The sequence below is a fragment of the Variovorax sp. CCNWLW186 genome (assembly GCF_037203865.1).
Lineage (GTDB): Bacteria > Pseudomonadota > Gammaproteobacteria > Burkholderiales > Burkholderiaceae_C > Variovorax.
The window spans coordinates 228,808-284,985 of the sequence record NZ_JBBCBO010000005.1 but is presented as its reverse complement, the minus strand read 5'-3'; the positions used below and the strand labels follow the sequence as shown (position 1 = coordinate 284,985).

General features: G+C 62.1%; 55 protein-coding genes (2 of these 55 cut by a window edge). 18 read left to right on the top strand and 37 right to left on the bottom strand.

Going from position 1 to position 56,178, the window contains the following annotated elements:
* The 3 genes in view from tnpC to V9K97_RS08990 are tightly spaced (at most 45 nt apart) and all read left to right on the top strand, a layout consistent with a single transcriptional unit that may run on beyond the window.
* Positions 1-590, top strand: the 3' end of a protein-coding gene (tnpC, locus tag V9K97_RS09000; protein WP_124962301.1) for an IS66 family transposase. The gene continues 997 nt to the left of window position 1, outside the view; 590 of the gene's 1,587 nt are visible here — the last part of the coding sequence; its start codon lies beyond the left edge, outside the window; its stop codon occupies positions 588-590.
* A 45-nt stretch (positions 591-635) separates the two neighbouring features.
* Positions 636-1,814: a transporter substrate-binding domain-containing protein gene (locus V9K97_RS08995; RefSeq protein ID WP_337317584.1), complete on the top strand. Its 1,179-nt coding sequence runs from the start codon at positions 636-638 to the stop codon at positions 1,812-1,814.
* Positions 1,811-2,413, top strand: a complete 603-nt coding sequence (locus tag V9K97_RS08990; protein ID WP_125966985.1) for an ANTAR domain-containing response regulator — start codon at positions 1,811-1,813, stop codon at positions 2,411-2,413. Before V9K97_RS08995 ends, V9K97_RS08990 begins: the two co-directional genes overlap by 4 nt.
* 327 nt (positions 2,414-2,740) lie before the next feature.
* Here the strand turns inward: V9K97_RS08990 and V9K97_RS08985 are convergent, their stop codons facing one another.
* The 6 genes from V9K97_RS08985 to V9K97_RS08960 all read right to left on the bottom strand — a co-directional run bounded on the left by V9K97_RS08985 (position 2,741) and on the right by V9K97_RS08960 (position 10,035).
* The gene (locus V9K97_RS08985; RefSeq protein WP_125966986.1) at positions 2,741-3,541 is read right to left on the bottom strand and encodes an enoyl-CoA hydratase-related protein; all 801 of its coding nucleotides are present in this window, start codon (positions 3,539-3,541) and stop codon (positions 2,741-2,743) included.
* On the bottom strand, positions 3,538-4,521 hold the full coding sequence (locus V9K97_RS08980; RefSeq protein WP_164547950.1) for a Bug family tripartite tricarboxylate transporter substrate binding protein: 984 nt from the start codon (positions 4,519-4,521) through the stop codon (positions 3,538-3,540). Before V9K97_RS08980 ends, V9K97_RS08985 begins: the two co-directional genes overlap by 4 nt.
* Before the next feature lie 83 nt (positions 4,522-4,604).
* A complete protein-coding gene (locus V9K97_RS08975) occupies positions 4,605-7,046 on the bottom strand; it encodes a CaiB/BaiF CoA transferase family protein (protein WP_125966988.1) in 2,442 nt (813 codons plus the stop codon).
* Positions 7,047-7,435: 389 nt separating this feature from the next.
* Positions 7,436-8,407 (bottom strand): LysR family transcriptional regulator, encoded by a 972-nt coding sequence (locus V9K97_RS08970; RefSeq protein WP_125966989.1) that lies wholly within the window; start codon positions 8,405-8,407, stop codon positions 7,436-7,438.
* Positions 8,408-8,761: 354 nt separating this feature from the next.
* Positions 8,762-8,938 (bottom strand): hypothetical protein, encoded by a 177-nt coding sequence (locus V9K97_RS08965; RefSeq protein ID WP_164547951.1) that lies wholly within the window; start codon positions 8,936-8,938, stop codon positions 8,762-8,764.
* A gap of 143 nt (positions 8,939-9,081) precedes the next feature.
* The gene (locus V9K97_RS08960; protein ID WP_125967004.1) at positions 9,082-10,035 is read right to left on the bottom strand and encodes an aromatic alcohol reductase; all 954 of its coding nucleotides are present in this window, start codon (positions 10,033-10,035) and stop codon (positions 9,082-9,084) included.
* A gap of 194 nt (positions 10,036-10,229) precedes the next feature.
* On the opposite strand from V9K97_RS08960, the gene V9K97_RS08955 reads away from it, so the two are divergent.
* Entirely contained in the window at positions 10,230-11,183 is a 954-nt protein-coding gene (locus tag V9K97_RS08955) for a LysR family transcriptional regulator (protein WP_125966990.1), read from the top strand.
* A 322-nt stretch (positions 11,184-11,505) separates the two neighbouring features.
* Here the strand turns inward: V9K97_RS08955 and V9K97_RS08950 are convergent, their stop codons facing one another.
* The 11 genes from V9K97_RS08950 to V9K97_RS08900 all read right to left on the bottom strand — a co-directional run bounded on the left by V9K97_RS08950 (position 11,506) and on the right by V9K97_RS08900 (position 20,854).
* Positions 11,506-11,943 carry a helix-turn-helix domain-containing protein gene (locus tag V9K97_RS08950; protein ID WP_125966991.1) on the bottom strand — a complete coding sequence of 146 codons (438 nt, stop codon included), beginning with the start codon at positions 11,941-11,943 and terminating at the stop codon, positions 11,506-11,508.
* Positions 11,944-12,508: 565 nt separating this feature from the next.
* A complete protein-coding gene (locus V9K97_RS08945) occupies positions 12,509-12,982 on the bottom strand; it encodes a hypothetical protein (protein WP_125966993.1) in 474 nt (157 codons plus the stop codon).
* 22 nt (positions 12,983-13,004) lie between these two features.
* Complete coding sequence (locus V9K97_RS08940) at positions 13,005-14,414, bottom strand: IS701 family transposase (protein WP_125966994.1); 1,410 nt, start codon at positions 14,412-14,414, stop codon at positions 13,005-13,007.
* Between the two features lie 29 nt (positions 14,415-14,443).
* A protein-coding gene (locus tag V9K97_RS08935; RefSeq protein WP_125966995.1) for an IS5 family transposase occupies positions 14,444-15,207 on the bottom strand; the annotation gives its coding sequence in 2 pieces (ribosomal slippage) (positions 14,444-14,892 and positions 14,892-15,207; 765 coding nt in all).
* Positions 15,208-16,325: 1,118 nt separating this feature from the next.
* Positions 16,326-16,844 carry a type II RES/Xre toxin-antitoxin system antitoxin gene (gene parS / locus V9K97_RS08930; RefSeq protein WP_125966996.1) on the bottom strand — a complete coding sequence of 173 codons (519 nt, stop codon included), beginning with the start codon at positions 16,842-16,844 and terminating at the stop codon, positions 16,326-16,328.
* Positions 16,845-16,861: 17 nt separating this feature from the next.
* The gene (locus V9K97_RS08925; protein WP_125966997.1) at positions 16,862-17,722 is read right to left on the bottom strand and encodes a metallophosphoesterase; all 861 of its coding nucleotides are present in this window, start codon (positions 17,720-17,722) and stop codon (positions 16,862-16,864) included.
* Positions 17,719-18,171 carry an HAD domain-containing protein gene (locus V9K97_RS08920; protein WP_125966998.1) on the bottom strand — a complete coding sequence of 151 codons (453 nt, stop codon included), beginning with the start codon at positions 18,169-18,171 and terminating at the stop codon, positions 17,719-17,721. Before V9K97_RS08920 ends, V9K97_RS08925 begins: the two co-directional genes overlap by 4 nt.
* Before the next feature lie 31 nt (positions 18,172-18,202).
* Positions 18,203-19,138, bottom strand: coding sequence for a metallophosphoesterase (locus V9K97_RS08915; protein ID WP_125966999.1), 936 nt, complete (start codon positions 19,136-19,138; stop codon positions 18,203-18,205).
* 20 nt (positions 19,139-19,158) lie between these two features.
* Positions 19,159-19,650, bottom strand: coding sequence for an HAD domain-containing protein (locus tag V9K97_RS08910; RefSeq protein ID WP_125967000.1), 492 nt, complete (start codon positions 19,648-19,650; stop codon positions 19,159-19,161).
* On the bottom strand, positions 19,647-20,027 hold the full coding sequence (locus V9K97_RS08905) for a DUF2384 domain-containing protein (protein WP_125967001.1): 381 nt from the start codon (positions 20,025-20,027) through the stop codon (positions 19,647-19,649). The genes V9K97_RS08910 and V9K97_RS08905 overlap by 4 nt, the downstream gene beginning before the upstream one ends.
* The gene (locus V9K97_RS08900; protein WP_125967002.1) at positions 20,024-20,854 is read right to left on the bottom strand and encodes a metallophosphoesterase; all 831 of its coding nucleotides are present in this window, start codon (positions 20,852-20,854) and stop codon (positions 20,024-20,026) included. The genes V9K97_RS08905 and V9K97_RS08900 overlap by 4 nt, the downstream gene beginning before the upstream one ends.
* Before the next feature lie 1,655 nt (positions 20,855-22,509).
* Here V9K97_RS08900 and V9K97_RS08895 point away from each other — a divergent pair.
* Genes V9K97_RS08895 through V9K97_RS08880 form a run of 4 tightly spaced genes read left to right on the top strand, consistent with a single transcriptional unit; the run spans position 22,510 to position 28,596 of the window.
* Complete coding sequence (locus tag V9K97_RS08895) at positions 22,510-23,409, top strand: hypothetical protein (RefSeq protein WP_337298561.1); 900 nt, start codon at positions 22,510-22,512, stop codon at positions 23,407-23,409.
* Positions 23,406-25,757, top strand: coding sequence for a hypothetical protein (locus V9K97_RS08890; RefSeq protein ID WP_125965527.1), 2,352 nt, complete (start codon positions 23,406-23,408; stop codon positions 25,755-25,757). The genes V9K97_RS08895 and V9K97_RS08890 overlap by 4 nt, the downstream gene beginning before the upstream one ends.
* A complete protein-coding gene (locus V9K97_RS08885) occupies positions 25,754-27,259 on the top strand; it encodes a TniB family NTP-binding protein (RefSeq protein ID WP_125965526.1) in 1,506 nt (501 codons plus the stop codon). The genes V9K97_RS08890 and V9K97_RS08885 overlap by 4 nt, the downstream gene beginning before the upstream one ends.
* A gap of 23 nt (positions 27,260-27,282) precedes the next feature.
* Positions 27,283-28,596 (top strand): TniQ family protein, encoded by a 1,314-nt coding sequence (locus V9K97_RS08880; RefSeq protein ID WP_125965525.1) that lies wholly within the window; start codon positions 27,283-27,285, stop codon positions 28,594-28,596.
* Positions 28,597-28,642: 46 nt separating this feature from the next.
* On the opposite strand, the gene V9K97_RS08875 is transcribed toward V9K97_RS08880, so the two are convergent.
* The 3 genes from V9K97_RS08875 to V9K97_RS08865 form a co-directional block, all read right to left on the bottom strand.
* Complete coding sequence (locus V9K97_RS08875; RefSeq protein ID WP_125965524.1) at positions 28,643-30,511, bottom strand: TniQ family protein; 1,869 nt, start codon at positions 30,509-30,511, stop codon at positions 28,643-28,645.
* A gap of 170 nt (positions 30,512-30,681) precedes the next feature.
* On the bottom strand, positions 30,682-31,164 hold the full coding sequence (locus V9K97_RS08870) for a ferritin-like domain-containing protein (protein WP_258503816.1): 483 nt from the start codon (positions 31,162-31,164) through the stop codon (positions 30,682-30,684).
* A gap of 180 nt (positions 31,165-31,344) precedes the next feature.
* Positions 31,345-31,530 (bottom strand): hypothetical protein, encoded by a 186-nt coding sequence (locus V9K97_RS08865; RefSeq protein ID WP_337317583.1) that lies wholly within the window; start codon positions 31,528-31,530, stop codon positions 31,345-31,347.
* Positions 31,531-31,859: 329 nt separating this feature from the next.
* On the opposite strand from V9K97_RS08865, the gene V9K97_RS08860 reads away from it, so the two are divergent.
* The gene (locus tag V9K97_RS08860; RefSeq protein WP_337298563.1) at positions 31,860-32,219 is read left to right on the top strand and encodes a translation initiation factor IF-2; all 360 of its coding nucleotides are present in this window, start codon (positions 31,860-31,862) and stop codon (positions 32,217-32,219) included.
* 18 nt (positions 32,220-32,237) lie between these two features.
* Positions 32,238-32,465: a hypothetical protein gene (locus tag V9K97_RS08855; RefSeq protein ID WP_157611813.1), complete on the top strand. Its 228-nt coding sequence runs from the start codon at positions 32,238-32,240 to the stop codon at positions 32,463-32,465.
* Between the two features lie 12 nt (positions 32,466-32,477).
* Here the strand turns inward: V9K97_RS08855 and V9K97_RS08850 are convergent, their stop codons facing one another.
* Positions 32,478-32,930, bottom strand: coding sequence for a hypothetical protein (locus tag V9K97_RS08850; RefSeq protein WP_337317582.1), 453 nt, complete (start codon positions 32,928-32,930; stop codon positions 32,478-32,480).
* A gap of 23 nt (positions 32,931-32,953) precedes the next feature.
* On the bottom strand, positions 32,954-33,352 hold the full coding sequence (locus V9K97_RS08845; RefSeq protein ID WP_337317581.1) for a hypothetical protein: 399 nt from the start codon (positions 33,350-33,352) through the stop codon (positions 32,954-32,956).
* A 278-nt stretch (positions 33,353-33,630) separates the two neighbouring features.
* On the opposite strand from V9K97_RS08845, the gene V9K97_RS08840 reads away from it, so the two are divergent.
* Entirely contained in the window at positions 33,631-34,068 is a 438-nt protein-coding gene (locus V9K97_RS08840; protein ID WP_258503811.1) for a beta/gamma crystallin domain-containing protein, read from the top strand.
* A gap of 30 nt (positions 34,069-34,098) precedes the next feature.
* On the opposite strand, the gene V9K97_RS08835 is transcribed toward V9K97_RS08840, so the two are convergent.
* The gene (locus tag V9K97_RS08835) at positions 34,099-34,779 is read right to left on the bottom strand and encodes a response regulator transcription factor (RefSeq protein WP_337317580.1); all 681 of its coding nucleotides are present in this window, start codon (positions 34,777-34,779) and stop codon (positions 34,099-34,101) included.
* Positions 34,780-35,027: 248 nt separating this feature from the next.
* Here V9K97_RS08835 and V9K97_RS08830 point away from each other — a divergent pair, with 248 nt between their 5' ends.
* Together V9K97_RS08830 and V9K97_RS08825 are read left to right on the top strand one after the other, a co-directional pair.
* Complete coding sequence (locus V9K97_RS08830; protein WP_337317579.1) at positions 35,028-36,368, top strand: DotU family type IV/VI secretion system protein; 1,341 nt, start codon at positions 35,028-35,030, stop codon at positions 36,366-36,368.
* Positions 36,369-36,398: 30 nt separating this feature from the next.
* Positions 36,399-37,514, top strand: a complete 1,116-nt coding sequence (locus V9K97_RS08825) for a type VI secretion system protein (protein ID WP_337317578.1) — start codon at positions 36,399-36,401, stop codon at positions 37,512-37,514.
* A 5-nt stretch (positions 37,515-37,519) separates the two neighbouring features.
* On the opposite strand, the gene tssJ is transcribed toward V9K97_RS08825, so the two are convergent.
* The gene (tssJ, locus tag V9K97_RS08820; RefSeq protein WP_258503807.1) at positions 37,520-38,032 is read right to left on the bottom strand and encodes a type VI secretion system lipoprotein TssJ; all 513 of its coding nucleotides are present in this window, start codon (positions 38,030-38,032) and stop codon (positions 37,520-37,522) included.
* Positions 38,033-38,103: 71 nt separating this feature from the next.
* On the opposite strand from tssJ, the gene tssA reads away from it, so the two are divergent.
* The 5 genes from tssA to V9K97_RS08795 all read left to right on the top strand — a co-directional run bounded on the left by tssA (position 38,104) and on the right by V9K97_RS08795 (position 42,472).
* Positions 38,104-39,141, top strand: coding sequence for a type VI secretion system protein TssA (tssA, locus tag V9K97_RS08815; RefSeq protein WP_258503806.1), 1,038 nt, complete (start codon positions 38,104-38,106; stop codon positions 39,139-39,141).
* A gap of 61 nt (positions 39,142-39,202) precedes the next feature.
* Positions 39,203-39,715, top strand: a complete 513-nt coding sequence (tssB, locus tag V9K97_RS08810; RefSeq protein ID WP_157611805.1) for a type VI secretion system contractile sheath small subunit — start codon at positions 39,203-39,205, stop codon at positions 39,713-39,715.
* A gap of 40 nt (positions 39,716-39,755) precedes the next feature.
* Positions 39,756-41,252 (top strand): type VI secretion system contractile sheath large subunit, encoded by a 1,497-nt coding sequence (gene tssC / locus V9K97_RS08805; RefSeq protein ID WP_258503805.1) that lies wholly within the window; start codon positions 39,756-39,758, stop codon positions 41,250-41,252.
* Between the two features lie 152 nt (positions 41,253-41,404).
* On the top strand, positions 41,405-41,884 hold the full coding sequence (locus V9K97_RS08800) for an Hcp family type VI secretion system effector (protein WP_337317577.1): 480 nt from the start codon (positions 41,405-41,407) through the stop codon (positions 41,882-41,884).
* Positions 41,885-41,965: 81 nt separating this feature from the next.
* On the top strand, positions 41,966-42,472 hold the full coding sequence (locus tag V9K97_RS08795; protein ID WP_337298569.1) for a peptidoglycan-binding domain-containing protein: 507 nt from the start codon (positions 41,966-41,968) through the stop codon (positions 42,470-42,472).
* Between the two features lie 96 nt (positions 42,473-42,568).
* Here the strand turns inward: V9K97_RS08795 and V9K97_RS08790 are convergent, their stop codons facing one another.
* The 13 genes from V9K97_RS08790 to V9K97_RS08730 form a co-directional block, all read right to left on the bottom strand.
* A complete protein-coding gene (locus tag V9K97_RS08790; protein WP_258503803.1) occupies positions 42,569-43,363 on the bottom strand; it encodes a PP2C family protein-serine/threonine phosphatase in 795 nt (264 codons plus the stop codon).
* A 52-nt stretch (positions 43,364-43,415) separates the two neighbouring features.
* The gene (tagH, locus tag V9K97_RS08785; RefSeq protein WP_337317576.1) at positions 43,416-45,110 is read right to left on the bottom strand and encodes a type VI secretion system-associated FHA domain protein TagH; all 1,695 of its coding nucleotides are present in this window, start codon (positions 45,108-45,110) and stop codon (positions 43,416-43,418) included.
* Between the two features lie 132 nt (positions 45,111-45,242).
* Positions 45,243-46,508: a TIGR02270 family protein gene (locus tag V9K97_RS08780; protein ID WP_337317575.1), complete on the bottom strand. Its 1,266-nt coding sequence runs from the start codon at positions 46,506-46,508 to the stop codon at positions 45,243-45,245.
* Positions 46,505-47,434, bottom strand: coding sequence for a type VI immunity family protein (locus V9K97_RS08775; protein WP_337317574.1), 930 nt, complete (start codon positions 47,432-47,434; stop codon positions 46,505-46,507). Before V9K97_RS08775 ends, V9K97_RS08780 begins: the two co-directional genes overlap by 4 nt.
* 11 nt (positions 47,435-47,445) lie before the next feature.
* Positions 47,446-48,411, bottom strand: coding sequence for a DUF4150 domain-containing protein (locus V9K97_RS08770; protein WP_337317573.1), 966 nt, complete (start codon positions 48,409-48,411; stop codon positions 47,446-47,448).
* A 3-nt stretch (positions 48,412-48,414) separates the two neighbouring features.
* The gene (locus tag V9K97_RS08765; protein WP_337317572.1) at positions 48,415-49,488 is read right to left on the bottom strand and encodes a beta-ketoacyl synthase N-terminal-like domain-containing protein; all 1,074 of its coding nucleotides are present in this window, start codon (positions 49,486-49,488) and stop codon (positions 48,415-48,417) included.
* Entirely contained in the window at positions 49,485-50,591 is a 1,107-nt protein-coding gene (locus V9K97_RS08760) for a DUF2169 family type VI secretion system accessory protein (protein ID WP_337317571.1), read from the bottom strand. The genes V9K97_RS08765 and V9K97_RS08760 overlap by 4 nt, the downstream gene beginning before the upstream one ends.
* 13 nt (positions 50,592-50,604) lie before the next feature.
* Positions 50,605-51,096 (bottom strand): DUF6484 domain-containing protein, encoded by a 492-nt coding sequence (locus V9K97_RS08755; protein ID WP_337317570.1) that lies wholly within the window; start codon positions 51,094-51,096, stop codon positions 50,605-50,607.
* Between the two features lie 3 nt (positions 51,097-51,099).
* A complete protein-coding gene (locus V9K97_RS08750) occupies positions 51,100-53,445 on the bottom strand; it encodes a type VI secretion system Vgr family protein (RefSeq protein WP_337317569.1) in 2,346 nt (781 codons plus the stop codon).
* Positions 53,446-53,510: 65 nt separating this feature from the next.
* Positions 53,511-53,906 carry a DUF4150 domain-containing protein gene (locus V9K97_RS08745; protein WP_157611791.1) on the bottom strand — a complete coding sequence of 132 codons (396 nt, stop codon included), beginning with the start codon at positions 53,904-53,906 and terminating at the stop codon, positions 53,511-53,513.
* 9 nt (positions 53,907-53,915) lie between these two features.
* Positions 53,916-54,581: a DUF3540 domain-containing protein gene (locus V9K97_RS08740; protein ID WP_337317568.1), complete on the bottom strand. Its 666-nt coding sequence runs from the start codon at positions 54,579-54,581 to the stop codon at positions 53,916-53,918.
* A 40-nt stretch (positions 54,582-54,621) separates the two neighbouring features.
* Positions 54,622-55,674: a pentapeptide repeat-containing protein gene (locus V9K97_RS08735; protein WP_337317567.1), complete on the bottom strand. Its 1,053-nt coding sequence runs from the start codon at positions 55,672-55,674 to the stop codon at positions 54,622-54,624.
* Positions 55,671-56,178: the final stretch of a DUF2169 family type VI secretion system accessory protein gene (locus tag V9K97_RS08730; protein WP_337317566.1), read on the bottom strand. The gene runs 2,141 nt beyond the window's last position; 508 of the gene's 2,649 nt are visible here — the last part of the coding sequence; the start codon falls outside the window, past its right edge — the gene reads right to left on this strand; the stop codon is at positions 55,671-55,673. The genes V9K97_RS08735 and V9K97_RS08730 overlap by 4 nt, the downstream gene beginning before the upstream one ends.

Here is a 56,178-nt window from a genome sequence, read left to right as displayed (position 1 = left end):
GTCTCACGCACCTTGGATGCTGGGTTCACGCACGCCGGCCGTTCATCAAGGCCGAGGAGTCCATCCCGAAGGCAGCCCGCTCGCCCGACCAGCTCGCGACCCGGTTCGTGCGGCTGATTGCCAAGCTGTACCGTGCGGAGTCCTTGGCCAGGGACTGGACGCCTGCGCGCCGGCTGCGGCTGCGCTCGCGCTACAGCGCCGCTGTCGTGCGCGACATCGAGCGGTTGCTGCTCACGCACCTGCACGCCGTCGCGCCGTCGAGCTTGCTGGGCGAGGCACTGCACTACCTGCACGGGCAGTGGCCCAAGCTCGTGCGGTTCCTGGACAACGCAGCTTGGCCGCTGGACTCCAATCCGGTGGAGAACGCGATCCGGCCCTTCGTCGTCGGAAGACGAAGCTGGTTGTTCGCCGACACCGTCGGCGGCGCGAACGCCAGTGCCAATCTTTATTCGCTCATCGAGACGGCCAAGGCCAACAACATCGAGCCCTATCGGTACCTCGTCGCCTTGTTCAAGAAGCTTCCGCTGGCACAGACCGTCGACGACTACGAGGCGTTGCTGCCCTGGAACATCGCGCTGGGCGGCCAGTAGGCCGCTCCTGAGCCTCGGTCACGCGCCACGCAAGGGCGTGGTCTATTGAGCGCTTACATAGAGATCGGCGTTCTTTATTCCTCAACCGGCGTTACGGCAGCTGTCGAGGAGACGCAGCGCAGAGCCGTATTGATGGCCATGGAGCTCATCAACGACGCCGGCGGCGTGCTCGGCCGGGAGATCATCCCGGTGTGTGTCGACCCCGCCTCCAACCCGCGCCTGTATGGGCAGTTGAGTGAGCAACTCATCATCGAACGCGGCATTCGTCTGTTCATGGGTTGCTACATGTCGAGCAGCCGAAAGGCCGTCATTCCGATGGTGGAGCGCCATGACGCACTGCTGTTCTATGGCACCGCCTACGAGGGCTTCGAGTTCAGCCGCAATGTGTTCTACGGCGGCGCTGTGCCCAACCAGAACATCTTGCCGCTGGCGGGCTACATGCTTGAACGCCATGGCAGCCGCGTCGCCCTGATCGGATCAGACTACGTGTGCCCCCACGAAGCCAACCGCGTGATGAGCGAACTCATCCACGAGCGTGGCGGCAGCAAGGCCTTGGAAGCCTACCTGCCACTTGATGCCAGTGCGCATGACTACGAAGCTCTGGCCCAGGCCATCCAGCGCAGTGGTGCCGATTTCATTTACTCCACCGTGGTGGGGGAAGGCATGGCCCGGCTGCACCGAGCCCTGGACCGTGCCGGCGTCGATCGTCAAGTGACGCCGATCGCCAGCCACATGAGCTGCGAGGCCGACGTCCAGGCCATGGGCGCCGAACTGGCCGAGGGGCTGATCACCTGTTCGACCTACTTCGAGTCAGTGAACACGGAAGCCAACCGCGAGGCCATCCAGCGTTATCGCCAGCGTTTCGGGGCCGACGCGCGCACAAACTCCTGCTGGGAGGCGGCTTACGTGCAAACCCATTTGCTCGCCCAAGCCATGAGCACGTGCGGCAGCACGGAGCCGGTTCATATCTCGCGCGCCATGGCGGGCCTGGAAATGAACGCACCCCAAGGGCGGATCCGCGTGGACGGCAACAACCACCACACCCACCTGAACCCCCGCATCGGACGTTGCAACGCCAACGGCAGTTTCGACATCCTGGCGGAAGCGCCCGAACCCGTGATCGCGGACCCTTACGTTATGTCGCACATCCCGCCTGCATGGGCAGGTCGCTCGCAACCGCGATACAACGGCGCAGCAGGCAAGGTCGCAGTGGGGGCCGCATGACGAGGATCAACGACAGCCAGGCCATTTTCAAGGACATCCGCCTGCTGCGGCTGTTGGTGGTCCACCCCGATGACGGAGATCGGGAGGAGCTCACGGCCCAGCTTTCGCGCATCGGGTGTTCGTTTACCTGCGCATGGCCTCTGTTGGAAACACTGCCGCAAGGTACTGACATGGTGCTCATGTCCGTTCACCCGGATACGCTGTCGCAACCCTGCCCGTGGCTCGAAAGGCCGAATTCACCTCCCGTCATTCCCATCGTTGCGTTCGAGAATCCAATCACCCTTGCGGCGGTGTTGCACTTGAACGCATTCACGACGATTGCTTCGCCCGTGAGACCTGCTGGCGTACTGACCGCACTCGCACTAACACTGCACCAGAGTAAGCAACGCCGATCGAGGGAACACTACATCCAGCGCCTGGAGCAGAAGGCGGCCCACCAGCAAGTCATTCACAAAGCCACGCGCGCACTCATGGATGCGCGTCGACTCAAGGAAGACGAGGCCTACGAGGTCCTGCGCGAACGAGCCATGCTGCAACGCGAGCCGATCGAGAGTGTGGCTCGTCAAGTTCTGAAAGCCACCGAAGCGTTGGGTATGTGATCCTGCAGCGCGCGCCCGTCCTCGACGATCGTGAGCCAGGGAAGCGCCCGGCGTGGTGGACTGCTGGTTCACAGCCTTGCCGAGCGCAGCTTGACCGTGAAGCTCACCGCATCGGCGTTCTTCACGTTGGCCAAGTAGATGTTGGCCGCGCTGTTGCCTCCTCGCCGGTGCGCGGTCCGGCTTTTTTATCAGCACGCGCGTGCTGCTCGACTACTGGAGCCTGCGCGCGTCAACGCCGGCTGCGCTCGACTAGCTCCCGCCTCGCAGCAACTCCCAGGCCGAGCGCGAAATTTCCTCATCCGCTAACCCATAGCGCTTTTCGCTGATTTATTTGCCCTGCCAGACCGGCTTGCGCTTCTCCGCAAAAGCCTTGGGCCCTTCGATCCTGTCGGCGCTAGAGTACAGAGCAGCGACCGTCGGCAATTGCTTCTGCTTCGGATACGTTCGATCAATTTCCGGGTCCCACAAGCCGGCGTTTACCAGCGCCTTTGATGCACGGATGGCAAGTGGCGATCCCTTGAGGATTTCTTGTGCCCAGCGAATTGCCACTGGGAGCACTTGGTCCTTGGGTACCACTTCGTTGACAAAGCCCAAAGACTTCGCTTCGGTGGCTCCAACGCGCCGGCTTGTCAAAATGATCCCCATCGCTTGCTTGAGTCCGATCTGCTGTGGCAGACGCAGGAGTCCGCCACAGACTGCAGCCAGCCCAACTTGCGGCTCAGGTAGAGCAAACTCCGCGTGCTCGGCTGCAATGATCAGGTCGCACGCCAAAGCAATCTCGAAGCCTCCACCCAACGCGACGCCGTTCACAGCTGCGATCACGGGTTTTTCAAGTTGATGCCGAGCAGTCAGACCACCGAATCCGCTGGGCGGCCAGGTGTTGTCATTGCCCGCCGCTTGAAACTTCAAGTCATTGCCAGCACAGAACGCTTTGTCGCCTTCTCCGGTGATGATCGCCACCCAGGCTGAAGGATCTGCGGCGAAACGGTCGAACACCTCTTCAAGTTCAAGGCATGCAGGCCGATGCAGTGCGTTTCTTACTTCCTGCCGACAAATCGTGATGAGGGTGATGGGCCCACGATGTTCCACGCGGCAGTACTGCAGTTCCTGAATCGAGGAGGCGTTCATTCCTTCAACCTCGCAACCTTGGAGAGCGCGCGAACGGTCGCTTGGTCGGACTGCAAACGTTTCAAAAAGTCGGCACCCGTACTGCCTACGCCAGTCACACCTAAGGTGGAGACTGACTTCGTGAACTCCGGCGTCTTGACGACGTTCATGGCCGCTCGCTCAAGCTTTTCCAAAACTGCCTTTGGCGTTTTGGCGGGCGCTACGATCCCGTACCAGACGTTGAAGTTCATGTTCTTGACCCCGGCTTCGTCAAAGGTCGGGACATCAGGCAGCAGCGGCAGACGGCTGCTTCCTGTCACTGCCAGGGGACAAATGCGCTTCCCAGTGATGTGGGGCATCGCAACCGGGCTGACGAACGTAAACTGCACCTCGCCACCGATGAGGCCTGTGATTGCAGGTGCCTCGCCTTTGTAGGGGACGTGCAACGCCTTGATGCCGCTGCTCTGTTTGAACATCTCTCCCACGAGATTGCTCGCGCTCCCATAGCCCACCGACGAATAGTTGAGCGCATCCGGCTTGGCGCGTGCCGCCTCGACCAACTGCGCAACAGTCTTCGGGCCATTGCGGCACTCGACGACCAGGAGCCATGGCAGGTCAGTCGCAAGACTGACCATGGCGAAGTCCTTCGCTGGATCAAAGCCGGCCTGGTCGTTCAGCACAGGCTCTGCCGCGAGCGAGGATGTGCTGCCGAACAACAACGTATAGCCGTCGGCTTCAGCTTTGGCGACGAAACGGGTGCCGATGGCGCCAGAGGCTCCCGCTTTGTTATCAACGATGACCGGCGTTTTGAGCTGCGCCTGCAGCCCGCGCGCGACCAGCCGTGCTTGCACGTCGGTGCTTCCACCGGGTGGGAAGGGAACGACGAGAGTGATCGGCTTTGTTGGGTAGTCTTGCGCTGAAGCCGCCAGCGCAAGAGTTCCCAATGTCAAAGCAAGAATGCTCTGTCGCGGCCAGCGTGGTTGATTCTTTTTGATGAACATAACGTGTCTCCTTTTGAGTTGAATTTCAGCCAGCGGGACATCCAGCGATGGCCCTGCAAAACGGGCATGCATTTCAGATCAGGTCAGGTCGATCGGCCGCTGGCCGCCCGCGACTTGCGAAACTCTGGCCTGACCGCCCGGTCTCCTATGACGCCAGCCTCCTGCAGCGCGTCGATTTGGGTCTTGTCGAGGCCCAGCAGATCGCTCAAGACTTCGTGGTTGAACTGGCCGAGCGTCGGTGCTGGACGCAATGGGGGAAGCGTTTCCAGGGAATCGCGATAAGGTGGAGAAGGCTGAGGATGCAAGCCGACCAGTTCCCGGTCGATCCACTGCCAGAAGCCTCTCGCCTTGAGATGAGGGTCGTTCAGCAGTTCCAAGGGTCGACGGCTCACCCCAGCCGGAACACCCGCACGCTGCAGCTCCTCCATCGCCATCTGCGGCGTGCGAGTGGCCGTCCAAGCGGCTATGACATCGTCGATACGGGGAAGCGCCCCGCGCCGCCCTGCCGCAGTGGCCAGCGTGCTATCGCTCGCCAAGTCGGGCCTGGCTATCACTTCGCACAGTTGCAGCCATTTGACGTCGTCGGTGACGGCAACCAATAACCACTCGTCCTTGCCCATGCAGCGGTAGAAGCCGTGGGGCGCATGATGAGGGTGGCGGGTGCCCATTCGGTCAACAACACAGCCATTGGCGGACTGCTCCACGATCCACGGCGCCGCCATGGACATCATGCACTCGACCTGCGAAAGAATGATGCGTTGACCGCACCCAGTCCGCTGCTTGTGAAAGAGTGCCACTAGCAACGCTGACGCCGCATGCAGGCCGCCGATCGGATCGCCGTACGCGATGTGCACCATTGAAGGCGGATCTTCCGGACGCCCGGCCACCATGGGTAGTCCAGAAGCTTGTTCAAGGGTGGAGCCGTAGGCTCGGCATTCCCGCCATGGTCCGTCAGTGCCGAAAGCCGGCATCGACAGCATGATGATTTCCGGATTGGCTTGCTTCAGATCTACGTAGTCAAGACCCAATTTCGAGAGCACGCCAGCAGAATAATTGTCGATAACGACGTCCGCGTCTTTCACGAGCGCCTTCACCAGCTGCCGACCTTCCTCCGTCGTCAGATCGAGTGTGATGCCGCGTTTGCTGCGGCTCAGCACGTTGAAGTAGGGGCTTTTCTCGTACAACCGCTGTTCAAAGACAATCGCACGGTCGTCGACCCCACGCCACCAGTCGGGATATTGGCAAGCCTCAACCTTCACGACGTCGGCACCAAGTTCGGCGAAGTGACGTGTGGCGAGTGGGCCAGCCCAACCCATGGACAGGTCGACAACACGGATGCCAGCCAGCGGCGCGCGTGAATCGCCGCGATCCAGCGGTACTTCGGCGCGTGGTTGTGAAGATTCGCGCCAACGCGCTTCGTCTGCGCACGCCGCGGGAACCGAACCGCCACGCAGCGGCGGCGTGCCCTGCAACCGTAGCGGAGAAGCAGGCTGCTCGTGTGTGCGGCTACCGTGACGAATAGTCTCAAAGACCTCGCGTCGACGATGCTCGGGCGTATTCAGCAATTCTTCGATGCTTGGAACCACAACGAGCGGAAGCATTCTCTGCAGCGCCAGGGAGAACCATTCTTCCGCAGTTTTTTCCAGAAAGCGGGAAACGAAGCGAGCCTCCAGTTCGTCAGCACATTGCAATCGACCGCTGCGCTCCACGAAGCGCGGATCGCTCCCCAAATCTTCCACGCCGAGCATCGAGCAAAAAGTCCTCCACTGGACTGGAGTAACGACGGTCACTCCCACCCAACCACTCTTGCAACGGTAAATACCGAGTGGGAAATTGGGTGAGAAGCGGTTGACTCCCCAACGTTCATCCAGTCCGTTTGTCGCCCAACTCAGCGCGACGTTGTAGTCGGCCAGCGTAATAGCCGCGTCGAACAGCGGCAACTCGAGCCGTCGTCCACGGCGCAAAGGTGCCTGCACGGACGAAAGTGTGGAGATGAACGCGGTCAGTCCGCCGACAAGGCCAGCCTGATAGTCGTACAGCGCAGTTGGCGGGCCTTCATTGGGCCCTACCAATTGGGTGCCACCGGCAAGGGCTCGGCATACTGCGTCGCTGCCACTGAACTCGCTGTACGGACCGTCGTCTCCAAACCAGCTCATGGCGGCGATGACAAGACATGGATTCGACGTTGCGAGCGCTGAATGGTCAACCCCCAGCTCCTGACGCTGAGCCGGCGAAAGCGAATCGATCAGGACGTCAGCCTCGACCAATAGGTTGGCAAGGGCTTCGCGAGAGAGGAGTGCGCTGCGCTTTCGTGTATTGAGAAAGGAGAAAAACGCGCCTTCGCCCTCCCCCTCGCCTGTGTTGATCAAAGGTGCAATGAGGCGCCCTGGGTCGCCGGTAGAGGGCTCCAACTTCACAACGTCCGCGCCGAAATCAGCGAACATGCGAGCGCAAAGGGCACCGGCAGGTAGATCGCCGATTTCTAGCACTCGCAGTTCGGAAAGAGCAGATCGCGCTGACGTCATGCCCCCAGCCCCGTGAGTCGTGCCCCGTCTTGGCGGTCAGACTGGCCATGCCCTGACTGCACGCCCAACGTTGAAAATCTCTTTTGTTTAACTGCTGCAGCATTAATGCCGCTGCAAAAAGCGTGTAGGGGGGGAATTGCCTCAAGCGTTCGGTGAGCAAGGGGCGGCGTAAGCACAGCCATAGATTTTCTTTCCAGATATGTCTCGTTGGGTGGGAGCCCATACGGCGATCCAGAAATCAGGCGACATGAAAGAGCGTGGCTTTTTCAATTCGGCGCTTGGCATCCCACTGGCGATCAGCATAAGGAAGCTCGGATCTACTGTGCACACAATGCGCGCAAGCCTGCATTGCGCAAACAAGCAAACCAGTTGGAGCGGGAGCCGCAGACTTAATCGCCATCACCGATTTGGTCCCACATACCCTCCCTCCTCTGGTCTTCAATGATTTTTGTGATTTCTTTGGCGACCGCCGATACAGCGCGAGCGGGCCCCTTCTTCCTCGATAGGACCATCGAAACGATACGCTTGACTTCAGGCGAAATTATTTTCACAGCCTGCAGGCGGTTTTCCTGAATTTGAGACCAAACGGCGTGAATCGGCAATACGGTGTATAAACCTGAATCTGCCACCCCAGCCCGCATGAGTGGCAGAGAATCAGCTTCAATCACGGCATTAAGCGATATATGGTTTAGTCGCGAAAGCCTGTCGAGTGCCGCCCTCAAGCCATTCGGAGCACTAGGTAAAATAAAGGGCAATCCGTGCAACGATGAAAACGGGATCGCCGTCGCTGAGGTCAGCCGATCGCCAGGTGGGCCCACGAGATAACTATCGATTCTCGCCAAAGCCTGTTCGCCTTCTAATGGAAGGTCGCTGTACCGATACAAAATTCCTATGTCGACTCGCGTCCCGGTCAGCAATTCCTCGACTTGGCCACTAGAACCTTCTTGCACCTTGAGTTGAATGGCGGGATATCGTTCTCGCACACGCTCGAACAAGCGTAATGCGATAGCGCTTGCAATAGATGGCAGCAAACCTAGGGTGACAAGACCTGCAGGCTCGAGTGCATCACCATGAATTTCAGTTTCGAGTTGCTCCGCATCAGAAAGCAAGTCTTTAACAATCGGGAAAATGCGTAATCCGACGTCCGATAGAGTTAGGCCGCGCCCCGTGCGATTAAATAGGCGAGTTTTGCAATCACGTTCTAACGAGTTAAGGTGACGACTCAGATGCGACTGACTCGTGCCAAGAAAGATCGCTGCGTGTGTCAGACTTCCAAGCTCTGCAATTGCCAAAAAGGCACGCCATTTGCGAAGGTCAGATGTAAGATTGAGCTGGATCTGGGTCGCATTTTTAGGGTGCATCTGAAATACCTCTGATTTCACAAATCGGCGTATTGCAATTAAGCACGCCGATAAGATGCCTCAGTACGAGCTCTATGCAACAAATGTAATTCCACTTCGCTTTCAACTCGCGCGTTTGAAAAATGGATCGAGGAGACTTTCTCCAGCGCATCGTATGGTTTGTAATCCCTTGGCGCACCAAGCCTGCCGATTACTGACGATGTGTGATTGCTGTGCACAGATTTTCGACCGAGCAGACGCGGATCATTCCCGATGCCGGCATCTGTGAACACAGGACTGAACCGCCAACGCGGCTGGCCGGGATGAGCCATGAAGCAAATCCTCGCAGGCGAGGATCGAAGCCAAGTCACCTTGCTATCGCCGTGCCTTCACAACTTCGTCGCCGGAGACGACCCGATACGTGACGTCTGATGTGCCGCAATTCGAAGCCCGAAGCCGTTCTCCCTGAGCGTCGTGGCCATCGACAGCAGCAAATTCAAGTTGGTCATCCAGCGAGATCGCAACCTCGCTCCAGCCGAGGTCGATCGCCATCAGGAGCAACTCGAACAGAGCACTGATCCGCGCGCTCCATGGAAGCAGCCGGCTGGGATCAGCCCTCGGGCGTCCAGGCGGCCGTCGACACCAAGGATCGCCTCATCGAAGTTTGCCTAGATGGTGTCGGGTCGGACTCACGACTACTTGCCGCGGCCCGAAGCAAGGTTTGCATTGATCCACGACGCCACGTCGGTGACCGGGATGGCGCGCCGCTGATTGAACGTTCCACTCTTGTCCCACGCGACACCCCGCCCTTGAGCAAAGGCCGCACGATACTTGCGCATCATGTTGTGCGGGTCACGCGCCAGCTCATCCAGCAAATACTGCTCGCTCCACTCCGAACGACTGAAGGGGCGGTCGAGGCCCGCCTGCAGCTTGTCAGCGACCTCCCCGTAGGTCACGGTGTCACCGGCCAGATACACGATCTCGTTTCGGATACGGGGTTTGGTGAACACGATCTCAGCGGTCAGCGCTCCAATGTCATCGGGCGTCGTCAGCGTCACAGCGGTGTCGAGGCTGCCTAGAGCGTGGACTGCGTCGTTCTGCAGGTCGACAACACCGAATTCCGGCTCGAGCAGGTAGCTCATGAACATGCCGGTCGAGATGATGACCCACTCGGTCTGCTGCTGACTACGCAGCAACTCGCGCACGTCCAGTTGCGCGTCGAAGATGTCCTGCGGACTGCCGCGACCGATCACGTCGAAATCGACTCCGAACTGCCAGGGGAAGTACCTCGGGATTCGCGCCTGCAAGGCAGCCCGCGCCAGCTTCATTGGCGTATCGATTCCGGCTGCATAGCCCGCGCAGCCGATGACCGTGTCATATCGAGCGAACGCTGCGGCGAGCTCATCGATGGAACTCTTCACGAGATCGCCTATGACGATCTCGATTCCGAGATCTTGGATCTCGGCGATGTCTTGTTGCTTGCCTGGTGCACTGGACTCCACTGCGCTTGCGCGCAGCAGCACACTGATCTTCGCACCGGCCACGTCCTTCGCGCGGCGTGCCAGGTTGCGTAGCACCGGGAGGCCGAGCTCCCCCGCACCGAGCACGAGAATGTTCTGAGACGTGGCGTTAGGATCTGTTGGGTTCATCGTATGGCTTGGCGGCACTGGCAGCTGACGGTCTCGATCGGGCATTGTTGATTTCTCATGTACGTGTGATGTGCACGCACTGTAGCGGGGGCATCAACACAGAAAAAGCAGCCCTGGCCGTTCTCCATATTCAGAAAATCCGAACAATGCCGGTTTGTGGCGCCGCTTTCCTTTATCGCTAGCAGGACAAGACAATGGATCGCGTACAAGCAATGCAGGTATTTCTTCGTGTAGTCGAAAGCAAGAGCTTTGTGCGCGCAGCAGAGACCCTGGGATTGCCGGCGTCATCGGTCACCGACATCATCAAGAGGCTTGAAAAACATCTGCAGACACGCCTACTGAACCGTTCGACCCGAAACCTCAGCCTGACGCCAGAAGGTGAGCGGTACTTCTATCGCTGCCGCGAAATACTGGACCTGATCGACGACACTGAATCCAGTCTGCACTCCGCCGATCGTCCGCAGGGGCGACTGCGCGTGGACATGCCGGGCGGCATTGCACATGCATTGATCCTGCCGCAGTTGGAGCAATTCCAACGACGGTACCCGGATATCTACCTCATGATCGGAGTCAATGATCGCCAGGTGGATTTGATCCAGGAGGGAGTCGATTGCGTCATCCGTACTGGAAGCCTCAATGACTCAACGTTGGTCGCGCGCCGCTTGGTCGAACTGCGGTGGATCACCTGTGCAGCGCCGTCCTATCTGGACGAAAGGGGTGTCCCCGAGGTTCTGGAGGATCTCAAACGACACAGAGCGGTCCACTACTTTTCCAACACGACGCGCCGGGAAAACCAGTTGCATTTCGTCAAGGACGGAGTCGGCATCGCAGTGCCAGTCCCTGGCACGGTAGCGGTCAACGAGACGGGGCTGTACATGAAGCTGGGCCTCGATGGCCTCGGATTGATGCAGTTGCCTGAGATTCTGGTGACGGACCATTTGCAGTCCGGAGAATTGGTCGAGGTGCTGGCCGACAGCCGGCCCGCGCCGGTGCCCGTATCACTTCTCTACCCGCATCACAGCTTTCTTTCTCCGGCGATGCGGGCGTTCATCGACTGGACGATCGAGCTCTTCGGCAACCTCGAGTTGAAGGGAAATCATTTGCCAGCCGAAACAAGCCGTCAGGCTCGGAGCCAGCGGCCCACCTAAGGAACGTCCGATATGGGCGCCTCCCGGATCACAAGTAATGTGAAGAAGCAGGAGGCAGGGTTGCAGTGCGGCTTGTTATGCAGGCTGATATGCCCGCTGGCCCTGATAGTTTTCGCTGACGAAGTTCCCATCTGAACATCGAGCTTGGTGCTCTCACTCCCTATCGGAGTGTTCTCGTCCCGGCCCGACCTGTCTGGCCCATTACACGCAGGGTCGCTTGCTGCGCATATCCGTAGATTGGTTGCTGGCAATTCATTGATTCGTCGCGAGCCTGCCTCGCTCTAGAAGTCGTGGGGCAAGACGCTTCATGCCCTATGTGCTATTACGTGGCCAGGCGCTCGGCGACTTCGCGTGCACCGAATTCCCGTACTGTCGCGAGGCGTTCGAGTTGTGCGGCCCGCGGACGAGCCTTCCCTTGCTCCCAGTGATAGATCGTCTGCCCAGACACACCAACTAGCTGTCCATAACTCGCTGCGGACAGTTCGAGCTTTGCGCGATGTGCCGCCAACCTGGTTGCGCTAAAGCGGCGCTTCGGGCCCGCTGCAGCTTCATGGCCCGAAGCGGGCGTCGTAGCGGAGCGCGCTGCTCCCTTCGCAACACGACGCAGTTCCTTTTCGAGCGCATTCACTTGGCGACGGAGTTCAGCAATCGACGCGCGATGTGCGACGGACGCTTTCTTGAGTGTTTCGATCTCGGCGCGCACTTCCTTGCGAGCAACGCGGGAGATTTCAGCTTTGAGGATTGAGGCGATGTTGGGCATGGACGCATTGTGCCGTGCCACTACAGCCCCGACGCTCCGCCGGCGTTGCCTGCGAGCCCGAAGTTGAATTTGCGCCAGGAGTGGGAGGAATTCCAGGATTCGCAGGGGACGACCGTAGACACGGTGTGGCGTAGCGCTGCCGCTGCCGCTGCCGCTGCCGCTGCCGCCATTCGCATTGAACGGCAACTCGGACACGGCAATGTCGGGCCGTGGACCGACTTCGAGTGGGGCATGATTACCGGGAAGTTGTCCGCGCTGCGTTGGGCGCTGGGCGCTGGGCGCTGGGCGCTGGGCGCTGGGCGCTGGGCGCTGGGCGCTGGGCGCTGGGCAGCGATTGGGACATGCTTGACACCTAGTTGAGGCCACACTCCTGGCGAGACAGAGAAAAGAACAATGAGAGCGTAGCTGCGGCTGACCTCGGTCAGTCAGCTAAGGCGCTGGGATCTCGAGCCGCTCTGATAGGGCAGGAGTGTTTCACCGACGTATGCGGAACTCCGCCGCCTTGCGAAAAAAACCATGGTTGGAGTGCTCGATGGTTTTGCCTGCACATGCGACAAAAGGAGCGTCAAGCGAGCCTATTGCACGTGGCGAGCAACTGCTCATGCGATTGAAGAAATGCAGGTAGCTTCGCGTCAATAGCTTTGGCTTCATCTCGAACATATGCTGGAAGGTTCTCCGGATCCATATCCCGTGTAATCACGCTAACGTAGCCTCTGCCGTCTGGAACGGTGTAGCGAACCAGCTCCGCGGCCAATTCGTTGGCTGCCTTGATGAAAGCGGCTTGTTTAAGGCGAAGTTCTTGGTGCGTGAAGTAGTGGGCTTCGTTGGTCCAAGTTTCAACAACTGTGTATAGCGGGGTAGTGGCTTTCGCCCTGAATGGAAGCAAGAAGTCATGCTGTTGATACTCCCGGAATAGACCCGAGTCAGCGAAGAGCGAACGAAAGGTCTTCGCAAGCTCGCGATCATGACCAGAGAGTGCGCTGACGGTCGTCCCTTGAGATGTCGCGGATGAAGGCGCTGAAGCTCTCCAGCCAAGCATGGTGAGGAACTTGGTCCTAGTCTTACTGTGTCACAAGAGTAGCTTTGCGCTTGCCCTTCCGCAGCAGGGGCACTGACCGAGACGAGCGATCAGTTGGTAGCTCAGTCGATGGCGCAGTGTTGTGATCGACGTCGGCACGTGGCGCTGCGCGCGCAGGACTTCCGCGGGGGATGTAATCCTCGGGAAGGGTAGGCACCTGGCGTTCGATGAAGTTTTTTTTACCGCCGACAGACTTGTCGGCGACGAGGCGTTCGGCCATGAGGAACCCGTAGGCCGCGATGCTCAACGCGGCGTGATGATGAAACCCCCGCCACCCTCGGCCCTCGTAGTGGCCGAGGCCGAAATCCTGCTTCAGATCCTGGTAGTCACGCTCGATGCGCCAACGCTGATGGGCGATGTCGACCAACTCGTTGATCGGTGTGTCCTCTGGCAGGGTGGACAAGAAGTACTTGCTCGGCTCAGCGTCGCTTGCCGGCCACTCGATGAGCAACCACTGCTCGGGACGCAGACGTGCCTTGCCCGTATTGCCGCCGGCGTGGCGCACCCGCACGGCCGCGAAGCGGCCGTTCAGTGTGTCGCTGGTTCCCTCGCGCCAGCTGATGTTCTGGAATGCCCGACTTGGAAGCGACTGCGCCAATGCCTTGACGCTCATGGGCTGTAGCGTCGCCGTGCGCCTGGGCATTACTGGCGGGCGGCCCATGCCGCTGTAAGGCTCGGGTGGCAGCGGCTGCACGCCAGGCGGCCAGACCACGACGGCAGATGTGACGCCCACCGCGTAGAGCAAGCCCATGTCGCTGAGCGCCTGGCGGAAGGCGTTGTCCACGCCGTAGCCGGCATCGGCCAGCACGCAATGGCGCGGTGCGCCTTCGTCCAGCAGCGTACGCAACTGCTGCAGCGCGATCTGCGTCTTCGTGGCGAAACGCACTTCATCGGGAACGCCAGCCTTGGTGCGGCGTTCAGCATCTGCCGCCCAGTCCTCGGGAAGGTACAGCTGCCAAGCGACGGGCAAGCTGCCCTGTTTGCTTGCCAGCGAGATGCTCACGGCCACCTGGCAGTTGTCCTGCTTGCCCAGCATCCCGCAGTACTGGCGCGTGACACCGACCGAATGGCGGCCCTTTTTCGGGAACCCGGTGTCGTCGATGATCCACCAGCCACCCTGACTGAAGTCCATCTTGGGCATCACCCACTGGCACACCCGCCGCAGCATCTGCGTGTCAGACCACTCGGCCTTGGCCACGAAGTGGTGCAGTGCTTGGTGCCGCGCGCTGGCATGCGTCGGATCCACCCGCGCGGCCATGGGCTCTACGCTCTTGCGCGACAAGGGAAGCATCAGGCCCGTGCAGTACCCACGAAGGCCTGCGTGCCGATCCGTGTGACCCAAGCCTGCGCTCAGGTGCTCCAGGTAGCTATCGAAGCGCTCGACTGCGTTCATCAATCCTCCGGTGCGAAGACTAGGGCCTGTTAACACAATCGAAGTCCGTCGGCGATCAGCGCAAAGCTGATGAAGCCAAGGAACATTACGTCGAGCTTCTCGAATCGCGAGAAGATTCGGCGGAAGCCCTTCAGGCGCCGGAACAGTCGCTCGACTTCGTTGCGGCGCTTGTACATCTCTCGGTCGTACTCCCAGGGCTCGACCCTGGTCTTCAGCGGCGGCACTACGGGGATGAATCCAAGGTCCAGCGCCAACTGCCGTGTCTCGTTGCCTTCGTAGGCACGATCCATCAGCAGATGCAGTGGGCGGGTTGGCCCACCCAGCCGACGCAGCAAGGCCCGGCCTTCGGGCGCATCGTGTGCCTGCCCGGGCGACAGCGAGAACGTTATGGCCGTTCGAGCATCCGCGGCAACCATATGAATCTTGGTGTTCCATCCGCCTCGGGACTTGCCGATGGCTTGTGGCCCGTTTTTTTTAACGCACCAGTTCCATCCGGATGTACCTTGATGCTCGTGCTGTCCAGCGAGACGGCCTCGATCTTGATGCGCACAACCTGAGCACGCTGCAACTCCTCGAACACCCTATCGAGCACGCCGGCCTTGGACCACCGATTCATGCGTGTATAGATCGTGTGCCAATTGCCGAACCGCTTGGGCAGACCGCGCCACTTGCAGCCGTGCTCGGCCACATACAGCACCGCGTTCAACACACTCAGGTTCGACAGGCTGACGTTGCCTCTCTGTGTAGGCAAACAATGTGCAATCTGCTCGAATTGGGCTTGCGTGATCTCCATACCCGGAGTTTCCGATATGAGCCTGGAGTCACGCCAGTAGTGTTAACACGCCCTAGAGGATTGCACTATTTCATTTATGACACAGTAAGACTAGGCGTCTCAAAGGCGAACGCGATACCAACTATCGCTAGAACAAGACCTGCGACCTCGATCATTGGGCGTCTCCGAAAGTTGCGCATTCTGTCCACTTCATGCGAGATAGCCTATCCCTATTTTTTCGAAGACAGACTTGCCCACATTCAGGATCAATACGCGCTAGATCAGGGAAATCCTTAGTCTCAACCTCGAAACTCGCCTGTCCCATGACAGTCGTTCAAGGCTACTACCCAGCCATGGGGAATGCTCTTACTTGCCCCTCATCCGACCTCGAGCGTCTTGCACGGCATTCTTTCCCGATGGAATTCCGACCATTCTTCCGTCGGAGCCTTGAACGGCCCGAGACCCGCTCCGAATTGCCACCATTCGCCCATCAGACCCTTGGACTCCCTGAGCGCCGCTGGGAATTTCCACCATTCTTCCGTCGCTGCCTTGAAGCCCTTGCGCACCTGAGCGAATGGCGATCATTCGCTCGTCGCTCCCTTGTAGACCTCGACCGCCGGAAGGTATAGCGACCATTCGTCCGTCACTTCCTTGAAGACCACGACCGCCTGGTGGGATGGGAACCATCCGCCCGTCGGAGCCTTGCAGCGCCGTCCAACCGTCTGGTATGACTATCGCCATACCATCGCTACCTGTCAGCGTTCGTTTCACGGCGTGACTCCGATTGTTTATGAAGGTCGAATGATGGTCGCATTCTGCCGTCGAAATGCCATGGTGCGGTGCATGCATGCAGTTCAGTCGGGATCAACTCGGATTCATCTCTCTCTGGTTGGGCAGCCACCATATCGTGCTCAGTGACCCAGACGAGTTGTGTCGGGCAGCGCTGCTCGGGCTGGGCGTCGCATTGGTTGCAATGCCGCATGCGTGAGGACTGCTCCGAGCGATCTGTTCGCGACTGCACGTATGACGGCGCTGCCTATGCGGCTCCGGTGGCCGCCGGTGATCTCGGCGCGAACGTCTGCCATTTCATCGGTGGTGAACTCAGCGCTAGCAGTTTCCGACAAGCCATAGCGCTGACATCATGCGTGAGCGCCACTCTGGGCGCGGGAGAGCATGTTCGATACGATGGCCTGCCCCTCTGCGGTGTCCATCAGCTCTTCAGGTCGTCGCTCACCGAGAGCGGGCAAAGGCTGATCGAGCCACTGGGCCACCCATGTCGCCGCATCGAAGCCGTCGGGATCTCCGGAGGTCTCGACCATGGCTTGTGCTTGCCCAATGAGGCGACTGATTCCCAGCACCCTGGATGACTCTTCGGTCGACAAAGGCTGATTCTTCCTGGCCTTTCTATGAATGGTCGCGCGCGGCAGGCCAAGAATGGCGAGCAGCTTGTCTTTCGACACGCTCATTTCACTGGCCACCAACTCGATCAAGAATGTGGGTACACCGTGTTTGATCAGTTCGACATGCTCGAGGGGATCAATCTTGAAGAGGCTGACGAAGTCAGCTTTTGCGAGTTTCTTCGATCCGACCTTCGTGGTCCAGACGGACGTCGATTTCGCAGGCAGCAGATCTGTTGCCTGCGGGATCAGACGTGTCATCTTGGACGCCCCCTTAGTCATGATTGGATAGCTCCACGAGCTGCTTCAATGACGGAAGGTTTCACGTCGATGATCAGGGCAGGATCGAACGCCTTGTTCTCGATCCTGCCGCTCCAGTTCACATAGCCACGCGGATTACTCACGACTCGGCAAGAACGCACTCGATAGTCGAACTGCTGATGTGTGTGTCCGTGCACCCAGAGCACGGGAACTTCAAAGAAGGAATCCGGAAGCTCGGTGACGAAGGCGCCTGAGGACCAATCGTCAGCGTAGCGCTGCGCCAGTGAACCGCGATGCGGCGCATGGTGCGTCACGACCACTGTCTGTCCGGCGAACGGCTCCGAAAGCCTGTTTCGCAGCCACGCGCGCTGTGCCTGATGAATCCGAAGCGTGTCCGCCGCCTGGAGCTTTCTTCCTTGCTTGTAGCGCCAGGTATCGGGCTCCGCCGACTCGTCGACCGTGCGGATCAGCGCGTAGTCGTTCAGCAGATTGGTCGCCATCTTCATGGCACGCCCGACATCGCTGACCGGACCCTCAGGCGTCTCGATGGCGAGCGCGAAGTCGGTCCACAGCGTAGCGCCAAGGAAGCGCACGCCATCGATCACCAGTTCGTCGCCGTCGAGCAGATGGACATTGCTTCCATCGGCCCCGCGGCGCGCTTCAGCCAATGTCGTGTCAGTTCGTCCATCGTAGTACTCATGGTTTCCGAGCAGATAAATCACCGGCTTGCCGCGAAAGCGATCCGCCGCCCAATGGACGGCGCGCTTGGCCGGTGAATGAATGTCGCCGGCGAGAATGACCGCATCGAAATCGAGATCAGGCACCGGCTCGAAGGGGGCGAACTCGAGGTGAAGGTCGGAAAGAATCAGCACTTTCATCGGGATGCCCCTTCAAAGCGAGCGCGAAGTTCGGCACACGCCTTGTCGTCGAAGCCGACGAACGAACTGCACACCACCAGATGGTCCTTGCAATGGTCGAACTGCCAATACGCATCGTCGAGCGCAACCCAAGGTTCGTCGACGGCATCGTGGAGCTGGAGCCAGGCAAGGATTTCTCCTTCGCGCTTCCTGTACGGCGGTGGAAGCCCGAAACCTGAGTGTGGCGTAGCTCCAAGGATTCGAGCTCGGATGTCGCTGGAGAATGGTTTCAGCAAGGACTGATAGAGAAGCTGCTCGCGCCAGGATGAGCTGATCACGATCTTCACGTGTGGGAACTCGCGCAGCAATGCCTCCAGGCGTGGCAGGAAGCAGAAGTCGGCGCCACCGTTGAGAATGTGATCTTCCCCTTCCGGATGCAGCACACCGTCGAAGTCGAGGAACAGGATCACTCTGAATCTCCTAGCCCATATCCACCGGCCCTCATACGACACCGCCGTGTTGAATCGCGATCAACATCGATCGCACTCTGTCAGCGCCGCCCCCGACAGCGAGCGTCGCCGGCGTTTGACCATCGAGCAGCTCGTGCGGCTTGTCCAGCCAGGCTTGGGCCGCTGCGCCGAACACCTGAGTAGCGAGATCGAGCACGTCTTGTGGAGGCCCTCCCGGCCCAGGCTCATCGCGCGGCCAAGTCAAGTGCGATCCCGTATCGACCCCGAAGGCACGGAAAGGCGCCGCGGCAGGCATCAGACCCTCGCCGACATAATCGACGCTTCGGTGATGATGACCGTGGACCACCAACTGGACGCCGAGCTTCACGGCGAGTTCGTCGATCGCCTTCCAGCCGTGTGGATGGGCCGACGGCGCCTCGTGCGCCACCAGGATGTCAGCGGGTCCGCTGCGCAGCAACCGCTGGTACTCATCCGGGAAGATGGAGGACCGGTGCTTGCGGGAGATGCCGTCGCGCCACCGCTCATGGCTCTTCATGGTTCGGCGCATGGCGTCGCTCGATTGGAACGCCGCCTCGTCGATCGGCCGCCGAGGATCCCAGATCTTGCTGCGGAAGATGCCTCCCAAGCCAGCGACCTGGTAGCCAGCGACGGAGACGATGCGGCAATGCAGACTTCGATCTGCGAGGTCCGATTCGAATAGATTCTGGTAGTCCAAATCCCCGTCCGTATCGTGATTCCCGTGTATCCAGTAGACCTCGGTGAGGGACAGGATCGACTGCAGCTCGATCTGCAGAGGTCGACGCGCCTGAATGTCCCCCAGCAGCACGATCGCCTCAGGCTGAAAGCGCTCGACCGCGGCAATCACGGGGTCGAAGTCGCCGTGGGGGTCGCCGAAGAACATCAGCTTTGGCGCGAACCGCTCGTGCTCGGGTCGCGCATGGAGGTCCGATGGAATGAGTGGTTTCATTTCATATGCCGGATAGCGGTTCATCGGCCAACCGCGAACCGCAGGAAGTGCGAGCGCAGCTCCTGGAAGCTGTCTTGATCGAACGCACGCTTGGGGTCGGTGAGCACGAGCCGTTCGAAGCCTGCTTCAAAGCTTGAAGGCCAATCGTCAAGCGCGACCCACTCTGCGTCACCGCGACCGTTCCCCTCGAGCCAGGCTTGGATCTCCAGCTGGCGCCGGTGATGGACGGCCGCGTTGGGGTCGAGCTGCGGCGTGGCTCCGATGATCCGATCCCGGATGTCATCGCTGAAATACTGCTGCAGTTGCTCAACGCTGTCGGCGAGTCGCCAATCCGAGGAGATGACGACTTCGACAGAACTGAACTCCCGAAGCAGCTCTTCAAGCAGCGGCAAGTGGCTGAAGAACTTGCTGCTGAACGAGTAGTCTGTACCAACAGGATGAAGAACACCATCGACATCCAGGAACAGCAGGGCGCTGGAGTCGTCAGTGCGGGTGGTGCGCGGGTATGTCATCCAACGAACCCGGCCTGGATGGACTTCAGGAGATTGAGCACATCGGCGGCCCGCCCTTCGGCCACCAGCGCTTCAGCCGTCTTGTAGTTGAACGGTGCGAGTGGTTCGTTCCTGTACCGGAAGATAGCGCCCTGGAGGTCGCCTCCCGAGGCTGTCGCCACGGCAGCCAGCACTTGCAGGCTCGTGCGGATATGCGCCTGGATGCTCTGCGTTCCGGGAGCGTGAGTGACCGTGCTTCGGTGGACATGTGCTTCTCTGGCGAACGAAGCGATATCCAGGCCCATCATCTCGACGAACTTCGCCGGCGACAGGATCTGGCGCTCATCCACCACTTCGCAGAGCTGCTGGGCCAGACGTTGGTAGTCTACGGAGCTCATAGATTGACAACCAGCTCTGGGTTGAACTGCTTGTTTTCGTGCTCTCGGCCATGTCGCACGTACCCTCGCGGGTTGCACACCACCCGGCAGTTGCCGACGCCGTATCTGTGGCTCTCGTGGAGGTGGCCGTGCACCCAGAGTGCCGGCACTTCGAAGAAGGAATCTGGAAGCTCGCTCACAAAGGCTGGGGATAGCCAGTCGGACTGGTAGTGCGGCGCGAGCGAGTTTCGGTGTGGGGCATGGTGGGTCACGACCACCGTCGGCCCTGCAAAGGGCTCGGCCAGCTTTTGGGCCAGCCAGGCACGGTCACTGAAGTGGAGCGTCCGTGTGTCCTCGGGCGTCAATCGGCGTTTCCTGGGCTTGGCTGCCGCCGGAGCATCGGAAGGTGCCAGCACCTCGGCCCACCGGATGGACGAGTAGTCATTGAGGTGGACCTTGGCCGCCTTCATGGCCCGCTCGGCGTCGACCACAGACCCGGCCTTGGTCTGGATGGGCAGTTCGAAATCGGTCCACAGGGTACAGCCCAGAAACCGGACGCCGGCGATCACGACTTCGCCTGGCGCCAGCAGATGCACGTTGCATGCGGCCGCGGTCAGTGCCATCTCGTTGAGAGACGTCTGCATGACGCCCTGATAGAACTCGTGATTACCGGGCACAAAGACGATGGGAACCGCTTCCCCAAGGTTTTCCGGCCGGCGAGCCCAGCGCATGGCCTTGGAGCCGGGCACGAAGATGTCGCCCGCGAGGATCACGACGTCGTAGTCGACCTCCGGAACGAGAAAGGTACCGAACTCGAGGTGCAGGTCCGAAAGGATAAGCAGCTTCACGTCACTAGCCCTCTTTCTTCTGCAGGACACTCACGACGCCGCTATCGAGAACTGGAGATTCCACGCTTTGCCACCGACATGGACCACCTGAAGATCGGCCGAACAAAGCCGCCGGTCTCGAAGGCGAAGTGCATGCGTCAGACGCGAAAGGTGAACTTCCGACGCGTTTGATCGCAAAGATCAACGGCTTCAAGTCGGCGTGTGATCCGCCAACAAACGCCAATGTGGGCGCTGTGCCCCAAGGAGAGAGAAGGAAGCGATATCGGCTGAACATTCGGAGCTCCTAAAAGGAGCCAAACGTCAGCTCCTTAAGACTGGTGAACGGGGACGAGCAGAGGTGATGCCACTACCGCTATTCGGTTCGCCGACTGGCCTGAACATTCCGAGCGAATCACCACGTGCACAGCCACGCCCGCGTCGATGCTGGCGCGTTTGACGGTTGTGAAAGAAGGGCCGGACATGGGAATTCGCAGATTTCCAAAGTGAGCTGTGTCAAGCCATCTTAGCTGTAGACACAGCAAGCATGCAACCGGCCGACGATGATTCCGGACGTTCTAGAAGCTCTGAATGCAACTTCCGCAACTCCGTGGCTGAACGAGACTGCTGATCTTCATGTGCAGGAAGAAATTTATCGCGCCCGATTTTTTCAAATTTGCCGCGAATTTAGTTTCTCCGTAAAGTAGTACGGCACGAAGGAAATATTCAACCGCGACAATGACTTACGGAAGAATTTCTTGACTTTAAATGGCTTCGAAATCAGAATTGGCTCGTGAGCACTCAGCCACCCTCTGCAGTTGCTAGTCCGTCCCAGTCCGGGACTTCGACGGCACAACGCGCACAGAACGACGCTACCGTCGAGCAGCGTACGTTCGAGCTTCTCTTTGCAAAGTATGGACCGCTGGTCTCAGCCGACGATGCTTGGAAAGCATTGAGCTTCCCCACGCTGGACTCGTTCAACCGGGCCATCCAGCGCAAACGTCTTCCACTCAAATTGATCAGGCCTCCCGGACGCCGGAAGGCCTTTGTTTCGACGTCAGACTTGGCAGCGTACTTGGCGAGACTCGCAACTGAAGTCACCGCCTGAGGAGGACTACGCCCCCAGAAAAGCAAAACGCCGACCCCCTTTCGAAAAGCCGGCGCCCGCCGACACCTCATAGATAGATGTCTAAGGTTTTTGGACGACCCTAATGACAGTATCTCCCTGGGACTAGGTGGCGTCAAGGCACGTCACACCCTGTCGAACATCGACGGGAACCAGGAGAGATCATGGAAAGTCCCCGGCACCCAGACGCATCAGTTTCACCCCCACTTTCTCAGCGGAAGTGGATCGAATCTCACCGCCTCTCTAGGACCTGGCTGCAGGCTCACCGAAGACGCACTGCCGTGTCCGCGGGCGACCCGCAGTCGAGTGACTGCAGCACGAACCGACGAGGGTGGCCGTTAGATGTTTGTGGCGTCATTGCCAGTCACGCGCAGGCAGTGACGGGCAATCGAACGAGCTCCCACGACGGCCCCGTTCGCGGTCGAACTTCGCTGGAGCCCAACGATCTTTCGCCATCGCATGGAAGGTCCCTTCCATGAACCAGCGCGTACTCGGTTTTCGACCGGAGAGATTCGTCGCTTCTTCGCGGCGCCCTCCCCCTCAGGCTGGGCGAATGACATGGACAAAGCTATATGCCCTGATCAAAGCGGGCTACGGGCAAGGTCATTTGCATGACTACCTCCCCTACCTGAGGGTGACCAAGAAGGATTGGTCTGATAAAGCCAACATGGGCCATCACAGGAGCGCTGCGTTCGGACATACCCACCACTACAGAAGCTCAGGAGAAAGATGGCTGATCCATTTACTCAAGTGGCTAGGTGCATACGATGCACGCGACCAGTACCCGATGTGGCCATGGGCGCATGAACACCCCTTGTGTGGGCTCCCGGGGTTCTCTTCCGACATAGAAGTACCAGGCACGCTTGAAATTGCACGGGCGAGGGCCATCAAGCTGTGGAAATACGTCGGCTCAGATGTTCCCTATGTCTACACCATCGACATCCTCTCCACTTGGAGGCACGAGAGTGGAGAGTTCGAGCTGATCGGACACGATTGCAAGCCCGAAGAACAGGTCAAGAGCGCCCGCCCATCCAGTCGACTGCTCGCCAAGCTCGAGTTGATGCGATCGTATTGCAGGACAGTTCAATGCAAGTATGTTTTGACGCACCCGGAGCTTATCGGGCTCCACCTGCAGAAAAATTTGGGGGCGCTTGATCCTCGGCTGACGCAACAGCAGATCGAGGCTCTCAGGTCGAGCTCACTCTATCGGCACACCGTCGATCATTGCTTGCGCTGGGCGTATCAGATGCCTGCATCAAAAGCTGGCGAAGAGGTAGCAAAGGCCAACAAATATCCCCCCGCAGAAGTGTTTCGTGCACTGCGTGCCGCGATATGGTTTCAAGACCTCGATCACGACATCTCGGTGCCACTCGAGCTGTACCAGCCACTCATTCGTGGTGGCCTCGAGCTACGTTCGAATCTCTTCGAACGCTGGTGCAAGGAGCGGCAATGAGCGATATCTACGACTTGCCGTTTGCACCGCTTGCTTTGGTCGATGACGTTAAGGGATCAAGCTTCTTCGGTGGTCCTTGCCGAATCCTCGGTTTTAACAAGACAACAGACACCGTCTGGTACATCGAATGCCCTCGCAATCGCCGCCAAAAAGAGCATTCGAACAAGATGCGCAGCTACGTCAAGAAGCCTCAAAAGAAATCATTGAAGCTTTTGAGCAGCCTCTTTGAAGGATCTAATCGAACCGCAATAGTTCTCAGGGTCAAGGAGGAGATCGTGTCTGATACCGACCTCCTGGCACAGATGAAAAACCCCAAGGACCGAGCTCGAGTCGAGGCGTACATAGAGCATCGCGACAAGCGATACGACATCATCTCCCCCTTACTCAGGATCGATGGAAACGGAAGGATTCGAACCTTCGCCGAGATGATCAGCGATGAGTCGCTGCCGGAGAGAATTCGAATCAGAGCGGCGGAGACGGGATGCGCCACGTCGCAGGTGTACGCCCTACTCCATCGATTTTGGGCGGGTGGCAGCCGACGAAACGCGCTGATGCCCGGCTACCCCAGATGCGGCAATCCTGGGAAATCGAAACCGCAGAACAATGCACTGGGGCGGCACTCGCGGCTATACAAAGCGGGACTTACTCCCGTGAAAGGGTATCCGCTCGATCGATGCAAAGGAGCTGATGCCGAGGAAGACGAAGAAAGTGACAAACAGAAACTCGCATGGGGGTATCGCCTCGTCTGTCACGAGATTCCTCCCCATGACGCCTACCTGGTGACGATGGCTTCTCACTGGGCGACTCACGAGGTACGGCCGGATGGCAGCGTATACGCAAAGCTCTTCCCGATACATCTACGCCCTACATACGCACAATTCGAGCGCTGGGGAAAGAAGCTCAACAAGAACAAGTCAGTCGCGCAGATTTACATGGGCGACAAGAAATGGGAGGAGCAGAACGTCGCTCGTGGTGGATCCGTTCAGGACATGACATCGTCTGTTGGTCAGCTTGGAGTTTTTGATGGCACCTCCAACGACAACTATCTCTCTTCGATCGAATCACGCCTGAAGAAACTCCCACCCATGACGAGATCGGTCCTCAAAGAGAATCGAAGCACCGTCATATTCGGGTGGTTTTTAGGATGGGAGAGTCCATCCCCTGCGACGGGCCTTGAGACAATTCTTGTCGGAGCAAGCTCTAAGGTTCCGATTGCTGCACGCGTTGGAATCACCATAGAGGAAGACCAAATCCCAGCTCTCCTCTGCAGAAACTATCTGGTCGACAACGGAGAGTTGAAAGCAGAAAAGCCGACGGAAGCCGAGGTTCAGTTCGGCATTGATATCGAATACACCCCCACATACAGCGGCGCTCGCAAGGGGAATATCGAGTCCGATCATCACACCGTGCAACTGCAACTCGACCATCGCCTATCCGGCACGACGTTCGGCAAACAACGGGAACGTGGGAAGGATCATCCAGCAGTACACGCCCTCTTCAATTTTCGAGAGTATTTGCGCGAGCTGATTCTCTGGATCATCGACTACAACAACGAAGAAGTGATCGAGCTGGCACCTGTCGAGATGCTGCTGAAGAACCCGGAGATCACCCCCACTCGGTTGAACATATTCAAGTGGCTGAGAGCACATGGGCAAACGGCCGAGGTCCCGTACACGATCGAATCGCTCCGAGCCTTCATGTTTCCGGAAGTCGAAGCCGTCGTACGCAAGAACGGGGTCTATTTGGTCGCACTCGTCAATGGCCGAAAGAGACTGATCCCCAAGATGCGATTCAGCAGCCCTGAACTCTTGGCGAGCGGCCTCCTATCGGCCGTCAAGTCGAGCGGCAAGTCAATTCCTACAAATCTGCGAATGGCAGAGACAAACATGACGGAGGCATGGCTACCTACGCAAACCGGAATGCTTCACTTGAAGAACGCATCTCCTGACTCTTCACTCAAGCACATTCCTTTGATTGATTGGATTCAGTTTTTGGAAAAGCACGAGCTCTCGAATGACCTCAAACGCGGAGAAAAAGAGCAGGCCGCGGCGGAACGCGTCGTCAATCGGCTTTCGACCATCGATCACGCTCGCGAGGAGCAGAACGCTGAGATCAAAGCGTTGTCCCGCCCACCCACAAAAAAATCCTACTCGGCCAATCTGACGCGAAACATGAAGGAAGAGATGGAGTTTCTGCGTCGTCAAGATCAGCAGTCCAAGCAAAGCTCATCGCCCCCTTCAGATGCGGAGACAAACGACACAACCAAAGGCGAATCCGATCTGCCAGAACACTCAAACGCGGCGTCGGAAGCAATGGATGCCTTCAATCAGGAGGAGTTTTCCGCATGACGAATGCTACTGTCGACCTTCGGGCCCGGCCTGAACTGGCTTTCGGCCCCAACCCCTTCTTCGAGGCGATGAATCCACATGTCGAGTTCGACGCTTGGGGTCGAGTCCTTCGAAACTACCCTCTGGAACATCACGATTGGCGTCAGGTTCCTCTGCCTGCAAGAACCGCACTATTGAAATTCCGAAGCCTTCACTTTGCCCCGGTGCGAACTATGTTCGAACCGGCCGATGGCCTTCAGGAACTCATTCGACGTTCGTGCATGATGCTGAACCCTACCAAGGTGGAGAACCAAGTTCGGGTCAACAAGCTCCTCGTGAGTGAGACCATGCCCCAGATGCGCATCTACTCCTCGTTGGACGGCGCCGGGGGCATTTGGCAAGGGATGACTGGCACGATGAAATCCTTCACGGCCAAGCGCGTTCTCGAAGTCTGCGTGCCGAATCCTGTCGTGGAGTACGGGCCGTCACAGGTGTGCGGCTGGATCAAGCTGACACAGATCATGTATCTGTATGTCGACTTCCCTTCGAACGGCACTCGGGGAGGTCTGCTCAAGCGCATCCTCTATCAAGTTGATCAGCTCATTGGTACTGACTACTCGTCAGATAACGCCCGCTCGGTAAACATCGACTCACTGTTGGTCGCGGTCTGCAAGGTGCTCATCAGTCATCGGGTCTTGCTGCTCGTCATCGACGAGAACCAGGAAGCGAACTTCGAAGATAGCCAATGGAAGATCCAGTTTGTTCTCTTCTATCTCTCGCTGATGAACTTCGGAATCTCGATATTGCTCTTGGGAAACCCGTTGGCATTCGCCAATCTCGACGCCTACTCTCAGGTGCAGCGCCGGTTCGAGGTAGGCGGTCGACATGATTACCTTCCGGCGGCATCGCCCAAGACAGTCTGGTGGGCGAAGGATCTCACCCCCAGAATGCGTCAGTTCTCCCTCGTCGATGACTGCGATATCTTGCCGGAAGAGCACGACAAGATCGAGTTCGGGCACACAAGTGGTCTACCAGGGCTCGTTGGCCTCCTCCAAGATGCCAGTCAGCGGAACTGTCTTCGCCGCAAAGGGGCCAAGGCGATATTGACCCGGGAAGACTACGAGGCTGGGAGCCGCTCCCCCAACTTCACCCGGGCCAAGAAGCTCGCCCTTGCCATCCAAGACGGCGACGTATCTGAGTACATCGATATTCCTGCACTGCCGGAGGATGACAATGCGGGTGGGAAGGCCACAGCCAAAGAAGATCAGAAGCAGGAAACCTTCATCCCAAATGCGCACGGGATCGCTGCGATTAAGAGGCTTTTGCGGAACTACAAAGCTGAAGTCACTCGAGTAGGGAACAAGCTCACTGCAGACCTTGAAATCCTAAGGCAGTGTTCGCCAGATGACCTGCGCATGTTGGGCGTGACGCAGAAGATGTTGAATGAAGCGCGAAAAATCGAAGATCAATTCTCCCGCGACAAAGGAGCCAAGTCACGGGGTCAGAAAGCAGAAGAGAAATAGCAAGTCGCAGCTCATCGATATCCATGATGAATCTTCCGGCTATTGAGAACGACGAGACGCTCTACAGTCTGTGTGCTACAGCGCATTCGATGAGCGCATCTTCCAGTTCACAGAGGAGCTCTCTTTCGCTGATAGGGACTTTGCACGGAACTCTTCAGCACGATCTCCCTGCCTCCATTCAGTGGCTTGTGGAATGTCGATTGGCAGAAAAAGACACGGCATCGAAAGTGGCGCGCAGGCACAGCATTGCAGCCTACTACTTCCCATTTGTTTCCCCTAGCAGATTGCCACTGATCTCCGACCTCTGGCTTGCCGGGAAGACAACTCATGCGCGCAGGCTGATTCAAAGCTCCTCAAGAACATTGCCTGTGGCGCATCCACTCAAGTGGTGCGGAGCCTGTATAGAAGAAGACCTCAGAAAACTGGGCCGCTCGTACTGGCATGTCGCGCATCAGTTCCCGACGACCTGGCGATGCAGCCGGCATGATTTCTCACTTGCATACATTGAGGGTCGGCACAAGAGATGGCTATTGCCGCGATCATGTCTGTTGCAACGATCTGCTACCGTGCCTTCAGGGAATGCCGCAATGGCCTCAATCCTTTCAACCGTTGGCGAAACGGCATCCAAGCTTGAATCGGTGCAGATTACGAGCATTCGTCAAGCGACCCTGAATCGACTCCAGGCGATGGGCGTGATTCACAGCACACGACGCGTACACCATGACCGAGTCCTCGCGTGGTTTCGCTCGAATCCTCTGTCGACATTTCTCCGGCAAGCCCCTGCGGGTCTCGCGAGGTTCTCCGAAGGAGAATGGATAGCGCCAATGCTTTGGCGTCAGAAACGCAGCAATGCTGTTCGTTGGGTGCTTCTTTGGTCCGCGTTAGATTGGAGCACCTCCGCCGAAGCCGGAGCATTTTTTTGCGACGCGGCGTCCGCCTTGCCGATCGTTCGTGCAGGACAGATCGAACTCTTTGAAGAGGCCCTGCCCACCCCCAATACTCCATTCAAGGTTTCAAGTGTTCTCGAATCGGCCTCCTCCTATGAAGAGGCAATGCGCATTCTTCAAGTACCGCGAAATCAGATTGCGCGATGGCTGGAAGCTGATCCAGAGATGCGTGCACGTTGGCGGCAAAGACTTCAGAAAGAGCGCGTAGAAGGTGCTTTGCAACGCCTTATCGGCTCAGTCCTTCGGGATCCCTCTATCTCATCTGCCGCTTCTCTATCCTCCGCGGATCTCCGCCTTCTCAAGAGCCATGCGCCGCAGGAATACGAGGCAATCACCTCGCGCCTAGCTTCCTTTCGACCGCGGCAAGGGACGCTTCCGTTTATCAACTGAGCTCTTGAGTAACGCAGGCTGCCCCTGTTTCGGCTTGCCCCACCAGTCATCGTGCCTTCACTTCCCCCAGTTTTTTGACAAGCCATTTAGGGCTGTCTTGTCTCAAAAACAGAGTCGCCACGCGTCCGGCTGTCGTAACTTCTTTCGCTGTCAGTTGAGGATTAAGTTCGATCAATTGCGAGATGTACGTTTTGCAGCAGTTCCTTCTATCGACAGTGCTAGCGTATCGGCCCTTCAGGGGCGTATCCGGCCACACAAATGGCGATGCACCCGTGTACCACGAAGGCACAGCTTTGTTGACCGCCCGGCGACGGGATGGAATCATTGCGTCGAACCAAACCTTATCGTTTCTTTCCAGAAAATCCGATGAATTGGAATGGCCCAACAGCCTAATCTGCGTACGAGAAACCTGCGGATTCTCTCGCAACAGGTCAAGAATTACCGCCCGGTGTTTCTCACGCTTTTCTTCGAGCGTCTTGCCCCGCGTATGAATTCGGGCAGGCAGGATTGCTTGCAAATGTGGGCGATCATTTACGAACAGCCATTTATGCTCAGTCGGATGCGCCGCTCTGAATGCGTTTAGGTTGCAGCCAGGATTCAATCTCACAAATTCATCAAGAACTGCGCGATATCCCGGCTGCATGGACAATCGCAGTGCATGCTTTCTTGCTTCACGCTGGCTCGCCCTCCAATTGTGCAACCTCTCACTAACTTCAAAGCCAGGCGGGATCGAACCCTGAAATGCTACTAGCTGTTGATATGCCCCACCATAGTCTCTGCAGAGTCGCAAAGGACTTACACCGTTCAGCAGCAGCTTCACGAATCCAGCAGGGATGCCCTGTTCTACAGCCTTCAACTCAAGCGCGTCCGCATCTGTCAGATGCTGCTGAAACGATGCTTCCGATCGATCAATGAGCCCCATCCTCGTGAGTTGGTCGCCTACCAGAATTCGCGAGAGAAACTGACGTGGTAGAGAAAGCAAAGAGAGCTGGTGCACCACGGACCTCTTCGATATTGCATCAACGAGATGAGGCGCAACGTTTGGCTCCCGACCATAGAGATTTTCTAGTTGGCGGTGCACGTCGTTCGCCAACTTCTCGATGGAGTGCTTCGTTTGAAGATCTTTGACAAGCGCGAGCCAATTCTCAGGGCGCAAGTACTCTTGACTTCCTGAAAATATCTCTTCACACAGCTTGGTCAATGCCGCAGGGGACGATGCGCTTGAATGACGATTCGCATGATGAGCTTGTTGCGAACCACATGAGCGGCACACCTGTCCTGGAAGCCTGAAATGTGTGCCTCGATCAAGAACTTCACCACAGTGCGAACAAGAATGCACGAGCGTGACTTGATGAGCGGCGCATACCTCAACGAAAGGCAACTGATGGATGACTCGCCATATCGGAAAGCCGGAAGTCTTCGCATCTAGGCTTGCACACATCGGGCAGTACTTCATCCTCGATGATCTACTGGGACCGAGATACACGAGGCGCGGATAGACGACGGAGGTCTCACCGGTCATCGAATCCCCCGTCATCCTTTGCGTCCATCCAAACTCGACTGAAGCCGGAACCAACCGGGAATAGAAGCCCCATACAGAGTGATTCATCAGCACATCCTGATAGGACAGTGTTCCATCCCCAATGCAGTCTGTGGCATCCTGCAACCGACGTCCAAGGACGTTAGCGTGCTTGGGCGAGGCGGCCGATCTGTAAACCGTGTCACACGCGTTCTCGAACGACGTGCCCATGCTGCGCCCTACGAAAACAACCGTGCTGTAAAGCAATCCTCCTGGTGGTAGCACAGGCAGGTATGGGGGTCTTCTGAACTCTATTTCGTGATCGGCTTGAGCCAGTTTCCGATTTTGGCGATTTTTTTGAACTATTCCGGACACGGGCAAGGAGGAAGATTGCATAGCTCTCCGAGGGGAAACTGGAGCTTGCTTGTTGCGAACTCTATTAGTGCTTCCCAGGGCGAGGTCGAGATCGAGAGAGGTCAAGAACGGACGGCCGGAGTGAAAACAACGGCGTCCATTCTGCCCCGGGGCGGCCGATCCGCCCGTCGGCCGGGGCAGGTGACTTCTTCTTACTTGCTGGCGCGCATCTGGTCGCGCAACTGCTTGATCTGGTCGTGGTTGCGCTGAGCCCCTTCGGCCTGCTGCTGGATGATCGCGCGCACGTCGGCGGGCAGGTCTTCCTTCAGCGCCTTGCGATAGCGCGCCACGGCGGCGTCTTCACCGCGCTCGCATTCCTCCAGCATCGAGAGCGCGCTGTTCGCGCCGACCGAGCCCTTCACATGCACCCAGCCGCGGTGCATGGCGCCGCTCACGGTGCCGCCGTCGTCGGGCGAGCCGCCGAAGCGCCGGATGAGCTGAACCAGTTCGCCGGCTGCCTTGGCGCATTCCGCCGAGCGGTTCTGGAACACCTGCTTGAGTTGCGGAGAATCCACTTCCTCCGCGCAGGCCCGGAAACCGTATTCGCCGTCGCGCGTGTTCTCGAGCAGATCGTTCAGCACCTCGACAACGTCTTCGCTGTTCGCGGTTTCAGCAGTGTTCGTGTAGTTGGCCATGGAATGACTCCTTCGTTTGCCTCGTGAAGAGGCGGGTTGAAAATTGCCGCGCATGCATGCCCGAAGGCGGCCGCATTGCGCTGGTCCCAGGACGAATGGTGGTTGCGCGGATCGGGATCCGTGTCGGCTTCGCCCGACGTCCCCTGTAGGGGTTCTTCGGGGCATCGATGCCGCTTCAATTCACTCTTCGCGGAACGGTTTTTCGGGCCGGCCAGGCTGACTGTAGGGCGAACTCCCGTGGTTGTCGGTTTCACCGACGCCGGCATCACCCGGCGTCGGCGGCTTGCGCTCGCCTGTGATTGCGGGGCCGTTGTTGGGGCCGACGGGATCGCCGTTCTCCGCGGGCGTTTTGGCTTCGCGCTTCATGCTTTTCTCCGCGGGAGTGGGCTTGCGGTACGCGGCCGAGTTCGCTGCTTCATTCGGCGTGGCGGGCCGGTCCGTGGACGTGGATCTGGTCACGCTGTGTCCTTTCGAAAAGCTTCACCGTGCGACGCGCCGGTGCAGCCGTGCGTAGGAAAGCGTCGCGTCTTCGGCGCAAGCGCCGGGCAATCGGGCAATCGGGCAATCGGGCAATCGGGCAATCGGGCGAACGGGCGTGCTGGCACGCAACCGGCGCGAGGACGGTGTTCCTGCCTACAAGCACAGGGTGGTGTTGCGCGAGAAAAAAGAGGCTTCAGTTTTAGAGGATCCAATTCATGGCCAACGATGTATCCCGCTCCGCGCCTCGCCCTTTGCGGAAGTACGGTCTTGCCGCCGCGTTGCTGCTTTCGGTGGCGGCAGCGGGCGCGCAGCCCACCGGCAACCCCAAGGGAACACGTGCGCCCCCCATCAGCGATTCAGCCGAACCGCAGGGCGCGCGCCCGGCAGACCAGCCTCGCGGCTCCATCGACCAGGGCCCGCTGGGCTCGGACAAGGGCCCCGCCAGTGCACGCACGCAAACCTCGCGTCCGCCCTCGACCGCCACGCCCGGGGGCATTGCGCCTTCTCGCGACGGCGACCCTTCCAAGGAGCAGCGCGGCAGCGACAAGCGGCATGCGCGGCCCGCGCCTCAATAGATGAACAGCGAGCCCTACATGACTTCCACTACCCAGATCGATGCACGCGTCGTCGGCCCCATGGAATTTCGCGCGGGCGACGGCCCGCAGCTGAAGATCCCGGAAGGCAACTGCCAGATCCTGATGGCGGACGACAGCGTCGTCATCACGTGGACCGAGAACGGCCAGTCGCTCACCGCCGCCATACCGAAGATCGAGTTCGATCGCTACATCCAGGACGGCGCGATCGTGCTGGGGAGGGGTTGAACACCCCTCCGTTCAATCGCGCACCCTGGCCGCCGTGTCGATCGCCTGGGTGTACGAGGCGGCTTCTTCTTCGGTCATGGAGCCTTCCAGTTCCGCCAGTTCGAGCCGCTCGAAATCATAGGAAATCCATTCGAACAGGTGGGACTTCGGCATGTCGTCGAGGCTCTCGCAATCGCTCCACGATTGCAGCCGCGTGGGAGCGCTTTCCAGCAGCATGCGCAGGTACAGCGCCCGCGCAACCTTGATCTCGGCAATCTGGCGCGGATCGTCGATGACGACGCGCAATTCAGCCAGCGCCTGCTCGCAGTGCAGCACGCGGCGGTGAGCCTCGCCCAGGAGTGCTTCGGCCTCACCGGGGGCATTTGCCCTTGCCTGCCAGGCGCGGGCGAACTCACGCGCAATGCGGGCATAGGCAAGCTGCTGAAGGCTCTGGAGCGCGCAATCGAGTTGGCGTTGCATGGTCATGGCCGTATCCACCCAACCCCGCTTCAGGCGGCTCTGTCTTCGCCGTCTTCTTCGTCTTCGGGCTCGCCCGCCTCATCGGCCAGTTCGTCCGGCATGCCGACATCGTCGTGGTCGACGGATGCGGCAACGTCGGCCGCGCTGCCAGGAACGATGCCCACACGGTCCGGCAAGATGTCCGCGTCGGGCTCCACCGGCGGTGCGTCGGCCGATGCGCGCTCGCCGGTTCCTTCGGCGTCGCTGCTGCTTTCATGCGCCACCGGAACCGCGCCTTCGGCGGCATCTTCGGGAATCGCGGAACGCTCGCGCGAGGTGCGCACATCGCTTCCGCTGTCGCTCGTGTCGCTGGGTCCAAGGCTGTCGACGTCCGTTCCCTTCGGTTCCGCCGGCGGATAGTCGCCTCCCAGGATGCTGCTCGTGGCCATGGCTTACTTCACTTCATGAAAAACGTTGATGAACGCAAGGCTGATTCCTCGCGTGCTTCAGAGTGGATAGCCGCGGCTTGGCTGCGCGTAGGAAATGCGCGCATCCGGAGCGCAGTCATTCACGGAGATTGCTCATCAGCAGTGGGTACCCTGGTCCATCGAGGCTCCGAGCAAGGGCGACGGGAGATTGGCGCCTGCTCCTACGCAAGGGCCGAGCGAGGCCGGTAGCCTGCGTCTTTCCGCTCTTCACCTGAGCTCTCCACTTGAATTTCCATCCCATGAAGAACCTTCGCTACCTGATGATTGCCGGCGTCGTTGCGCTCGGTGCCTGCGCCAACACCTCGACGCCTCCGTCGACCGCCACCGCCGAGAACCGGCCCGACCCAACCATCCTGCTGGTGCCGGTGCGCATCGAAGACCCGGCGCTGGCTTCGGGCTGCTGGGCGCAGTTCTATACCGGCCGCAACTTCCAGGGCGACATGCTCACGCTGGTGGGCCCCGCCGAGGTCCAGAGCATGGACCGGGGCACCGCAAGGCAGCTCAAGCGCGACATCGACAGCGTGAGCGTCGGCCCGCGCGCAACGCTGCAGGTGTATGAGCACGCGATGTTCAGGGACCGCACCGTCAACTTTCCGGCCAACAGCCGCGAAGGCGGCCTCATGCGCAAGCTGGGCTTCGGCGGACGAATCGAGGCGATGAAGCTCAGTTGCTCCTGAGCATGGCCGTTGCGGCCGGCGCAAGCAGACTCAGGCTTGCGCTTCGGTCAAGGCCTGCGCGGCCACCACCGCTTCGGTGCGGTTGCGCACATTCAGCGCACGGAAGATGGCGGCAAGGTGAATCTTGACCGTGCCCTCGCTGATGCCCAGGCTGCGCCCGATGAGCTTGTTGGGCTTGCCTTGCGACAGCAACTGCAGCACCTCGACCTGGCGCTCGGTGAGCACGCTGCGCAGGTGCTCCAGCGTTGCCGCTGATGCGCCCGCGGCGCGCGCGTCGCCGTTCTGCGTCGGGGCCACGCCGGCCACAATGCCCGGCGGCAGCGCCGTCAGCATCATCGGCGGCACATACACGCCGCCCGCCAGCACCAGCCGCACGGCCGACAGCATCACCTCGGGCGAATAGGCCTTGGGAATGAAGCCGAGTACGCCGCGCTCAAGCGCGCTTCGCATGATGGCGGGGTCTTCGTAGCCGGACAGCACGATCACCGGCACGGCCGGGTGGCGGCGGCGAATCTCGTCGATGTGGGCCTGGCCGTCCGCGCCCGGCATGTTGAGGTCGATCAGGGCCAGATCGAGCTCGTCGTTCGCGCCGGCAAGCAATTCGTCGACGCTCATGGCCAGGACGAATTCAATGCCGGGTTCGAGCTCCGACAGCTTGGCCTTGACCGCCTCGATGACGAGCCGGTGGTCGTCGGCGATCAGAATTTTCATGGCGTGTCCCAGTGTCCCAGCGTGCGTTGAATTCAGCGGAAGCCGAAGATACCGGCGATTGCCCCGCACAGCAATACCGCATCGACCCACGAACGGCATAGACCCCAAGCGATATGGCGCCCGCCGCGCCTCGTTTGGAAGAATGAACGCCCATTCGAAGGAACCGGGGACATAGGCATGCGCCATTGCTGCAGACGCCGGTGCAAGGCATCCTTCACCACGCAAGCGCAGTGAGCGGGGCACGGTTCATGGCCCGCCTGCTCGACAGTTTTTCGGCCTTCGTCTCGTTCGGCCTCGCCCTTGATGCATCCATTGCGGCATCGGTTGCCGGCGGCCGCGCCACGCTTTCCCATGATGCTGCACAGCAACAAGCCCGCCGCCTTCTCGACGAGGCGCGTGCCGCCGCCGGTGCATCGGGCACGCCTGCTGGGCAGGTCGAATCCGCCGCGTTTGCCATGGTGGCCTGGATCGACGAGCTCCTCGCGCGCCATCCCGGTACCGGAGGCGATGCCGCGCCGCTGCAGATGCAGCTCTTCAATTCGAACAACGCCGCCAGCGAGTTCTTCCACCACCTCTCGGCGCTGACCGCGCAGGACGACGAAGTGCGCGAGGTCTACTGGCATGCGCTGGTGCACGGCTTCAAGGGCCAGTATTACTTCGAGAATGGCGACCAGGGCGAGCTCGGCAAGCTGAAGGAGCTGCACAGCCGGCAATTGCGGCTCCAGCCGCTGGCGCTCGGCAGCCTGGTGCAGGACCACATCACGCCCCAGCCCTATCGCGTGGCCGATCCGCCGGGACCCTACGACGCGCGACGCCGCGACCGAGCGCTACTGCGCGCCACGGCTTCGCTCACGCTGCTGCTGCCCCTGCTCTACCTTCTGTGGTGGCAGTGGCTCGCCGGCCCCTCCACCGCCGAGCCGCCCCTGGCCGGGCGAATCGAACAGCATCTGCAAAGCTACGCATGCGCCGATCTCGCCGCCACCGCCCGCAAGGACGGGAGCCTGCGCGTGAGCGGCTTCGTCTCGCTGCCCGCGGACCTGGACCGGGTCGAGCGCGAAGTGGCCGCAATACCCGGCGCAGGGTCGCCCACCTTCGACATCGAACTGCGCGCGTGGCCGCATTGCGAGGTGTTCGCAATCCTCAAGCCCTACCAGCTGCGCAACCGAGAGAAGGCCCTGGGACTGGCAATGGACGTTCCCACCGCCACCAACGGCGAGCTGCGCGAAGGCGACAACGTGCGCGTGCAGGTGTCGGCACCGGGCCACGACAGCTACCTGTGGATCGACTACTACACCGCCGACGGTTCCGTCATGCATCTCAGCGCCGGCCAGTCGGCCACACGGCTGCGCGCGGGCGAAAGGCTCGAACTGGGCCGCGACATTCCCTCGAGCTGGCTCGTGGGCCCGCCGTTCGGCCGCGTGCTGGTCACGGCGGTCTCGTCGCCCGTGCCGCTCGCCGCCATTGCCGACCGGCCGCCCTTCGAGCTCGCGTCGGCCTATCTGCTGCGGCTGCGCGAAGCGCTTGCGGCCGGCAAGGGAAGCGTACGGCTGGTGGCCGACTTCGTGTTTCTGGAAACCGTCCCGCGCTGAAGCGCAGCGAAGAACCGCGACGCCATCGCCATGACCGCCGTTCTTTCGCCCTTGCATCTCTTCTGGCTCCTGCTTGCGCTCTGCCTGGTGGGCTTCGCGCTGCTGTACGGGATGGTTCGCGATGCGGGCCGCGGTGCGCGCCGGCGTGCGCTGCAGCGGCGCATCGACGCGCTCGGCCCCTGGGCCGCCGAGGCCGACGAAGCCGCCGTCCCGGCCATCAGGGAAGCCATGTCGCGCGCCCGGCAGGCCCTTCGCCAGCCGCCGCGGCCACGCGACGCACCGGTGCCGTGGTTTCTCTTCCTGGGCGACGCGGCCGCCGACCTGCCGGGGCTGTTCGCGGCCGCAGGCGCCGAGCGCCTTGCGCCGCCGGACAGCGAGCCCTTCGGCGAACCCTACTGGCGCTGGTGGCTGACGGGTTCGATGGCCGCCATCGAACTACACCCGGCCGCTGTGAGCGACAAGGCCAACGAGCCGCACACGCGCGGCCTCTGGCTCCAGGCGCTGCTGGCGCTGGCCGAGCGGCGCGAGCGATTGCCGCTCAACGGCGTGGTGGTGTGCGTTGCAGCCAGCGAGTTGCTGCGCACGGACACCGCAAGCATGAAGCCGCTTGCAGCCAGGATGCGGCGCTTGCTCGACGAGGCCGGCGACACCCTGCGCCTGCAGTTGCCCGTCTATCTTGTCGTGACCGGGCTCGAACGGTTGACGGGCTATGCCACGCTGCGCGGCGCGTTGCCGCCCGAGGTGCTGGCGCAAGCCGTTGGCCACCGGCTGGCCGAGCCGCTCGCCGCCAACGACACGGCCGCCGCGCGGCTGGATGCCGTGTTCGACCCGATGGCGCAGCAACTGCATGCACTGCGCATGGCGCTGCTGCGAGAGCAGCCGGGTGCATCGGGCCGGCTCGCGATCCATGAGTTCATCGAGGCAATGCGTGCTCTGCAACCCGCACTTCGCCAGGTTGCCGATGCCTTGTTCGAGAGCCATGGCCGCGGTTCGCGCGGGCCGCGGTGGCGCGGCCTCTATTTCACGGCCGCCGCATCGGGCGCGGCCGGCGGCGCATTCACGGCCGACCTGTTCGGGCGCTTCCTGCCCGCCGACCAACCGCTCGTGCGGCCTGGCCGCCCGTCGAACGCGAGCACGCCGCCATGAAACGGCTACTTGCTCTCGACGCGGATCTGGCGCGCGCCGAAGGTCACCGTCATGGCCTGGGCCTTGCCGGTTTGCACGGGGCGCACTTCGCGCCAGCGCGCACGGTCCAGGTCACGGAACGCCGCCATCACGCCGATGGCCTTGGCATCGGGCGGGAGGGTGAGATCGAGCTTGCGGGTCTCGCCGGGACGCAGCAGCATTTCTTCGCGCTGCACGAGCTCTGCGCCCAACGTGGCCTGGTCTTTCTCGAACAGCGAGAAGAAGTCGGCGCCTTCGAACGGGCCGGGCGACTTCAACGCATACACGCGCACCGTGAGCGGCGAAGCGCGGCCGCGCGCATCGGGGTTGGCATCGGCACCCGCAACCAGCGTGATCGACACCGTCGTGACCACGGGCTTGGGTGCGCAGCCTGCGAGCAGCACACCCGTCAACACCAGCCCGGAGGCCAGTGCAAGGCGCCGCGAGACCGCAGCGAGAGAGCGTCCATAGGACGAATGGCGTGTACCCAGCGTGCGCATGCTATTCCCTTCGTTGCATTGACCGGTTCTGCTGCATCTTTGATTATCACCAGCCAACTCGAACAGGCAACATGCTGACCAACGAACTTGTCGAAGCCCTGCTCACGCCCATCGGCGAGGCATCGCCATGCGGCGACGATCTGGAGTACGACGCGGCCTTTACCGCGCTGGCCGCGGCTTCAGAGCGCAAACCAGAGCAGCAGTTCGGCGACACCGTCATCCCAGCCGTGGAGCCGGAGTGGCGCGATGTGGCCGAGCAGGCCGACGCCATCTTGCGCCGCAGCAAGGATGTGCGTGCCGCGGTGCTGCTCTTGCGCGCGGCCACGCGGCTGCAAGGCGTGCCCGGCTTCAATGCGGGCCTTCAATTGCTGACAGGCCTGTTCGACCGTTTCTGGGACGGCATACATCCAACGCTCGATGCCGACGACGACAACGACCCCACCATGCGGCTCAATGCGCTGGCACCGCTGTGGGACGAGAACATGGTGCTGCGCGATCTGTACGACGCGCAGGTGGGCATGGCGCCTGGCGTGGGGCAGATCCGCGTGCGCGACATCGCCATTGCGCATGGCGCGCTGAACGCCGTGGGCGGCGAGGCCACCTATTCGATGTCGCAGATCCAGGGCGGCCTCGAGGCGCTCCAGGCGCACCAGCCCGAGCGGCTGCAGGCCGCGATGGAAGTGCCTGCGCTGGTCGAAAAGCTGCAAGCGCTGCTGCTCGATCGCACCGGCCGCTCCGACGCCATCAACCTCGGCGCATTGCGCACCATCGGCCGCGTGCTGGCCAAGGCCTGCGGGGCCGCCTCCGGCGCTGCAGACGCGGGCGGCGCGTCTGCAGCGGACGAAGGCTCCGCGCAACAGGATGCGGGCGCCGGTGCCGCTCGCCCCGCAGCCATGCGCGGCGAGATCCAGAGCCGCCAGGACGCGCTGCAGATGCTCGACCGCGTGATCCGCTACCTGGAGCAAGCGGAGCCCGGCAATCCCGCGCCGCTCCTGATCGATCGCGCCAAGAAGCTCATCGGCGTGAGCTTCCTCGAGATCATGGCCAACCTCGCGCCCAACGCGATGGACACCATCGAAAACGTGACGGGCAAGCGCCCGTCCGAATAGGCCAGCCGCCTCCCTATCAACTCACCGACCCATCCCATTCATTCCCGCAAGGAGCATCGCCATGGCCAAGAGCAGTCAGAAATTCATCGCCCGCAACCGGGCGCCACGCGTGCAGATCGAATACGACGTGGAACTCTACGGCGCCGAGAAGAAGATCCAGCTGCCATTCGTCATGGGCGTGCTGGCGGATCTGTCCGGCAAGCCGGCCGATCCGCTCGCCCCGGTGGCCGATCGCAAGTTCCTGGAGTTCGACGTCGACAACTTCGACTCGCGCATGAAGGCCATGAAGCCGCGCGCCGCCTTTGCCGTGGAGAACTCGCTGACCGGCGAAGGCGACCTGAAGGTCGAGCTCACCTTCGAGAACATGGAGGACTTCTCCCCCGCCGCCGTCGCCCGCAAGGTCGGCGCGCTCAACAAGCTGCTCGAGGCACGCACGCAGCTGTCGAACCTTGTGACGTACATGGACGGCAAGGGCGGCGCGGAAGAACTGCTCGCCAAGGTGCTCGAGGATCCTGCGCTGCTGCAGACGCTGGCCGCCAGCAAGAAGCCCGAAGACAGCGCGCCCGCCGCCTGACCCCTTTCGACAGACACACCGGATTCCGAGGAGAAACACCATGGCCGACGCACTCGAACAACAGAGCGCACTGAAAGACGTTGCCTATGCGGGGAGCGACTTCTCGTCGCTGCTGCAGAAGGAATTCAAGCCGCGCAGCGACGAAGCCAAGAGCGCCGTCGAAGCCGCGGTGCTCACGCTCGCGCAGCAGGCGCTCTCCAACAGCACCGTGATCGGCAAGGACGTGACCAAGTCGATCCAGGCCATGATCGCCGCGATCGACGCCAAGCTCACGGACCAAGTCAACAAGATCATTCACCACCCCGACTACCAGAAGCTCGAGAGTGCTTGGCGCGGCCTGCACTACATGGTGAACAACACCGAGACCGACGAGAACCTCAAGATCCGCGTGATGGACATCTCCAAGCAGGATCTGGCCAAGAACCTGAAGAAGTTCAAGGGCGCGGCGTGGGACCAGAGCCCGATGTTCAAGAAGATCTACGAACAGGAGTACGGCCAGTTCGGCGGCGAGCCCTTCGGTGCCATCGTCGGCGACTACCACTTCGACCAGAGCCCGCCGGATGTGGAACTGCTCGGCGAGATGGCCAAGATCGCCGCCTCCGCGCATGCGCCCTTCATCACCGGCGCGAGCCCCAACCTGATGCAGATGGAATCGTGGCAGGAGCTCGCCAATCCGCGCGACCTGACCAAGATCTTTCTCACGCCCGAATACGCCGGCTGGCGCAGCCTGCGCGAGTCGGACGACTCCAAGTACCTGGGGCTGTGCATGCCGCGCTTCCTGGCGCGCACGCCCTATGGCGCCAACACCAATCCGGTGGAGGAGTTCGACTTCGAGGAAGACACCGCCGGCGCCGACCACAGCAAGTACGCCTGGGCCAATGCGGCCTATGCCATGGCGACCAACATCAACCGCTCGTACAAGCTCTACGGCTGGGGTTCGCGCATCCGCGGCATCGAGTCCGGCGGCGCGGTGGAAAACCTGCCGCTGCACACCTTCCCGAGCGACGACGGCGGCGTGGACCAGAAGTGCCCCACCGAGATCGCGATCAGCGACCGGCGCGAGGCCGAGCTCTCCAAGGCCGGGCTGCTGTCGATGATCCACCGCAAGAATTCCGACTTTGCGGCCTTCATCGGCGCGCAGTCGCTGAACAAGCCCGCCGAGTACGACGACCCGGACGCCACCGCCAATGCCAACCTGGCGGCCCGCCTGCCCTATCTCTTTGCTTGCAACCGCTTTGCGCATTACCTCAAGTGCATCGTGCGCGACAAGGTCGGCAGCTTCAAGGAGCGCGAGGACATGCAGCGCTGGCTCAACAAATGGATCATGAACTACGTCGACGGCGATCCGGCCAATTCGTCGGAGATCACGAAGTCGCAAAAGCCTCTGGCGGCCGCCGAAGTGGTGGTGGAAGAGGTCGAGGGCAACCCGGGCTACTACACCTCCAAGTTCTTCCTGCGCCCGCACTACCAGCTCGAAGGCCTCACGGTCTCGCTGCGGCTGGTTTCCAAGCTGCCCACGGCCAAGGGAGCCGGCTGAAAAGTCTTTCGAAACTCTTGAAATTCCCGATTCCGTTTTCGTTCTCTCAGTAGCTGCCGCGCATCGCTCCCAAAGGCAACCTGCCGGCAGCCCTTGTCTTCATCTCGATCATCAACCGCCCGAATGCAAACCGGGCCCCAAGGAGTAGGAACATGTCTTCTGACTTTCACATCAAGCTCGACGGCGTCAAGGGCGAGTCGTCCCACAAGGACCACAAGGACGAGATCGAGATCTCGTCGTGGACCTGGAACGTGAGCAACGCGTCGGGCGCAGGCTCCGGCGGCGGCTCGGGCAAGGGCAAGGCCACGCCGGGCGAGTTCCACTTCACGCACACCTACGACAAGGCTTCCCCGGTGCTGGCCAAGAACTGCGTGAGCGGCAAGCATTTCAAGGACATGATCCTGACCTGCCGCAAGGCGGGCGAAGGCCAGCAGGAGTACCTGAAGGTCACGCTCAAGGAAGTCTTCATCGCCATGGTGGGCCCCGGCGGCGCGCAGGGCGGCGACGTGCAGGAACAGGTGTCGTGCTCGTTCAAGGACATCGAGTTCGCCTACAAGGCCCAGGACGACAAGGGCGCGGGCGGCGGCGAAGTCAAGTTCGGCTGGAACGTCGCAACCACCGAGACTCGCTGACGGACGACGGACCCGCAGGGCACGGCATCGGGCGCGCCAGTGCCCGATGCGGTTTCCACGCGTCCTCACCGGAGCAATGCAATGGCATTCAGCACCCCACTCATCGGCCGCAGCGGCGCGCTGCTCACCACCTACAACATCGACTGGTCGGCCGGCCGGATCGGTTCCAACACACGTGAAGACGTGATGCTGGTGCAGGCGCTGTTCAAGATCTTCTACTACGAGCTGCTCGGCTTCAACCACGACATGGACCCGCCTCCGGGCCAGACCGAGGTGATTGCGGTGGACGGCTACTATGGGCCGGTCACGCAGAAGCACATCACGCACTTCCAGACGCAGGTGATCGCGCGCGGACAAAAAGTACTGCCGGACGGCATCTTCGATCCGTTTCGGGAGCCCGGCTCGTCCAGCACGATCAGCAAGACCCGCTACGCGCTCGACCTGCTCAACAACGGCTGCGCCAACTGCTGCAAGGAACAGGGGATCGACAACTACACCAACCTGCCCAACCGCGAGGACATGCCGGCGCTGCTGCGCAACGCCCTGAAGCGGGTGAAGAAGACGGCGAGCAAGTACGCCTACTCCTAGGTCGCACTCCAAAAAATCGACAAAGGCCCGAAGCGATCGTCCGGATGGACGAAAGCTTCGGGCCTTTTTTTCCTTTTCCGCTACAGAAGGAAAGGATCAGGAATCGGCCTGCGCGACGTTCTCCGGCAGCAGCCGCGTCACATCGTCGCCCTCGTCCCCGATCACCCACAGCGTGAGCGCCGTGTAGTTGTCGTGGCCCTGCTTGGCATTGGCCCTCACCTTCGCGTCGATCAGCTCGGTCCACTGGCTGGGTGTGCGCGAGGCATGCAGCGTGTCGATCAGGCACTCGTCGCCCAGCGGCTCCCACACGCCGTCGCTGCACAGCAGCAGCACGTCGCCGGGCAGCAGCCGCATGCGGTCGGACACCGCGATGTCCGGCGCCTCTTCGATCGACCCCAGCGCGGACAGCAGCATGTTGCGCTGCGGATGCAGGCGCGCGCCTTCTTCGTCGAGCATGCCGCCGGCCACCATCTGCTGCACCAGGCTGTGGTCGGTGGTTCGCGCCACGATGGCACCGCCGCGAAACAGGTAGGCCCGGCTGTCGCCGCTGTGCACCCAGGCGAGCGCCTCGCTCTCCAGGTCGATGGCCGCAAATACGATGGTCGAGCGCATGCCCGCGAGCTTGCCGCCTTCCGCCTGGCGCGCCACCACGTCGCGGTTGGCCTGTTCGACCAGCGCGCGCAGGCTCGCCTGGTCCAGGCTCGGCGCGGCCGAGAAGCCGCCCAGCGCGCTGCTGCGCACCGTGGCCGCCGCCACGTCGCCGCCGCCGTGCCCGCCGGCGCCATCGGCCACCAGGCAGGCGACATAGCGCTCGTCATGCCAGTGGCCGTGCACGTCCTCGTTGTAGCTGCGGCCGCCCTGTCTGGACAGCGTGACGATTTCGATTTCCAAGCGGATGCCTCGCGTTTGCTGGTGCTGTTGCAGTTGTGCTTGAGGGCGACGTTCAGGCGTCGGACTTCAGGCGCGCCATCTGTTCTTCGTAGGCCTCGAGAAAGGCCTTGCCGAAGAGGTTGTGGAAATCGTCCTCGGCCTCGCTCGCGATGCCGCCATACAGCGCCACGAACTGGTCCCAGAGCTTGGCCTTGCGGTTGGCGCTGAACAGCGCGTCGAGCGCCGACTTTGCGCTGATCTTCTTCTCGAGCTCGTCGGGTTCGAAGCGCGCAATGACATGCGCCAGCGCCGCGCGCATGCCCACCATCACGCCGAACTGGTGCGCACGCAGGTCGTTGAAGGCATCGCGCATGGCCGCCTCCGGCGGCATGAAGCCGCGCACACCCGGGCCCAGCAGGTGAGCCAGTGCAACGTCGGCGGTGGGCGAAAACTTGAGCGGGTTGTTGGCCTGCGACGCGATCATCGTGACCTCGGCGCGCACCTCGCGCTTGAACTCCTGGCGCGTGAGCAGCAGTTGCAGCGTGCCCTCGGTGGCGCTGCGAAGAATGGTGCCGATGCGCTCCATCAGGCCCGGCGTGAGCATCTCGGGCGCCTGGTGCGTGCTGCCGAGGCCCCGCAGGAAGGCGGCGAGCAGCTCGTCGTCGGAAGCGGTGCGCTGCAATGCGGGTGACGCCTTGGCGACCGGTGCCGGCATGGGCTGCTGCTGTGGTTGCACCGATTGCGGCCGAGGCGCCGGAGGTGGCGGCGGCGGCGCCGGCATCCCGGGCGGTTCGGCCGGTCCGCCCGCAGAAACCTCGGGCCCGCTGATGCGGATCGGCTGGCCCGTGATGTCGTCGAACTGCGGCAGCTGCGGCCGCGGCGCATCGATCGCCTTCGGCGGGGTGAAGCCGAACTGATCGATGGGCAAATGGTCGGCGCGCGGCACCGGCGTGGCCGGCGCGGCACGCTGCAGCGCCGCCAGCGGATCGGCATCGGACGCCGTGTTGGGCTGCAGCAGCGGGTCCGCCAACGGCGACAGCGAGAGCGGATCGCCGCCGATGCCACCTCCACCGCCCATGCCGCCGAACAGCTCGTCGATGCCTGCGGCCTTGCCGCTCGCGGGCGGGGCGCCCAGGTCGGAAAAGTCGTCGAGCGCGCCAAGTCCGGCTGCGGGCGCCGAAGAAGCCTCAGGTCCCAGCAGATTGGCGAACGGGTCGATCTGCGCGGCTTGGGCATTGCGCGATCCGTTCTGCATCGGGTCGGCAAACAACAACGAATCCGCGGACTCCGCAGCCGCGGGCGGCGATGCCCTGGCCGCAGCGGCCGGTGCCGCCGGCGGTGCAAGGCCCGCCAGCAGGTCGGCAAAAGGATCGTCGCTCGATGCCGCTGCCGCCGACGCGGGCACGGGCGCTTTCATCACCGTGTTGGGCACGGCCAGCGAAGGAGCAGCCGCGCCGGCCATTGCACGCACACGCAACTCGAAGCTGCCCACCACGAGCTGCGTGCCGTCGGTCAGCGGCGCCTCCTTGCCCGACCCGAGCGGCACGCCGTTGCACTGCATCGGATTGCTGCCCCGGTCGATCACGAAATACTGGCCGTCGCGGCACAGCACCTGCGCATGCACGCGCGACACCGTGCGGTCCGGATCGTCGAGCACCAGCGTGTTGGTGTCCGCACGTCCGATGGTGCCCCCGTTGGGGCCGAAATCGGCGGCAATGGCCTGCCCCGCCGGGGCGCCTTGCCGGGTGATGACAGCGATATGAATCATGAATCGGCCCCCGGGGCTGCGCCCGAACACGGCTCGCGCATGCACGAGCCCAAAAACTCAGAAGGAGTATTCATTCCGGGGGGCCGCTTGGCAATCTCGCCTTAAGAGGTATGCCTTTATTGCAGTGGCGTTTCACGCCATGCTTTCGAGCCAGCGCCGCTGCCGCCAGGCGGGCGCGCTGGTGGCGAACAGCGGCGCGCGCGGCTCCTGCAGGCACAGGTGCAGCGCGGCCGCCACGCGCTGCCGCTGGAAACCCTCGCGCAGCACGTTCGTGCAACCTTCAACGGAAACCGGCTGCCCCATGAAGAGCCGCACCCCGGGTGCAAAGCGCGCGCCGTTCTTCCCCCACCATGCGCGAACCTTGTCGACGTCCGGCCAGGGCAAGGCAATGTCTTCGGGGAGCTCGACGTTCTCCTCGTCGGGGTCGTCGGTCGGCCCGTCTTCGAAGCCATCGGGCGGCATGGTTTCCATTTGCTCCAGGTTGAAATCCACGCCGGTGATGGTGACGAACGCTTCGGCCGCAATGCGCGCCGTGGCCGGCTGCGCCATCTGCTCGATCAGCCAGGGCACGTAGCGCGCGTCGCCGATGAAGCCTGAACCGAGGATGCGCAAGCGCTGCACTTCGGGCAACGCGCCGCTGTCGAGCAGCAGCGCGTGGCCCGGCACCACATCCACGGCCTGCAGCGCCAGCTGGAAGGCGCGCGGCTGGCGCGGCCCGCTCTTCAGCGCAAAAGCCGCGAGCGCATCGAGCGCCTGCGCCCGGTCGCCCAGCAGCACTGCCGCCCATGCGGCCCAGAAGCGCAGCTCTGGCTTGACCTCGCCGAGCAGCGCCTGCGCCTGCGGCAACAGGTCGGCTCGGCCCAGCTCGCCGGCCGCCCGCAGCGCGCGGATGCGCACGCTGTCGGGCGCATCCACGAGCAGTTGCCCGAGCAACGCCCCCGGATCGCGCCGATGCAGCGCACAAGCCGCAACGCCGAGCTTTTGCCGCAGCGGCGAAGCGTCTTCGAGCAAAGTCTTCACGCGCCCGCCGAGACGATCCGGCTCCGTCCAGCCGATGGCGGAGATCAAGCCAGGCACGACCTCGGGCAAGTCCTTGGCGCGCTCGACCAGATCGTCAAAGCGACCATCGACTGCTTCGATGGCGAGCACTGCGGCGACGAAGAAATCTTCCGGGCCTTCGTTATCCGTCAATGCGAGCGCATGCTGCCAGCCATCCTCGCCGGCAACGCGCAGGCCATCGACGTGGGCGGCGAGGCGTTCGTCAAGGTCGGCGAATTGCTGGGGCGAATAGTTGGGCGCGTGGACCGCGCTCGCGCGCTGGAGCCAGAGGAAGGAGGCTTCGTCGGCGTGCTCGGCGAGCACATGCGCCAGCGTCGGCCCCGGAGTCGCCCCATTCACGGTGCAGCCCCGGAAAAACGGCCTATCCAGGCCTGCATCGACTCTTCGTCGAACCCCATGTATGGCACGGTGCGCGGATAGACCGCGGCTTCAAGAAGACTGAAGACCCACCGGTACAAGCTGAGGTCCTCACGGCGGTTCACGTCCCCGGCGATCGGCAACGAGCCAAGGGTCACTTGCAGCCGTTCCTCGGCCAGTCGCTCTACCTGTGCATCGGTGCCGGCCAGGGCCGCGAGCAGCCGTGCCTCGCCGCCGGCAAGTGCGATGGCCGACGGCCCAAAAAAATTGCACCAATAGGCCCCTTTAACACCCATACCGTTCTCGAAACAGTCCACCATCAGCGCCGGAATATCCAGGCAGCGATAGCGCCTGCACAAGCGCGCCACGGCATTCATTGCAACGTTCTCGTCGATGCCTTCCCGCCAGATGAAGGCGGGCGCCACATACCCGCTGGCGATCGGCAAGGCACGCGCACACCGGACGGCGAATTCGCAAAGGTCGAAGAGGCCGTTCTCGTCCATGGCTTCCAGCGAGAAGGTGAAACGCAGCCCGCACGCTGCATGCGGCCAGCCGAACTGCGCAAGGTGCTCGCGGTCCATGCCGCAATAGGCGGCTGAGAAGCGTGGCGCGTCTAGCGCACTGTCGAGAAGCGCGAACCTGGGAGCTTGCGCAGGGAGCACAACGCGCGCCTCGAGCAGCGCGCCGAGCTCTTCGGGCTTCGCTTCGCCGAAGACATCGTCATCCGGATAGTAGACCGCTCCTCCCGACATGAAGCGCGCAGCAAAGGTCTGCATGGCGTACTTGACGAGAGCGGCGTGCGCCGCGTGCGCGTCGCTCAGAAAAAAGGTTGCCACGATGCCATCGCGCAACAGCACGTTGGCATTCCCGTCGGCAAGATCGATCGCGATGTAGTCGTAGGCTGTCATGGCTTCATGCCTCATCGGAAGGGCAACCGGATACTGAGCAATCGCGCCGCGACGCGCAAGGCAGTGCTTGCGCTGCCTGCGATCAGCGCGTTGTGCGGCGACACCAGTTTTGCCACCACTCGGAAGGTCGCCAGGTAGTCGGCGCCCTGGTTGCCCGACCAACTCGGGCTGTTGGAACCCGGGGGACAAGGTGCCTTGAAGTCGTAAACGGCGCGGGCCGCCGAAACAGCCGACAAGGGCCCGGGCGCATGCAATACGACGTCGGGCCGCACCGTATTGGCCACCACCTGACCCGGTGAACCGACTGCCTGTATCGCGCCCGGCCCGCCCCCGCGCACGTTGCGGAACGATTGGTCGAGGGCCACTTCATTCGATCGGCCTTGCGCCGCCATTGCGGCGGCCACGCAATCGGAGGCGTCCTGGCCGATCTTTTCGCCGCGCGCCTGCCGCCGGCTCGAAGATGCGCAGAACTTCTTGTAGTCCGTCGGCCCGTTGGCACTCTCCCAATCGTCGGAGGCCTTGTCCATGCAGTCCTTGAGTATCTTCTCGAAGTCCGGCACGGCGATCGGCGGATTGATGCAGCCCGAGAGGTTGGCTGCATTTTCCGAGTTGTGGAACATCTTGTCGCCCAGGCGGCTGGCGTTCTTTCCGTCCATCTTGACGTCGAAGGAGTAGAGGATCCATGTCGCCTCCTTCATGAAGGTGCTCGACTTCACCCCGCCCGCCACGCCGGCGTTATCCCCGTTGGATAGCGCGAACTTCGACCCTTTGTTTGCGGCCATGGCTTTGTCCCCCTTGACGGTGCTTGTGCCGTTGGAGAGGGTGATCGAGTTCGCGATATTGGGGTATGGCACAGGCACGGGTCCACCCGGGCTCGGCGTCTTGCACACGTCGGGAATGGTGGCGGTGGTGAGGCCGGTGCTGAACTTGTGCACCAACGACAGCGTCGTTCCATTGACCTGGATGCTGACCGGCATGGCTCACCCTTCATCCGGCTGCGTGCGCCAAGGCAACGCGCGCAACACTACAGCACCGCGCTCTCCTCCCGCGGAGCTGCCCCACACCATCGACAGCGGCCCTTTGTCGTAGTGCTTGAGATGGCCGATGGCCGCCAAGGCCATGTGCAACGGCAAGCCTGCCGCACCGACGTCGCCCCAACAGTCGGCGGGCGCGGAAAAATCGCCCGCTGCGCGAAGACGATCACCCGTTCGCAGTGCAGCAAAACCGTATTCATCCGCGCGCCAGGCTTCGCCGTTCATGTCGCACACCACGTTGTCGATGAAGGCTTCGCTCCCAAGCTGGCCAAGGGCCCCCCTGAGCGCCTGCGAAAGCCCTTTGCCCGTGATCGGGTCGTCGGTGCCGAGCACCTTGTCTTCGTAGCCGATGCCGACGGCCTCGATGGCAGCCATGGGTTCGATGCGGTGCCGCTGCAGAAACTCGGCGCCGCCCACCAGCATCACGCCTGCCGCCTCGCCCGGAACAAAACCCCATGCGTTGTTCTCCGGCCCGCCGCCATGCAGCAGGTCGCACCCCTCGATCCAGTCCAGCGTTTCTGGCTGCAGATAGGAATCGACGGCGCAAACCATGCATGCATCAATCTCCCCGGCGGCGCAATCGGCGACAGCGGTGCCCAGCGCGACGTACCCGCCCGCATGGCCCGCTTCAACCGTCCGCGCGGCGCCGAAGCGGCCCGGATAGCGGTTCGCGATCCGGGCCAACAGGTCGCCCGCGAGCGAAGCCGTCCGGCCCGGGCGCGGCGGCGGCAACGCCAGCGCGAGGCCGATGCGCGCAGGGACGCCGTGCCACGCAGCCACCGCCTGGTCCACTGCGGGGAGCAAAAGCTCGGCGTAGCGCTCCACCCCTTCCACCTCGAAGTCGATCCAGGGCGCGGGCGCAATGCGCATCGGCTCGCCTGCCGTATCTACCATGAACGGATGTTCGCGGAAACCGCAAACACCAGCGCGCGCTGCGGCGGCGCTCGCCCACATGTCCCGCCCGATCGGCGTGCTCGCGCCGAAGGCACAAAGATACAGCGGCGGTTGGCCGCGGCTCATGACCCGGGCTCCGCTCCAGCCTGCGCCGGCAAGATCATCGAATCGCGTGCATTCTGTCGCACCTCTTGCTGCGCACCGGCGCCGAGCCGCACCAGCCTCTTTTCCACAATGCGCGTTTTCTGAAGCTTGTTGACCAGGGAATGGCACGGCAGTGGGCTGTGCCACACCATTGAAATCCTGGACTGACCCGGCTCGACGATCACGGTGTGCAACTTAGGCCGCTCATGTGGTCTCCGGCTGCCGTCGGCAAAAGAGCTTTCAAGAGCCAGCACCGTCCGTGGCAATTCGAAGCGCAGCACCTCGCCGCGCGGCCACAGGTTGATCAGCACCACCGGCTCACTCCCGCGCAAGAAATGCGGCGCCTGCTGATCCCCAGGCGCGCACTGGTAGTGTCGGTCATCAAAGTCCGCCGGCAACAATGGCAACCGGTCGCGCTGCCACGCTTCGTCATACGTCCCCGCAAACCCCGCGCGCGGCTGCCAGTGGTTGCACAGCGGCCCGAAACCCGCGGGCTCAGGCCTGTCACTCCACGTCCGCACGCACTGGTCCGCATACTCGATGTTCGGCAGCCGTACGCCTTCCGCATGCGCAGCCTCCGTCACAAAGCCCGTGCCCACGGGGTTGCGCACATCGAACTGCGGCAATGGCGCATCGCGCGTCGACGGGTCGATGCCGCCATACGCCCTCTCCCACACCAACGGCATGGCGGTGAAAGGCTCGGGCTCCGACGGCGCACCGCCGAGCCACACGCGGTCGCCGGTCACGCGCAGGCGCTTGGCGACGGGGCCGACGCGCAGGCCCACGTCGAGCTGCGTCACGGGCACGCCGCCTGGCGCATGCGCGTGACCGATCAGCACCACGTCGGTCGTCAGCTTGGTGCGCACCAGGTCCATCTCATAGAGCAGGCTCGGCTGGGGCGCGGCCTCGTCGATGAAGACCGGCGCCTGCGCAACGGGCGGCTGCTCGGGCGAGACGCTGGTCTCGCCGTCCGGCGAAATGTCGAAGCTGCACTTCACCGCCACGAGCCAGATCTCCGCGCCGTCGCGGTCGCGCACCCAAGTGCGTTCGGCGGCGTAGGGCGTACGGTTGTCCAGCTGCCACATGGCGCATGCCTTTTCAGTTGATGCCCACGTAGGCACCCTTCACGCGGTTGGCGCCGCGGGAGCGCGAGAGCACGTAGTTGCCGTTGATCAGCACCTTGCCCGCGCGCGTGAGCACGATGCTGGCGTCGCCGCAGCGCAGCTCGATGCGCTCGCGCGCCTGCAGCACCACGCGCTCGCCGTCGACGCTGGCGTCCACGCACGCAGCATCGGCCGCCGGTGGTACTTCGGTGTGCAGCGGCTGCACGCGCCCGACGATGACCGGGTGCCGCACCTCGCCCTTCTCGAAGGCGACGACGACGGCCGCGCCGGCATCGCCGAGCGCAAGGCCGACAGTCGAGAGCGCCTGCACCGGCGCCATGCCCTCGCCCAGCGTGACAAGAAAGCGCCCCTCGGCATCGAAGCCGGCAAAGGCGGCCACCGCCACGCCCTGGCCCGACAGCTTCGACCAGGCGGCCACGCTGTGCAGCAGGCTGCGCGCGCTCTGGAGATCGGTGTGGTCTTCCACGGCTCAGTCCTCCCCCAGGTTGGAACCCTTGATCTTGATCGAGCCCCCGGCCTTGAACGATGCTGTGCCGTCGGCCTTGATGGTGATCTTGGCGCCCTTGATGGTGATGCCGCTGGCGTTCATGACGATCTTGCTGCCGCCCGCCTTGAGCATGATGGTGGGCGCCTCGACCATGCAGATGGCGCCGGCCTTGATCTTGATCGGCCCCTTCGATGTCTCGGAGATCACCGCGGCCGAGAGCTTGTGCGGCCCACCCACGGTGATGGACTGCAGCGCACCCACGCTCACCTTTTGCAGGCCGCCCACGCTCACGATCTGCGCTCCGCCCACTGTCACGGCCTGCACACCACCCACGTTGATGGCCTCGCCCGCGCCCACGCTGTGCATGCGCCCCGCCCCTACCGTATGCATCTCGGCCACCGAAATGGTGGTGGTCTGCACGCCGTTCACGGTATGGCTGCGCCCGCCGTTGATGGTCACGGTCTCGCCGCCGTTCACGGTTTCGGTCCGGTGGCCGCCGATGGTGATGGTTTCGGTGCCACCCACCGACTCTTCGCGGTTCGCGCCGACTGAAATCGTCTGGTTGGCCCCGATGCTCTGGGTCTGGTTGCTGCCCACGGTTTCCGAGTCGTCGACATCCACCGCGTCGGTGCGGTTGTTGTGCACGGTGGTGGTCTGGTCGTGCTCCACCGTGGTGTTCATGTCGTACTGGCCGTGGATGGTCACCTTCTCCTTGCCCGCGGTGTCGTCCATCGACAGCTCGTTGTAGCCCTTGCCCTTGTGCGTGTTCGACTTGATGCCGCTCACCACGGCGCCGGCCGGAAGGCCGAAGGGCGCCATCGATTCGCCGTTGTAGAAGCGCCCGACGATGATGGGCTGGTCGGGGTCGCCGTCCAGAAAGTCGACCACCACTTCCTGCCCGATGCGCGGAATGCTGACCGCGCCCCAGCCCTTGCCAGCCCAGGGATGCGACACGCGCACCCAGCATGAGCTGTTCTCGTCGTTCTTGCCATAGCGATCCCAGTGGAACTGCACCTTCACGCGGCCGTGCTCCTCGGTCCATATCTGCTCGCCGCTGCGGCCCGTGACAATGGCGCTCTGGGGCCCGGGCATGGTGACGCGCGGTGTGAGGCGCGGCGGCCGCCACGGGGTGTTCAGCGGAACCACCGTCAGCAAAAAGCTGCTGCTCGCGCGCTGGCCGCCGCGCAGTGCCGGCGTCTCAGCAATCAGGTCGCCCACCAGTTCGCGCAGCCCGGTGTTGACGGGGTCGTCGGCCAGCGCGTCGTGCAGCACGGCGTCTATGGGGCGCGGGTTCTCGGCAACATCGGCGCCTTCGTAGCCCGGGTGGCTGGCAACGAAGGTGCAGGCCGCAATCAGGTAGTCGCCGTCGTGCTTGCCCTCAGGGTCTCCCTTGAACGCAAAGCTGCGCCCGGCAGTCACGTCTGGCCAGCCGGTCAGAGCCCAGTGGCGCTGCCGACGGCCGATGAGTTCGTCCAGCCGCAATTGCGCCAGGTTGTCGGTGTCGTCGCCCGAGGCATAGCCACCCGGAAACTCGAACACCTCCAGGTCCGACAGCTCGTGCGTGTCGGGGTCGCCCTTGTCCGCAAACAGCTGCTTGCTGATGACCTTGAAGTCCCGGTCGCGCGATGCGAACTTGCCCGATTCGAACTGCCGCGAGCTGATCCAGCGCGTGATCTCGTTGGCACGCGCTTCCGATGCGTCGCGCTCCACGTGGTGCAGCGTGTCGGCGGCGGGAAGCTTCTCGTGGGCCAGCGTGCTGGTGTCCGACAGGTGCAGCGTGCCGGGGGCGTCGTGCGCGTCGAACCAGTAATAGATGCCCTCTTCTTCCAGCAGGCGCGACAGGAACTGGTAGTCGCTCTCGCGGTATTGCACGCAGTAGCCATGGGGCGCATGGGGGCCGAGCACGCCGGCCGACTTGATCTTCTTCAGGCTCCCGACCGGGCTGTCGTCCAGCACGGCGTCGATCACATCCAGCACCGGCTTGTTCTGCAGGATGCGCGCATTGACCCGCTTGCTCAGCAGCCAGAACCACGAGCGCAGGCTGATGCGGTATTCGATGAAGCGCCCGCTGCGCCCGGCGCGCGTGAAGCGCACGGCATGCCCCTGGCAATGCCGCTTGTGCGTGCCGCCGTCGGCATCTTCGAACTCGATTGCCACATCGAAAGCGCGGCCCAGCACGTCCGCGGGCTCGATGCTTTCGTTGTCGGTCAGCACGGTGAGTTCATAGGCCGACGGGCGCGCCAGCACCTCATGGCCCATGATGCGCCAGAACATGAGCTTGTCGACGATGGGCGAGTCGCCCTGGATGCTGAACGTGTGATCGGCCATGCTTCCATCCCTTTTTACGTTCCCCCTCCCGAACCTCGCCGCCGTTCTTCCGGCGGGCCGTGCGCCTAGGGCGCCAGCAGAAGCACCAGCGCCTGGCTCGGCACCAGCCGCACTCCGGGGCAGTTGGTGCTGTTTTGCAGCGACACGCTGGTCATGCGCGTGGCCGGCATGCCGTTGAGCAGCACGGTGAACGCGCCGGTCACGTGCCGCGACGGCCCCATGACCGTGCCCGAGGCCACCCCCATGTTCACGCCCGAGTTGTCGCCGTTGGTCATGGGAATGGTGGTTCCCAGGTTGTGCGCGGGCATGCACATGAAAAGAATCGTCGGGCAGTTCGGAATGGCCATCGGCCCCATGGCAATGTTGGGGTACGGAATGGGCACCGGCCCCGCGGGCGTGGGCGTGAGGCACACGTCGGGAAAGCCCATGTCGGTGCCCATCATCTGGCAGTTGGCGAACATGTCGGACTCCTACCCGAAGTGGATCTGCGCGCCCCGCGCCTTGACCAGCTGCTCGCCCTCGACGAGCGTGTGCTCGCCGTGGATCTGCAACAGCTGGCGCGCCTGCAGCTCCATGTGCCCGGCCTGGGTGCGGTCCAGGCCGTCGGTGCTGCGCATGTATTGCTTGCTGTGGTGGTGCACGCGGTCGAACAGCGTCGACAGCGCGGCCCCAATTGCCTTGACCGTGCCGCCCACCAGGTTCAGACGCTCGCCCACTGCGTCGGCTTGCTCGCAACTCAGGCGCACCTGCGGCGCGGCCATGTGCAGCACTTCCCGTGCGTTGGCGCTGATGGTGGGCGCGCTCAGTTCGAGCTTGCCCTGGCTTTGCAGCACCACGTCCTGCGCGCCGCTGCGCTCCAGCACCGCCATCACCCAGCACTGGCGCTGGTCGTCGAGGAAGGCCGCGACGACGTCGCCGACCTGCACCGCCACCACGCAACTGAAAGCCTGGCGCGCGCCGACCTCGTGCGCGCCTTCGCCATCGATACGCAGGCGAAGTTGTCCTGCGCCGGGCACGGCAAGCACGACGGCACGATGCCAGCCGGCTTGCTCGGCAGCGGGCGCGTCGGGTTGCTTGCTCGGCTTGCCGGGCTTGTGTGGAGCCCTGGTGCGGCGTTCGGTAGCGATGGCGGTCATGGGTGGCCTCATGGGTGAATGGCGTTCGTCGCTCGGCGCTTCAGGCGGCAGCCCACTGTTCGGCGCGCGCCAGCTCAGGGTCGGTGCCGAGCGCGCGGCTCCGGTCGGTGGCTTGCGCGTCCTTCAGCTGCGCGCGGTGGAAGACGGCGCGAAACAACTCGGCGTCGCGCAGATCTGCGCCCTCAAGGTCGGCATGCCGGAAATCGGCATAGGTGCAATCGGCACCTGAGAACACCGCGCGCGCCAGCTTGGCCCGCGCAAAGTGGCACTGGTGCAGCTGCGCAGCGCCGAAGTGGGCGCCCGGCAGCGCGGCCTCGGTAAAAAGCGACTGGCGCAACTGCGCCTTGGTAAAGCGCGCGCCTTCTCCCTTGGTGGCGCAGAAGATGGCTTGCGGCGCCTGTGCGTTGCTGAAATCGCAGCCGTTGAGGGTGCTGCCCTGAAAGTTGCATTGCCGCAGCTTGGCGCCTGCAAAGCTGCTGCCGCTCAGGTCTGCATCGGCAAACTGGCACGACTCGTAGTTGCCGCCGTCGAAGCGCATGTTCTGCAGGCTGAGCTTCGAGAAGACCACGCGCGTCATCGGCGCGCCCACCCAGGTCATGAGGCTCAGGTCGCAACCGGTCACCACCGTGTGCGTCCACTGCGAGTGATCGGCGTTGACGTCGAGGAGTTTCGATTGCGAGAACACCGCCGATTCGAGGTTCGCACCCTGCATGCCGGCGTGGTCGAGGGCGCTGGCATGAAACCTGGCCATGGCCATCGACGCCTTGCCGAACTGCGCATGCGTGAGGTCGCACTCGTTGAAGGTGGCGGTGTGCAGGTTGGCGCCGCGAAAATCCGCATGGTCGAGCTTGCAGCGGTTGAACACCGCATGGCGCAGGTTGGCGCCCGCGAACAGCGCGCCGCCCATGTCGCACTGGTCGAACACCGCCTCGCGAACGTCGGCTTCGCGCAGGTCCGCGCCGCTCCAGCGGCACTGCGTGAAGATGCCTCCACCCAGAAAAGTCTTGGCATAGTGGCCGCCGCTGAAGTCCTGCCCTTCGAAGATTTCTCCCAGGCCGGCGCCCAGCGAAAGAAGCTCGGCGCTCACCCTCATGCCGCACCTCCTTCGGAATTGCTGGCCGCATCTCGCGCCGCGGCAATGGCCTGCTGTTCTGCGTTCAGGCGCGGCCAGGTGCGGCTGCGCGTGAGCAACGCGCCGTCGAACTGCGTGTCGCCGCTCAGCGCCACCCGCGTGAGGTCGGTGCCGAAGAGGTTGGCGCGCCGCAGGTCCGCGCCGATCAGGTTGGCGTAGCTGAAGACCGCGTCGTGAAAATTGGCGCCGGCCAGCCGTGCGCGGCTGAAGCGCGTCTTGCGAAAAAGCGCACCCTTGGCCGAGGCCAGCCGCAGGTCGGCACCTTGCAGGTCGGCCATGCCCAGGTTGGCGCCGTCGAGCAGCGCCTTGGGCGCGCGCATGCCGATGGCACTGCATTCGCCGAGGTTCGCGTTCGACAGGTCGGCGCCGCTCGCGTCCAACCCGTCGAGCACGGTGTTCTTCACGAACACCGCTCCCTTGGCACGGGCGGCAACCATGCGTGCGCCCTGCAGCTGACAGGTAACG

What these genes read in the sequence shown, in the direction of transcription:
- V9K97_RS08990 (WP_125966985.1), top strand. Translation starts at nt 1,811, where the DNA reads ATGACGAGGATCAACGACAGCCAGGCCATTTTCAAGGACATCCGCCTG.
- V9K97_RS08985 (WP_125966986.1), bottom strand. Translation starts at nt 3,541, where the DNA reads ATGAACGCCTCCTCGATTCAGGAACTGCAGTACTGCCGCGTGGAACAT.
- V9K97_RS08980 (WP_164547950.1), bottom strand. Translation starts at nt 4,521, where the DNA reads ATGTTCATCAAAAAGAATCAACCACGCTGGCCGCGACAGAGCATTCTT.
- V9K97_RS08975 (WP_125966988.1), bottom strand. Translation starts at nt 7,046, where the DNA reads ATGACGTCAGCGCGATCTGCTCTTTCCGAACTGCGAGTGCTAGAAATC.
- V9K97_RS08970 (WP_125966989.1), bottom strand. Translation starts at nt 8,407, where the DNA reads ATGCACCCTAAAAATGCGACCCAGATCCAGCTCAATCTTACATCTGAC.
- V9K97_RS08965 (WP_164547951.1), bottom strand. Translation starts at nt 8,938, where the DNA reads ATGGCGATCGACCTCGGCTGGAGCGAGGTTGCGATCTCGCTGGATGAC.
- V9K97_RS08960 (WP_125967004.1), bottom strand. Translation starts at nt 10,035, where the DNA reads ATGAACCCAACAGATCCTAACGCCACGTCTCAGAACATTCTCGTGCTC.
- V9K97_RS08955 (WP_125966990.1), top strand. Translation starts at nt 10,230, where the DNA reads ATGGATCGCGTACAAGCAATGCAGGTATTTCTTCGTGTAGTCGAAAGC.
- V9K97_RS08950 (WP_125966991.1), bottom strand. Translation starts at nt 11,943, where the DNA reads ATGCCCAACATCGCCTCAATCCTCAAAGCTGAAATCTCCCGCGTTGCT.
- V9K97_RS08945 (WP_125966993.1), bottom strand. Translation starts at nt 12,982, where the DNA reads ATGCTTGGCTGGAGAGCTTCAGCGCCTTCATCCGCGACATCTCAAGGG.
- V9K97_RS08940 (WP_125966994.1), bottom strand. Translation starts at nt 14,414, where the DNA reads ATGAACGCAGTCGAGCGCTTCGATAGCTACCTGGAGCACCTGAGCGCA.
- parS (WP_125966996.1), bottom strand. Translation starts at nt 16,844, where the DNA reads ATGACACGTCTGATCCCGCAGGCAACAGATCTGCTGCCTGCGAAATCG.
- V9K97_RS08925 (WP_125966997.1), bottom strand. Translation starts at nt 17,722, where the DNA reads ATGAAAGTGCTGATTCTTTCCGACCTTCACCTCGAGTTCGCCCCCTTC.
- V9K97_RS08915 (WP_125966999.1), bottom strand. Translation starts at nt 19,138, where the DNA reads ATGAAACCACTCATTCCATCGGACCTCCATGCGCGACCCGAGCACGAG.
- V9K97_RS08910 (WP_125967000.1), bottom strand. Translation starts at nt 19,650, where the DNA reads ATGACATACCCGCGCACCACCCGCACTGACGACTCCAGCGCCCTGCTG.
- V9K97_RS08905 (WP_125967001.1), bottom strand. Translation starts at nt 20,027, where the DNA reads ATGAGCTCCGTAGACTACCAACGTCTGGCCCAGCAGCTCTGCGAAGTG.
- V9K97_RS08895 (WP_337298561.1), top strand. Translation starts at nt 22,510, where the DNA reads ATGACATGGACAAAGCTATATGCCCTGATCAAAGCGGGCTACGGGCAA.
- V9K97_RS08890 (WP_125965527.1), top strand. Translation starts at nt 23,406, where the DNA reads ATGAGCGATATCTACGACTTGCCGTTTGCACCGCTTGCTTTGGTCGAT.
- V9K97_RS08885 (WP_125965526.1), top strand. Translation starts at nt 25,754, where the DNA reads ATGACGAATGCTACTGTCGACCTTCGGGCCCGGCCTGAACTGGCTTTC.
- V9K97_RS08880 (WP_125965525.1), top strand. Translation starts at nt 27,283, where the DNA reads ATGATGAATCTTCCGGCTATTGAGAACGACGAGACGCTCTACAGTCTG.
- V9K97_RS08875 (WP_125965524.1), bottom strand. Translation starts at nt 30,511, where the DNA reads ATGCAATCTTCCTCCTTGCCCGTGTCCGGAATAGTTCAAAAAAATCGC.
- V9K97_RS08870 (WP_258503816.1), bottom strand. Translation starts at nt 31,164, where the DNA reads ATGGCCAACTACACGAACACTGCTGAAACCGCGAACAGCGAAGACGTT.
- V9K97_RS08865 (WP_337317583.1), bottom strand. Translation starts at nt 31,530, where the DNA reads ATGAAGCGCGAAGCCAAAACGCCCGCGGAGAACGGCGATCCCGTCGGC.
- V9K97_RS08860 (WP_337298563.1), top strand. Translation starts at nt 31,860, where the DNA reads ATGGCCAACGATGTATCCCGCTCCGCGCCTCGCCCTTTGCGGAAGTAC.
- V9K97_RS08855 (WP_157611813.1), top strand. Translation starts at nt 32,238, where the DNA reads ATGACTTCCACTACCCAGATCGATGCACGCGTCGTCGGCCCCATGGAA.
- V9K97_RS08850 (WP_337317582.1), bottom strand. Translation starts at nt 32,930, where the DNA reads ATGACCATGCAACGCCAACTCGATTGCGCGCTCCAGAGCCTTCAGCAG.
- V9K97_RS08845 (WP_337317581.1), bottom strand. Translation starts at nt 33,352, where the DNA reads ATGGCCACGAGCAGCATCCTGGGAGGCGACTATCCGCCGGCGGAACCG.
- V9K97_RS08840 (WP_258503811.1), top strand. Translation starts at nt 33,631, where the DNA reads ATGAAGAACCTTCGCTACCTGATGATTGCCGGCGTCGTTGCGCTCGGT.
- V9K97_RS08835 (WP_337317580.1), bottom strand. Translation starts at nt 34,779, where the DNA reads ATGAAAATTCTGATCGCCGACGACCACCGGCTCGTCATCGAGGCGGTC.
- V9K97_RS08830 (WP_337317579.1), top strand. Translation starts at nt 35,028, where the DNA reads ATGGCCCGCCTGCTCGACAGTTTTTCGGCCTTCGTCTCGTTCGGCCTC.
- V9K97_RS08825 (WP_337317578.1), top strand. Translation starts at nt 36,399, where the DNA reads ATGACCGCCGTTCTTTCGCCCTTGCATCTCTTCTGGCTCCTGCTTGCG.
- tssJ (WP_258503807.1), bottom strand. Translation starts at nt 38,032, where the DNA reads ATGCGCACGCTGGGTACACGCCATTCGTCCTATGGACGCTCTCTCGCT.
- tssA (WP_258503806.1), top strand. Translation starts at nt 38,104, where the DNA reads ATGCTGACCAACGAACTTGTCGAAGCCCTGCTCACGCCCATCGGCGAG.
- tssB (WP_157611805.1), top strand. Translation starts at nt 39,203, where the DNA reads ATGGCCAAGAGCAGTCAGAAATTCATCGCCCGCAACCGGGCGCCACGC.
- tssC (WP_258503805.1), top strand. Translation starts at nt 39,756, where the DNA reads ATGGCCGACGCACTCGAACAACAGAGCGCACTGAAAGACGTTGCCTAT.
- V9K97_RS08800 (WP_337317577.1), top strand. Translation starts at nt 41,405, where the DNA reads ATGTCTTCTGACTTTCACATCAAGCTCGACGGCGTCAAGGGCGAGTCG.
- V9K97_RS08795 (WP_337298569.1), top strand. Translation starts at nt 41,966, where the DNA reads ATGGCATTCAGCACCCCACTCATCGGCCGCAGCGGCGCGCTGCTCACC.
- tagH (WP_337317576.1), bottom strand. Translation starts at nt 45,110, where the DNA reads ATGATTCATATCGCTGTCATCACCCGGCAAGGCGCCCCGGCGGGGCAG.
- V9K97_RS08775 (WP_337317574.1), bottom strand. Translation starts at nt 47,434, where the DNA reads ATGACAGCCTACGACTACATCGCGATCGATCTTGCCGACGGGAATGCC.
- V9K97_RS08770 (WP_337317573.1), bottom strand. Translation starts at nt 48,411, where the DNA reads ATGCCGGTCAGCATCCAGGTCAATGGAACGACGCTGTCGTTGGTGCAC.
- V9K97_RS08765 (WP_337317572.1), bottom strand. Translation starts at nt 49,488, where the DNA reads ATGAGCCGCGGCCAACCGCCGCTGTATCTTTGTGCCTTCGGCGCGAGC.
- V9K97_RS08760 (WP_337317571.1), bottom strand. Translation starts at nt 50,591, where the DNA reads ATGTGGCAGCTGGACAACCGTACGCCCTACGCCGCCGAACGCACTTGG.
- V9K97_RS08750 (WP_337317569.1), bottom strand. Translation starts at nt 53,445, where the DNA reads ATGGCCGATCACACGTTCAGCATCCAGGGCGACTCGCCCATCGTCGAC.
- V9K97_RS08745 (WP_157611791.1), bottom strand. Translation starts at nt 53,906, where the DNA reads ATGTTCGCCAACTGCCAGATGATGGGCACCGACATGGGCTTTCCCGAC.
- V9K97_RS08740 (WP_337317568.1), bottom strand. Translation starts at nt 54,581, where the DNA reads ATGACCGCCATCGCTACCGAACGCCGCACCAGGGCTCCACACAAGCCC.
- V9K97_RS08735 (WP_337317567.1), bottom strand. Translation starts at nt 55,674, where the DNA reads ATGAGGGTGAGCGCCGAGCTTCTTTCGCTGGGCGCCGGCCTGGGAGAA.